The 41588-nt window shown below is 40.8% G+C and carries 38 protein-coding genes; 2 read left to right on the top strand and 36 right to left on the bottom strand.

From position 1 onward, the window contains the following. Window positions 1-103: 103 nt before the first annotated feature. The 13 genes from DXD06_RS15765 to DXD06_RS15705 all read right to left on the bottom strand — a co-directional run bounded on the left by DXD06_RS15765 (window position 104) and on the right by DXD06_RS15705 (window position 15666). Entirely contained in the window at window positions 104-709 is a 606-nt protein-coding gene (locus tag DXD06_RS15765) for an HAD family hydrolase (protein WP_117833057.1), read from the bottom strand. A gap of 118 nt (window positions 710-827) precedes the next feature. Further along, a complete protein-coding gene (locus DXD06_RS15760; protein ID WP_022045448.1) occupies window positions 828-1046 on the bottom strand; it encodes a hypothetical protein in 219 nt (72 codons plus the stop codon). A 166-nt stretch (window positions 1047-1212) separates the two neighbouring features. After that, the gene (locus DXD06_RS15755) at window positions 1213-2112 is read right to left on the bottom strand and encodes a hypothetical protein (RefSeq protein ID WP_117833056.1); all 900 of its coding nucleotides are present in this window, start codon (window positions 2110-2112) and stop codon (window positions 1213-1215) included. Between the two features lie 26 nt (window positions 2113-2138). Beyond that, complete coding sequence (locus tag DXD06_RS15750; protein WP_117833054.1) at window positions 2139-3464, bottom strand: Ig-like domain-containing protein; 1326 nt, start codon at window positions 3462-3464, stop codon at window positions 2139-2141. Between the two features lie 25 nt (window positions 3465-3489). Next, window positions 3490-5022, bottom strand: coding sequence for an LCP family protein (locus DXD06_RS15745; RefSeq protein WP_117833052.1), 1533 nt, complete (start codon window positions 5020-5022; stop codon window positions 3490-3492). A 50-nt stretch (window positions 5023-5072) separates the two neighbouring features. Beyond that, window positions 5073-6641 (bottom strand): polysaccharide pyruvyl transferase family protein, encoded by a 1569-nt coding sequence (locus DXD06_RS15740; RefSeq protein ID WP_117833049.1) that lies wholly within the window; start codon window positions 6639-6641, stop codon window positions 5073-5075. A gap of 56 nt (window positions 6642-6697) precedes the next feature. After that, window positions 6698-7738, bottom strand: coding sequence for an NAD-dependent epimerase/dehydratase family protein (locus DXD06_RS15735; RefSeq protein WP_117833047.1), 1041 nt, complete (start codon window positions 7736-7738; stop codon window positions 6698-6700). Window positions 7739-7764: 26 nt separating this feature from the next. Then, window positions 7765-8493: a 2-C-methyl-D-erythritol 4-phosphate cytidylyltransferase gene (ispD, locus tag DXD06_RS15730; protein ID WP_055262269.1), complete on the bottom strand. Its 729-nt coding sequence runs from the start codon at window positions 8491-8493 to the stop codon at window positions 7765-7767. A 33-nt stretch (window positions 8494-8526) separates the two neighbouring features. Then, on the bottom strand, window positions 8527-11232 hold the full coding sequence (locus DXD06_RS15725) for a CDP-glycerol glycerophosphotransferase family protein (protein ID WP_055262270.1): 2706 nt from the start codon (window positions 11230-11232) through the stop codon (window positions 8527-8529). Window positions 11233-11242: 10 nt separating this feature from the next. Further along, on the bottom strand, window positions 11243-12040 hold the full coding sequence (locus tag DXD06_RS15720) for an ABC transporter ATP-binding protein (protein ID WP_055262272.1): 798 nt from the start codon (window positions 12038-12040) through the stop codon (window positions 11243-11245). 14 nt (window positions 12041-12054) lie between these two features. Beyond that, window positions 12055-12831, bottom strand: a complete 777-nt coding sequence (locus tag DXD06_RS15715; protein ID WP_055262422.1) for an ABC transporter permease — start codon at window positions 12829-12831, stop codon at window positions 12055-12057. 29 nt (window positions 12832-12860) lie between these two features. After that, window positions 12861-14609, bottom strand: a complete 1749-nt coding sequence (locus tag DXD06_RS15710) for a LicD family protein (RefSeq protein WP_055262274.1) — start codon at window positions 14607-14609, stop codon at window positions 12861-12863. A gap of 1 nt (window position 14610) precedes the next feature. Further along, entirely contained in the window at window positions 14611-15666 is a 1056-nt protein-coding gene (locus tag DXD06_RS15705) for a glycosyltransferase family 2 protein (protein ID WP_055262276.1), read from the bottom strand. A 168-nt stretch (window positions 15667-15834) separates the two neighbouring features. On the opposite strand from DXD06_RS15705, the gene DXD06_RS15700 reads away from it, so the two are divergent. Next, entirely contained in the window at window positions 15835-17553 is a 1719-nt protein-coding gene (locus tag DXD06_RS15700; protein WP_055262278.1) for an MBL fold metallo-hydrolase, read from the top strand. A 197-nt stretch (window positions 17554-17750) separates the two neighbouring features. On the opposite strand, the gene DXD06_RS15695 is transcribed toward DXD06_RS15700, so the two are convergent. From DXD06_RS15695 to DXD06_RS15585, 23 genes are all read right to left on the bottom strand, one after another. Next, the gene (locus tag DXD06_RS15695) at window positions 17751-19103 is read right to left on the bottom strand and encodes a sugar transferase (protein ID WP_117833045.1); all 1353 of its coding nucleotides are present in this window, start codon (window positions 19101-19103) and stop codon (window positions 17751-17753) included. A 49-nt stretch (window positions 19104-19152) separates the two neighbouring features. Further along, entirely contained in the window at window positions 19153-19416 is a 264-nt protein-coding gene (locus DXD06_RS15690; RefSeq protein ID WP_117833043.1) for an HPr family phosphocarrier protein, read from the bottom strand. Window positions 19417-19428: 12 nt separating this feature from the next. Further along, a complete protein-coding gene (gene glmM, locus DXD06_RS15685) occupies window positions 19429-20778 on the bottom strand; it encodes a phosphoglucosamine mutase (protein ID WP_117833041.1) in 1350 nt (449 codons plus the stop codon). A gap of 28 nt (window positions 20779-20806) precedes the next feature. Next, entirely contained in the window at window positions 20807-22114 is a 1308-nt protein-coding gene (locus tag DXD06_RS15680; protein ID WP_117833039.1) for a CdaR family protein, read from the bottom strand. Then, window positions 22080-22985, bottom strand: coding sequence for a diadenylate cyclase CdaA (cdaA, locus tag DXD06_RS15675; protein ID WP_117833037.1), 906 nt, complete (start codon window positions 22983-22985; stop codon window positions 22080-22082). The genes DXD06_RS15680 and cdaA overlap by 35 nt, the downstream gene beginning before the upstream one ends. 46 nt (window positions 22986-23031) lie before the next feature. After that, the gene (locus DXD06_RS15670; RefSeq protein WP_117833035.1) at window positions 23032-24081 is read right to left on the bottom strand and encodes a hypothetical protein; all 1050 of its coding nucleotides are present in this window, start codon (window positions 24079-24081) and stop codon (window positions 23032-23034) included. 26 nt (window positions 24082-24107) lie between these two features. Continuing rightward, the gene (locus tag DXD06_RS15665) at window positions 24108-24500 is read right to left on the bottom strand and encodes a hypothetical protein (protein ID WP_117833033.1); all 393 of its coding nucleotides are present in this window, start codon (window positions 24498-24500) and stop codon (window positions 24108-24110) included. Window positions 24501-24656: 156 nt separating this feature from the next. Further along, window positions 24657-25067, bottom strand: coding sequence for a flagellar protein (locus tag DXD06_RS15660; RefSeq protein WP_117833030.1), 411 nt, complete (start codon window positions 25065-25067; stop codon window positions 24657-24659). A 10-nt stretch (window positions 25068-25077) separates the two neighbouring features. Continuing rightward, window positions 25078-25818 (bottom strand): ComF family protein, encoded by a 741-nt coding sequence (locus tag DXD06_RS15655; RefSeq protein ID WP_138347240.1) that lies wholly within the window; start codon window positions 25816-25818, stop codon window positions 25078-25080. Continuing rightward, window positions 25787-26980, bottom strand: coding sequence for a homoserine dehydrogenase (locus DXD06_RS15650; protein WP_022045425.1), 1194 nt, complete (start codon window positions 26978-26980; stop codon window positions 25787-25789). Before DXD06_RS15650 ends, DXD06_RS15655 begins: the two co-directional genes overlap by 32 nt. Before the next feature lie 5 nt (window positions 26981-26985). Beyond that, window positions 26986-27429 (bottom strand): ACT domain-containing protein, encoded by a 444-nt coding sequence (locus tag DXD06_RS15645; protein ID WP_022045424.1) that lies wholly within the window; start codon window positions 27427-27429, stop codon window positions 26986-26988. Window positions 27430-27544: 115 nt separating this feature from the next. Further along, window positions 27545-28777, bottom strand: coding sequence for an SPFH domain-containing protein (locus DXD06_RS15640; protein WP_117833028.1), 1233 nt, complete (start codon window positions 28775-28777; stop codon window positions 27545-27547). A 27-nt stretch (window positions 28778-28804) separates the two neighbouring features. After that, a protein-coding gene (gene prfB / locus DXD06_RS15635) for a peptide chain release factor 2 (protein WP_117833026.1) occupies window positions 28805-29942 on the bottom strand; the annotation gives its coding sequence in 2 pieces (ribosomal slippage) (window positions 28805-29866 and window positions 29868-29942; 1137 coding nt in all). A 4-nt stretch (window positions 29943-29946) separates the two neighbouring features. Beyond that, window positions 29947-30438, bottom strand: a complete 492-nt coding sequence (locus DXD06_RS15630) for a VanZ family protein (RefSeq protein WP_117833024.1) — start codon at window positions 30436-30438, stop codon at window positions 29947-29949. Between the two features lie 9 nt (window positions 30439-30447). Then, window positions 30448-31737 carry a S41 family peptidase gene (locus DXD06_RS15625; protein ID WP_117833022.1) on the bottom strand — a complete coding sequence of 430 codons (1290 nt, stop codon included), beginning with the start codon at window positions 31735-31737 and terminating at the stop codon, window positions 30448-30450. A gap of 85 nt (window positions 31738-31822) precedes the next feature. Next, complete coding sequence (gene ftsX / locus DXD06_RS15620; RefSeq protein WP_117833020.1) at window positions 31823-32728, bottom strand: permease-like cell division protein FtsX; 906 nt, start codon at window positions 32726-32728, stop codon at window positions 31823-31825. Further along, window positions 32718-33404, bottom strand: coding sequence for a cell division ATP-binding protein FtsE (gene ftsE, locus DXD06_RS15615; protein WP_117833018.1), 687 nt, complete (start codon window positions 33402-33404; stop codon window positions 32718-32720). The genes ftsX and ftsE overlap by 11 nt, the downstream gene beginning before the upstream one ends. Before the next feature lie 17 nt (window positions 33405-33421). Then, a complete protein-coding gene (locus tag DXD06_RS15610) occupies window positions 33422-34510 on the bottom strand; it encodes a PucR family transcriptional regulator (RefSeq protein ID WP_055262290.1) in 1089 nt (362 codons plus the stop codon). Between the two features lie 191 nt (window positions 34511-34701). Continuing rightward, on the bottom strand, window positions 34702-35577 hold the full coding sequence (locus DXD06_RS15605) for a YitT family protein (protein ID WP_022045416.1): 876 nt from the start codon (window positions 35575-35577) through the stop codon (window positions 34702-34704). Then, on the bottom strand, window positions 35574-36257 hold the full coding sequence (locus tag DXD06_RS15600) for a WecB/TagA/CpsF family glycosyltransferase (RefSeq protein WP_055262292.1): 684 nt from the start codon (window positions 36255-36257) through the stop codon (window positions 35574-35576). The genes DXD06_RS15605 and DXD06_RS15600 overlap by 4 nt, the downstream gene beginning before the upstream one ends. 237 nt (window positions 36258-36494) lie before the next feature. Next, on the bottom strand, window positions 36495-37562 hold the full coding sequence (locus DXD06_RS15595; RefSeq protein ID WP_117833016.1) for an N-acetylmuramoyl-L-alanine amidase family protein: 1068 nt from the start codon (window positions 37560-37562) through the stop codon (window positions 36495-36497). 7 nt (window positions 37563-37569) lie between these two features. Then, on the bottom strand, window positions 37570-39723 hold the full coding sequence (locus DXD06_RS15590) for a GH25 family lysozyme (protein WP_117833014.1): 2154 nt from the start codon (window positions 39721-39723) through the stop codon (window positions 37570-37572). A 192-nt stretch (window positions 39724-39915) separates the two neighbouring features. Further along, a complete protein-coding gene (locus DXD06_RS15585; RefSeq protein WP_055066976.1) occupies window positions 39916-41115 on the bottom strand; it encodes a C40 family peptidase in 1200 nt (399 codons plus the stop codon). A gap of 200 nt (window positions 41116-41315) precedes the next feature. Here DXD06_RS15585 and DXD06_RS15580 point away from each other — a divergent pair, with 200 nt between their 5' ends. Then, the gene (locus tag DXD06_RS15580) at window positions 41316-41510 is read left to right on the top strand and encodes a YjfB family protein (RefSeq protein WP_022045411.1); all 195 of its coding nucleotides are present in this window, start codon (window positions 41316-41318) and stop codon (window positions 41508-41510) included. The last annotated feature ends 78 nt before the right edge of the window (window positions 41511-41588 follow it).

Raw genomic sequence — 41588 nt, 5'->3', positions numbered from 1 at the left:
TTTTATAAGGATTTAGCCTCCCACAATTCTAAAAAATCAAAGAATTTTAAAGCGTGGTGGAATTTACCCCTGCACTGGAATTTACTTTTTCAAGTCAGCAATATTAGAATTCCTTAAGAAACTCATCCAGCTCCTTTTTTGCCTGCTCATAGGATCGGAAAACAATCCCATGAATGCCACAGGTTTCTGCTCCTTTTATATTTACCGGACGATCATCAATAAATACGCTTTCTTCCGGTTCCAGCCAGTATTCATCACACAGATATTCATAAATTTCCGGATCCGGCTTCATTTTCTTTATTTTATATGAAAAAACAACGCCATCCATAAGCGGAAGAAATTTCAGTTTATCCTTTGTCTGATCCAGCATGTTTTCACTATAGTTGGAAAGGATATACACATGATATCCTCTTGCCTTCAGATCGAGAATCCATTCCATGGCATACGGGAACAGTTCCACGGTATTTCCGACGGTTTTATGGATTTTCGTAATTTCGTCTGCCAGTTCGGGTGCTCCCGCAATAAATTTCTGTAAGAATTCATCCGGAGTGCCAAGCCCCTGATCCGATGCATCCCACAATTTATTTTCAAACATTGCCGCATTAATTTTTTTCTGATTTTCTTTACTGATACCAAGGCTTTCCATATAAGCATCCGGTTCATAAGAAACTAAGACTTTTCCTACGTCAAAAATAATATTTCTGATCATGATTGTTGTACTCCTTTTATCCAATCTGCTGCCGATTTTTTACTTTTTTATCATAACACAAAAACGCCGCATCGTATACTCATACACTGGTACCGACACGGCGTTTAATCGTTATGTTCTAGCAATATATCTGAAATGTTGAATTCTCCTCCTTTCCAACACTGAGCATCTGCATCTGCTGATCCAGCATGCCTGCAAACGATGCCTTCTTCTGCTTCATCTGGGATTCCCCATGATTCTCACGTGGAGACTGATAGGTAATCGCAATGATGCTTCCTACGGGTACAATTGTCTGATATCTGTCCTTGATTGCTGCGGTAACGCGCCTCCCTTCCATGATTGGCGTTCTTTTTGTTTACCTACACAATATATATCGGACATCTTTTCCATTTCTTAACCGTTTTCTGAATTTTTTATTTTATCACCCTCATTTTCAATAAAACAAGGGCAGAATCACAATGATTCCACCCTTATCCTTATAATCATCTAAGAATGACCGAAATTTATTTTTTTGTATAGTATCCACCGTATACGATCTCATAATGGTCGAAATTCGGATGGCTGTAAGGGCTCTTGGAAACGGTTTCCGAAGTAGTTTTTGTTTCCTTTTTATCCAGGTATAAGGAGCTGGTAGATACATCTATGATGGTTCCGTTTGCATCATAGCTGATAATATAAATTTCTCCATACACATACTGACTTGTTTTGTTTACCTTTTTCAGCTTAAATGAAATACTGGAATCTGATACCTGTTCATCTGTGACAGTAACGGAAAGCTTATCTTTTCCCAGCACTTTATATTTCTGTTCCGGATTTCTGTCAAATGCCGTAATCTTTACACTGGACTGCGAAATATCAACATCTGCCGCAGATGAGACATAAATACTTTCGTATGCAGTCTTTCCACTCATTACACGATAAACAATCTCATCTTTTGCTGCAACCTCAGATCCGGAACTGTTCTTTAATGAGTAGCGTACCGCCAACCGGTCAAACGTTGCCTTCGTATTGTTTTTCACACGGATCAGAATATAATTTCCATCCAGTTTCTGAAGCTTAACGTCAAACTTCGGCTCCGCAACCGTTACTTTTATCTTTAAAGACTGCGTATGTCCGTAATAATCTTTCCCTTTTATAGTTACAACCGAAGTTCCTGCTTTCTTTGCAGAAATGGTATACTGCTTTTTCGATTTATTGGCTTTTACTGTTGCAACTGCTTTCTTGGTGCTTGACGCACTACTTAAAGATTTCACACCGGTAAGATACCAGGTATAGGTTTCTCCCTTATAAAGTGTTAAGCTCTCATTCTTTGTGGCTGCCTCCACAGATGCCGGTGTCACCAGCGCCAGAATCATGGCAAAAGCCAGACATGCCGTAATTACCCTCTTCATTACTTTTTTCATTCTTTCAATTTCTCCTTTCAATCTTTTCATGGATTTACGCAAACGGTGCAGGCAAATGTTTTCCCGTTTACTTTCAATGTTACTTTGGCTGTGCCGGTACCCTTTGCCGTCACTTTGCCACTGGCATTTACTACCGCAACCTTCGTGTTGCTGCTGGACCAGGTAATTCCTTTGCTTTGTCCGGTCACTTTAAACGTGCCGGTCCTGCCTTTGGAAAGAACCATGGTTACCCGGTTCACCGCAAGTCCCGGGATGGTTGTTGTAGTATATGTTTTATCTGCATTCGCTGAAGTTTCCAGCGTTGATGCTGTATATTTTTTACCGGCGATCACGACAGAATTTTCCATGTGTTTTTTGCCGTTGACCACTTTTGCGGATATGCCATAGTGCTTCATAATCAACTGATAAGCTTCACAAAACCCCTTATAATTTGCCTTGCCCTGCTCGAGTGCTTTCTGTGCCAGAACCGATGTTCCATTCGGGGAAACATTCTGCTGCATCCACTGCTGGGCGGCAACTGCCTTTTCATAATCGCTCATCCCGGAGGTCACATACTGATTCCAGATAATATCAAGCACGTTTTTCTGGGAACGCGCAATCACCGTATAGGGATATGTATAAGTTTTTTTGCCAATGGTTGCCGTTATTTTTACAGTTCCGGCTTTTTTCGCCGTCAGCCTTCCATCCGCATCTACCGATACCACACTGCTATTTGAACTTTTCCAGACGGGTGCCACAGAAGCATTCAATACGACAATGGATCGGCTCTCTCCCACATACAGTTTACTATACCCTGCCTGTATTTGTAAAGATGTCTGACTGCTATAATGAATTTCGTTTGCTTTCGCATACGTTTCCGCCGCAGAACCATACGGAGTAACTATCGTAAGCCTTGCCTTGTTACATCCTGCAAATGCATCTATTCCAATCGTTTTTACGCTGGCCGGAATCTCAATTTGGTACAAATCCGTCTGATTCTGAAACGCCTGTGTTTCAATCGTGGTATATCCTGATGGGATCTTTACCGTCTGCAAATTTGTCAGAATCAGCTGGCCAAGATTCGTTCCGATGTTAGTAACTACGTAGGAATTACATTTTGCAGGAAAGGTAACTGTGCTTTTTTCTCCCGTATACATATAAATGGAACAACCTTTTTTCGTTGTTGCACCTTTTGGAATCTGATAGACAAATCCTGCCGCATCCTGCGCATATGCAGTTCCATCCGTATCTTTGACAATCTCTGCAGCCTCTGCGATATATGGACTCCCCGCCAGCAGCACGGTAACTGCCAGAAACATCCCCGCGATCTGCCGGATTCTCTTTTTCTTAGCTGTTTGTTCTCGGAACTTCATATCTTTTCCTCACTGTAAATTTTCACTACTGTACGATATTATCCGGAATCTCCAGATCGGCATCTGTCAGGATCTGTCCCTCAACGACTTTATTGACAAGCTGCTCTGCATATTTTACCTGCACCTCATCCGGATACATGACATAGCTTCGTTTCGTAGGCATGGAGTAGGTCGTCGATGATCCGCCGGTTCCTGTAACTGCATAAGACTTTACATTCCAGGAAGCCAGATCCGACAACTGCATTTTTACCAATGCAGAAATATCCTCTGAACTCATACTTGTCGTAAACATCCCTGACATACTATCCATAATTGCTGAATAGTTGCTAAGCACCGTTGTTCCGGAAGAAATCTTCTTAATCAGTGCTTCAATTGCCTGCATCTGATGACGTCCTCTGGAATTATCCCCATCTGCAAAAGATTTTCTCTCCCGCACGTAGGAAAGCGCCACCGTACCATTTAACTGATTGGTTCCCTGATTGATATAAAATCCACCTTCACTTGTCCGGAAGGCTTTCTCCGACTCTACGGTAATTCCTCCGACTGCATCTACTAATGTCTTAAATCCATTAAAATTAATCTGCACATAATAATCCACATGCTCATCATACAGATTTCCAAGTGTGGCCATAGAACAGTCTATTCCATACATTCCACAATGGGTCAGTTTATCTTTTGCACCTGCTGATGCTGCCGTATCCACGTAGTAATCTCTCGGTGTATTAATTAGAAGCACCTGCTTCGTGGACGGATTGACAACTGCCAGAATATTGACATCACTGCGGCTGGTGGTAAGAGTAAGGGTTCTGGTATCGGAACCACTGATATAAATGACAAACGGATCTGTTGTAATGGATTTTTCTGCCGTCTGTGAATCCTCCGTCACCACCGTTTCTTCCTCATGATCATACAGGGTACGCGTTCTGGAAGAAAATGTTTCATACCCATCCTGTGCCTCTACCACGTCTACATATGCCACATTCATAAGCATAGCATCTGCATTTCCTTCGTATAATGCCTGCACCATGTCGAGAATATTATCATACACCTGCGTGTGGATCTGTGTCCCGACAGTTTCATTGATCTTTTCGATTGCCTTTTGGGTATGTTCGTAATCGTATTTTTCGGTAATCGCAAACACATAGTCTTTCGCATCCATCAGTGTCTGTGCCGGATCATCCGTCATGACATAAGCCGATACGGTATCTGTTGTTTTTACATTTCCAGTAATATCTCCCAGGGTATTTCCGGCTTTTACAAGCATATAAGAACCACCGATACATACAACCATACATGCAAGTGACAAAAGGATTCCGAATGTGCGTCGGACATAACATGCTGTCTTTTTTTTGCCTTTTTTCCCGAAATAAAATAGACAGTATTCCATAATCAGCAAAAAAAGCAGGATCAATCCAAACAACATCACATACAATTCCGGAAGCATATTCAGCCACAAAACGATTCCGACAGTTGTAAGACTCAATACCAATTGCACCACCAGAATAATTCCGGCAGTTATTTTCCATTTACTTTTCTTTTTTTCCTTTGTTGCTTCCATGTGTTATCCCCAGTTTGCAAATATAGCAACCATCACTTTTTGTTATCCTTTTACCGTTTTAAAATTTTCGTTTTTATTTTGGATAATAATTTTTTTATCTTCTTCTCTATTCCCTTGCCGGGATAAATATACTGAAAGACTGCAATCAATAATCCAAATAAAATTATTGCAATTATCGCAAAAGGAATTTTGCTCACCATTTTCATTCTTGCAATTATCCAAATTATAATTAATGAAATGAATGTCTGCACTGTTAAAACCACATAAGCTGTGTTTTTCCACTTTTTTTTATTAGCGTCTTCTTGTATTTTAATTTTTTTTCTAAGTTTTTGATTCACATTCAATCTTTCATTACAAGTTTCATAAGTTCTTCTGAACTTTCTCATTAATTTTTCATTTTGTTCTTTTAATGAAGTACCCTCAAACTTCTGGATATTTTCAAGCAAAGTTTTGTAATCATAAGGCTGAATGTTACAATTTGGTCCAAGTATAATCTTTTTTACACCAGTAAAAAGTGCCCGATATACGCTCATGAGATATTCCGGATCTTTAACGATGCCCTCTTTCATTGCTTTTTCCAATTTATTAACAATCTTTTCTGCAACAAAATCACAACGTTCTATTGCTCTCTCAGGATACCCTATTCTTTTATAAAAGCTTGATACTTTCGTATTCCAGATTAAATTCACAGATGGAATATTCATCGAAAAGGAAATAATTCCAGGGTGAAGGCGGCACGAAATCACCCCATCATATTCTGACATTTTTACAAACAAGTTCTCTGGTAAATTCATATTAAACACACATTTTTCTATCGGTACATTGTAAAATCTGATAAGATAATCCAAAAAAGCTTCATCTCCAAAATTACCACTTGTTATCAATTCATAATCATAGCCCCGGGTTTTTAATATATCAATGACATCCGTCCATAATTTTGCAGATTGTTCTTTCGTGAAATCAACATGATTATCTATAAATCCATTCGCTCTCATAACAAATATGCCAATTTTCTTTTTCGCATTTTTTTTGCCATTTGACTTTAAAATTGCCTCCTGACCAATAAAATTATCAAATACTGTTGCAGAAAACACAGCCGGATCAGATACAAGACCTATTTCAAAAGAATCATTAACTTTATATTTTTCAAGTTTGTCTATCCCGTCACGTGTAGTGATCTGTTTCACACATCCCATATTAAGTGCTATTTTTAGTCTCTGGCACCTTTTATTTTCTTCATTATATGCCTCAATTCCAATTGCCGAAAAAATAACAGGTTTGTTAAATTGCTGAGCAATTTCAAGAGTTAGTGCTGTTCTTTCATAAAATGTTTGATACAAATAATTGAATACTGGCGCTCCTCCAAAAACAATCAAATCTGCCTGTGATATTGCATCCTTGGCATTTTGTAATAATAGAGGGTCTCTTGTTTTCATATATTTTTTTGTAATAATAGAAGCCGATCTACTACTAATTTGATACTCACTTTTGCTAAATCCAAGATTCCTCATTAAAGCATGTAATAATCCAATATCACTATTTTCAATAACTTGATCACCTATATTATCTGAATCTCTATTTGTTAATAGCAAAATCACATATTTATTTTTTAACTCCATATTTCACCCTCTTTTAAAATACGATATAAGTATCAAAACTATACCACCACTTTAACTTATTTCATCCAGCATATCATTCGTTTATAAGCTTCAACTAACCCAATTTCCGGTTTCCATCCGAGTTCTCGCATCTTTGAAGCATCTAGCCACATTTTTACCGGTGGTGCATATCCAAGTGATACACTATCCTCTGGTATATCAATAACCACCTGTATCTTTTCTCCTGCAATCTCTCTTGCAACGAGCTCTGCCATATTCCGAATTGTGATATGGCTATCCTCATTTGCTATATTATATGCTTCCCCAGCTTTTCCTTTCACTAAAAGGGTCATAATAGCGGCAATAGCATCTGCCGTATATACATAATTACCTTCGGACTCTCCAGTCGTATGCAGTACAATATTTTCACCTCGCATCACGCTTCTTGCAAATTGTGCAAACACACGATTTTCTGTTGGAAGAATTCCCGCACCAAAAGTCTGTGCCAGTCTCGCGCTGATTACATTTACTCCATACTGCGCCGCATATGCAGTACACAGACATTCACACATACGTTTTCCTTCCGGATAACAGCTTCGAACATTCTCAATATCAACATAACCTAAGTCCTTTTCAGCAGTTTTTCCACCTACTGTCGGCTGTCCATAAATTTCCATTGATGAAATATAAATAAATGCTTTCGCCTTCTTTTCCACTGCAAGTTGAAGCATTTTTTCTGTTCCATCAATTGACGTACAAATGGTACCTACCGGATCAGACACCATTACTTTCGATGCTGTCACTGCTGCAGCATGAACAATATAATCACAATCTCCTTCACAGTTCACTTTTTCTTTTGTCAGGTCTGCCACAACATAAGTTAACGCATCTGTTTTTTCTTCTGCAAAAATCTTATCTGCCTTTTCAACATTACGTACTACTGCATAAATCTTTGCACCAAAATTCATGGTTCGATTTGCATATAGCAAATATTTCACAATCAAAGAACCAATCAAACCTGTTGCTCCAGTAATCACAAATGAACTATTCCGCAACGCATCCCATGAAATATCCCGTTTTGTAATCTTGTCAAAATCTTCTTCTAAAACATCTTTCATATCGGGTCTCCTAATCTAAAATGAATTTAATCTTCTAAACCATAAATCTGCGCTTCTTCTTTTGCATCCAACAACGCACGCATCGTATAAAAATCATCTGGTGTAGTAATCTTAATATTTTCCTGTGGTCCTTCGATCAAATATAATTTTTTACCATAATACTGCATCATAGAACAGGAATCAATAAAATCAAACTTATTCTCTGCAATTGCTTTACGGTGCGCTTCAATAATTTCATCAAGATAAAAACTCTGTGGTGCACGAGCCAGACGCGTATCCGCACGATTCGGAACATCCTCGATAGAATTATCCTCTGCAACAACCAAAACGGTTTCTTTTACTTTAACACACGTAATGGAAGAACCATGCTTCTTAACCGACTCTATATTATCTGTAATTGTTTTCTCATTAATAAGTGGGCGAACTCCATCATGTATAAGTACAATAGATTTTTCTCCACAAGCAATTTCTTCTGCTGCTTTTAATCCATTATAAATGGATTCCTGACCACTTGCCCCTCCTGAAACAACCTTCTTCACCTTATGGATATTAAATTTTTCCAAAAGTTCCTGCAGATAAGGAATCCACTCCTCCAGACATGCAACTGTAATTGCATCAATTTCCGGATGATTCTCAAACAATTCCAGTGTATGAATAATAATAGGTTTTCCATACACATCAATAAATTGTTTGGGTTTCACGCGACTATTCATACGTTTCCCCACACCACCTGCAAAAATTACTCCAATATTCATGATAACATCTCCCTATTTTTTATTTTATATTATTTATATATGACAATAAGGTAATACCTTCTTTTTCTGATAATCAACCATTATCTCATAAATGCGCTTACAATTATTATGATCATTATAATAAAAAAAATCATCCGCACGGCGCACATATTCATCTTTCATTTTACATCCATTCGCCATGTATTCACACAATAATTCTATCAATTCATCATTATCATGTGCAATTTCGCCAAATGCCATCGTATCGTAGAAAAACGTTCCCTCCTCATAATGCTGCGGAATGTCTTTATGATGCAGATATACCAGTGGCTTTCTCATATAGGCAAAATCAAACTGGATACCAGAAAAATCAGTTACCATCAGGCTTGACTCGCGAAACATCGTCTCATAGCTCATGTCCCCAACCGCAGGAATAATATCTACATAATCATTCCTATCAAAATCATTTACCTGTGCGCTCACAATAGGATGCAGTACATATTTAATCCGATAACCGTATTTCTTCGCAGCATCAATCAGTCGCGGGTCATTGATCAAAGAATTAAATACCTGAAAATAAGTGCTTTCTTTAAACAATGGATTGTAATCTCTCTGTTCTCCTTCACTGGTACGTACCGGTACAGCTGCCTGCATGCGCCATGTAGGACTGATCATAATCTGCTTCTTATCATCATTTTTAAGTCCATCGTAACGTGGTACTCCCGTAAGTTTTAACGCATCATAACCTACATAATCATAAATTGGTTTAGAAAGATTTTCTATTTCATATTTCGATGCACAAAAATAAAGTCTGGTATTATCACGCAAACGATTCTGTGCAACCGCAATCTTCTGTACAGACATACCATGTTGTACACAGCATACATGAAAATTAACAAGATCACGTACATAACTTGAATTCGGAAGTCCGTAATTATTAAAAGCAAAAACCGTTGAATTTGAAATAACCATCATATCTGCCATAAGAAATACAAGACGATGCTTAATGCTTCCTCTTACAAGCGGCTTATATCCTGCTTTCTTTAATCGCTTATAATCTGTTGTATGCTTATCAATCAGATAATAATGTTTATTCCCATCTTTTTGGTCAACAGAATATCTATACAAATATTCAGAAGAATCTCCGCCCTTATAAATCTTGTCCAGATACATCCAAATCGGCTTATGCTTCATAATTGGTCGCATCATAAAATATACTTTTCGAATTACAAGAAACAGCCATGCCCGTTTATTAAATGACAAAAACATTTCTTTTGATAACTTATGTTCCTGTTTTCTCTGCTCCCTTTTCCCTATGGCAAGAACTCTGATACCTTCTCCATTCTTTATTGCCATATACTTTTGTACATTACCAAAACACCAGTAACTGTTTGCAAAAGCACCACTCATTCTGCTAAAATGAGATTCATAGGAAAAATTAATTTTTATTTTTTCTCCGCCAATATCTGCCACGCAAAACAATTCACACTCTTTCACTTTATCCAAAGGAAAATCTGCATGGAACGAATGACCTTTGTATACACTGACACCAAAAATTTTTGTCAATGCGTATCTTCCATTATATTTCAAAGAATATTTTTTCCCATTAAACAGCATAAATATATCATCTGACATTGAATATAGAATAGGATGTATCGTTCCATCAATGCTCAACATATTATTTTCATAATTCATAAAAAGAATATTTGTTTTTAAATTTGTAATCTTATTGAATACTGTATTTTTTGAACCATAATAAACATTTCCCGACAAATATCTTTTTTCAAATTTAAAATCCCCCCCATATTTCAAAATTCCACATAACCATTTCATAGAATCTGTCAGATGACTTTCCTTAATTTTCTGACAGTCAAACATGATATCATCTTCTATATACTGGAACGCCTGTCCCATTCTCTCCAAACAAAGTTTTTCCTGTCCCTGTGAAATTACATGTTTGTTCCGATTATTTAAATTACTCATTATTCGGCTTTTCACTGTAAACATAAAATGATACTGAATAAAACTAGGAACTTTTCCGTATTTTTCTTTAAGATTCTTTAAAAAAGGTATCCAGAACTCTGTAAATGACTCCTCATACCATTCCCTTTTGTAAATTCCTTCATAAAAAGTGCTGTTGCCCTCTTGTACCTCAACACTCTCATAAATTTGCGAATTAAGAAAAATAAATTTCTTTTCTTTTGCCATTAAACGTAAGAAAAAATCTTTCTCCGTCTCCATCCCCAATGTTTCGTCAAATTTATTTTCCACAAAAACTTTATTGCTCAGAAATGTACCTCCAAAATAAAATGGATAACAATAAAATTCTTTAGTCACATCCTGCACAACTATTTTCTTATTCATTTCATCCATTGCAAACGCACCACCTGTTCCATCAGGCATTACCTTACGCAGCATAAATATATTATTTTTTGAATATTTTTCTGAAATCTCCTGCACCTGTCTCAAAGTACCTGGTGTCCATCTATCGCCTCCATTAAGATAGGTAATAATATCACCTGTTACATGTTTTTGTGCATGTTCATACAATGAGTTTTCATTTATCAGTGCATATTTATCTGCTTTAATTTTCAGCGTTTCTAATTCAGAAATAAATCTGTTCTTTTCATCATTCTCCTTTTGATAAATTAAAACCTGTACATTTAAATCTGCAGCAATTATTTGTTCCTTTAAGCATTGTAAGGTAATTAAATTACTATTTTCATCGGCTGACAATTTCCAAATTATTGATATATTCATCTTAAGACTCCTACTCTTTCTTTGCCGTAGATTTTTTTATTTTCTTCTTCGGCACTTCTTTTTCTCTTTCCTCTATCATTTTTTCATACACCGATGCAATATCATCAATTTCACCAAATGCAATCAATTTTCCATGATCAAGTATCATAGCCTTATTACATATCCGTTTAACCTGATCCAGTGAATGTGATACAAATAAAACTGTCACCCCAGAATCAAACATACTCATAACTTTTTTTTCACTTTTTTTACGAAATTTTGCATCACCTACCGATAGTACTTCATCTAAAATAAGAATTTTAGGAGAAACAATAGTCGCAATTGAAAATCCCAATCTAGACTTCATTCCGGATGAATAATTTTTCACTGGAACATCAATAAACTCGCCCAATTCAGAAAATTCGACAATCTCATCATATTTTTCATCAATAAATTGTTTTGTATACCCAAGCATTGCACCATACAGATAAATATTTTCTTTTCCCGTATATTGTTTTTCAAATCCCGCTCCCAATTCCAACAGCGGCGCAATTTTTCCATGTTTTTCCAACGTTCCCTCCGTTGGCTTAAATACTCCAGCAATTACTTTTAATAGCGTACTTTTCCCAGCACCATTCAATCCGAGGATGCCAACCCTTTCTCCCTTTTTAATTGTAAGGTTAATATCTTTCAATGCCCAAAATTCATTATATTGGATCTGATGGCGTAACGACTGGATTACATAATCCTTCAAACTGTCAACTTTTTCTTTGCTTAAATTAAATTTCATTCCTATATTTTTTAATACAATAGCATCTTCTTTGCTCATAGAACACTCCATTCTTATATTTGTAGGATGAAATCATCCTGTTTTTTAACAAACATTATCAATCCTACCACCATTGTCACTACACTAAATCCCAAAGCGTATAAAAAATAGTGAACATTCATCAATCTACCAAAAACAGCATCCCTGAAAATACTGATTATGCTATACAACGGATTAAACTTTAAAATCCATGAAAAACTACTATCAAGGATTTTCTCTGGCTGATAAAAGATCGCACACATATACATAATCAACATCAAAGCAACTCCCCAAAGATATTCCATATCACGAAAAAACACCCCAAGTGTTGCAAGAATAAAACTACAACCAATCGAAAGAAGTAATACAAGAATCAAAGCAATCGGTGCCTGGATCAGATACCATGTTGGTCGAACATTTAATACAGCAGCCACAACAACAAGAACAATCAGCGAAATTAAAAAAATAATATAATTATATAGAATGCTTGACAAAGTATATAAATATTTTGGTACATATACTTTCTTAATCATAGCCGCGTTTCGTCGTATTGATGTCAACGCTGATTTAGTTGAAGTTGAATAAAAATTATACAAAAGACGTCCGCAAAGAATATATACAGAAAATTCTTTCGTACGTGTTCCTAAAATTGTACCAAAAACGATTGTTAACACAATCATTGTCAATAACGGCTCAAGCAATGACCAGATAATACCAAGATAGGATCGTCTATACTTTAATTTAATTCCTTTTTTTACCAGTTCCCATAACAAAAAACGATAATTAACAAATGATTCTATATATTTTTTCATAATTACCTCACTTATCTTGATTTGAATAGTTAAATCTCTATACTGGAATCGGCCCATACTTTCATCTGATGATCCCTCCGTTTCTTTTCCGGTGGCAATTTCATATAATCACCAAAAATCTGTGTCAGATATTTTTCGTATCCTCCGGGAGCAAAATACTCGTGATTTTCAAATAATACTCGCGTGAACTGCACTACCTCATCATGTAGGCACCGTTCTCCCACCCCATAGATTCCATATGTAATTGCCCCAACATATTTCGCTGTATCATAATCATATCTGGAAGCAATTTGATTCATCTTTCGGATAATTCTCGGATAACCAACACATCGCATTATAAGAACCAGAGGTGTTTTTGCAATAATATGTCCAATTGATGTTCCCTTGCCAATTTTAGCTCTTGCATTCTGGATCATATAACGCATCCTTTTCATCTTCCTCGATAACCGTATTGCCTCTTTTTCGTCTTCCGGCCATCCATCCTGTGGAAAAATATCTACGAACAAATGCAATACCTGACATTTTTCGCGAATGTATTGCGAACTGTTTCGTTCTAAATACGTTCCTGTATGAACCAGTTCGCAATACGGATTAGAGAGTGTTCCCTCTTCACCGGAAATTGCCAGCAAATGCCCATTCACCGGATTTGTTTTTACAAGTTTCAGAAATCTCTCATAATCCGGTCTCGGCATACCAACATCGATGTCATCATCCCAGGGAATAAATCCCTTATGTCTCACTGCCCCTAACAAGGTTCCTCCAACCAAATAATATCTCAGCTTATATTTTTCACAATAAGCGGCAAAATCATCCAGCATTCCTACCAAAACCTGTTGTATTTCTTTCTTATCCAACAATCTTGGTTCCTTGTATTGTCCCAGAAGTTTCAGATCATAAAGCACGTGATGTTCTCTCTTATTCTCCGGTGGTAATGTCATGTAATCACCATATAATCTGGAAAGATAATTATCATAATCTTTCGTAACACAAAACATGTTTCCTTCAAATTCCATCTTTACAGTATCCATATAAGGATGCCTCGGGTATAATTCGCCGAAAAAATGTTTTCTGCCTGATGGAATGGTAATATATTTTGAATCATCATCTCTGCAACGTGCCATTTCCATCTGTACTTTTTTATATAAATACTTGGGATTCAATGCAAACAACCAACCAATACAACGCTTTATAAACATCACACAACCAGCCTTACGGTTTCCGCGTGCGAGTTCCTTAAACTCATCTCTCCAAGCGTACATTCTGTAACAGGACAAAAAAAACAATCCAGCCTGAACACCGACTCCGTGTCGTAGACGCTGGAGCGGATTATCATAAGTGTTTTCTATAATAAAGATGTCTATTTTGATTCCACATTGTTCCTTTTTCTGATTTCTGTATTCTTGAAAGACCGTATTCTTTCTGTGTACCTGTATAAAAGAACTCAGATAGCCTTCTGTATACATTGGTGCTTCCACATAATACTTGTCCGCATAATTCTTCTCAATTGCAGCAAGCAATTCTGGAATATATTTTCTTGGAATATTAAGATCCACATCATCATCCCAGGGAATAAACCCCCTATGTCTCACTGCCCCCAGTGCTGAGCCTCCTCCAAGCATATATGGTATCTCATTTTGTTCGCACAATGTAATCACATCGATTGCAATTTCCAATACAATCTTCTTAATTTCTGTAATTTCACCAATATTCAGATGATGTAGTCCAATTTTCCTAGACAAATTTTCTTTCAACAATTCATTTGTCTGTAATATCGCCATATTATCTTCCTGCCTTCAACTTTGCAAAAAGCTTCGTATTGTGTTCTTTTACGAGCGTAATAACAGCCGATTCAAGCCATGTAAGATAGGTGTTCTTCCAACGAACCGGAATCAGCATAATCTTCATATATTTTGAACGTGGCTTTGCAATTTCTAGCGCCTCATCTACCCGTGGATTATGAAGCATCTTCCTGATTTGTTTCCGCTGCTCCCTGCCGGATAATGTGCACTTTGAACTCGTTACATTCGCGACACAGCCTATCATCCGCTCAATATAACGTCTCGCAATCATTTCTTTTGCAGGCATACTGTCTATGTTCCACTCTTTATACAGATCTAAAAGCCAACCATGTTCTTCCTCCCGCTTTTCATACATATTGGCACAATACGCTGCCGTTTCTGACTCTGCACGCGCCCTGATGAAATGATAATAAGCTTTCGTTGAAACCACAACAGATTTCACATTTCGGATATAACTAATATTAAACGGAAAGTCATCCCACAAAGTCTGTGGAAAATATAATCCATTCTCTTTTATGTAATCCAATCGATACAATTTATTCCACGGAGTATACAACATATTTCTATCATAATACCGATATGCCTCTTCACGGAAAGATTGTGCATTTGTAAAAACCCTATCATCTACATATATTTTCTCACTCAAATGCCTGTTTCCGTAATACGTGTCAATGTAGAAACCACAGACCACAAGCTGTGCCTGATACTTTTCAGCCATATCATACATATCCTGAAGCATCGTTTTTTCTGCCCAGTCATCTGAATCCAGAAAATAAACATATTTTCCCTGTGCCAGATCAATGGCTGTGTTTCTTGCACTCGGTGCCCCACCATTCTCCTTGTGGATTACCTGAATACGCGAGTCTCTCTTGGCATATTCATCACAAATTTCCCCACTCCGATCCGGAGTTCCATCGTCCACAATAAGAAATTCAAAATCCATAAAGGTCTGTCCCAATATGCTTTCAATTGCTTTCCCAACATATTCTTCCACCCGATATACAGGCATAATAACGCTGATTTTAATATCTCTCATGTGTAACTCCTTGTTTCATTATTATATTTTATCATGCAAAACAAAAGCTAAAAACAGCAGTTTATCTTTAGTATAACATAAATATGAGTAAAGGCAATCTGTTTAATTCCCAAAAAATGCTGAAATTCCTCTGAAAATTTGTTATAATACAATAGACAGGAGGACAATATGAAAAAGGAACTACCTATTATATTAATTGCATTTATTTTTATCTTATCTTTTTTTACACCGCTGACTGTATCAGCATCTCCAATTTCGGAAATGAATATTTACGCCATCTACCTTGATTCCCCAGAAAAAGGAGACTGCGTTCTTCTTGAATCTAGAAGACATGCTTTATTAATTGATATCGGTCGCTATAGTCATGCACCAACCATTCTCAATCAGCTCCAGACGCTTGGCTTAACCCATGTCGATATATGTTTTAGCCATTTGCATTCCGATCATACCGGTGGAACTTCCGGAGACTTCATTGCGGGATTAAAATTTCTCATCAACTCCGGCATCACTGTCGACAATCTGTATCTTCCTTCCCGAAGCTACTCTGCATATAGCCAACGATATCAAAAAAAATTTGATGAAATTCAAAATTCCGTATCGGCATACACAAATATACACTATTTACGTGTAAACGACCAATTAACAATCGGCGATATTACAGGCAAAGTAATCGGTCCTGTAAACCCTGTAGATTATATGCCACATATTGATTCAAACGGAAACGGTTACACAACCTATGAAAACAACACTTCTCTTGCAATGATTTTCAGTTGTGGCAATACCAGATATTTTACTGCTGGTGATTGTTATAAGGATGAAGCAGAAGCGCTTTGTAATTATTATGGCGATGCATTAAAATGTGACATTATGAAATTATGTCATCATGGTACAACTAGTGGAAACACTCAGCGGCTTATTAACGCTGTTCAACCAAAATATTCTTTCGCATCAAATATATATTATGATGACAAAGCAGAAGATACCGGATACTGGAAAATATACAAAGCTTCCACCCGTGCTTCAAAATACGGAATGTGTTATGCTGTTGGCACCGAAAAAAAGACCTTAATCTATCATATCGTAAACGATAAGATCACCTTATATAAAGGATCTCAAATATCCTCTAATAACCAATTGAAAGGATGGCAACATTTCTTCGGTTCCGATGGTGTAAACATGAATTATAATACATATTATTTTGACAAAAATTGTCAACCGCTTATTGGTACTCAAAAAATTGGAAAGCACTACTATTTTTTTGACAAAACCGGATTAATGCAATATGGCAAATTTACTTCCAATAATACATATAATCATTGGCTCACTTCACAAGAAGGCAAACAATATTACACTCTTACAAACGACCGTAAATATGCTTATCTTACTGTCGGATTCAAAGAAATAGATAACTCATTATATTATTTCAACTCAAATGGTTACCTGTATATTGATCCATCATATGCCAATGATGAGACAGATGAGGATGATATGATAATTACCCAAATCGGAGCAGACTATTATGCAATGAATAGTATCGGAACTCTCCTGTCAGATGATTGGCTAGAACAGGATGGATTCTATTACTTCTTCAAAAAAGACGGAAAAATGGTTTATGACTGTCTCTACACCATAGAAAATACATCCTATCTATTCGATACGGATGGCACACTTATGACAGCTGATGGAGTAAAATACGATTTTGTATCCTGGAAAAAAAGATTATATGCCGTAGATCACAATGGTATTATTGTCAAACAAAACATCGTCAAAATTAAAGGTCATAAATATTACTTTGATTCAAACGGAGTATTAGTAAAAAACCGGAAAGTCGTATGGAAAGGTCATAAATACAAATGCAATTCTAAAGGTATAGTCAAAAAACTCTGATAATTTTCAGCAATTAAAAACATATCCATCAGGAACCACCGGCTAAGCCGGTGGTTTATTCACTCCCCCTATAGCAGCTTGTTACCGGTGATTCTAAAGACCTGTCAAGTAAGACCGACAGCCATTAACATTTGCTTATTAAAAACAACAGCAAAATTTGAAATTTCAAATTTTGCCGTTATTTTATTTATTCAGTTTTACTTGATTGCAGTGGTCTGATCCTGATCCACGCCTTCCGTGTTTTCTTTCTGGAACAAAATCTTAAATGTCAGGAATAAAATCTTAATATCCATCCAGACAGAATAATTTTCGATATAAGTCAGGTCCAGTTTCAGCTTGTCATACGGTGTCGTATTGTACTTTCCATACACCTGTGCATATCCGGTAAGCCCGGCTTTTACTTTCAGCCGCAACACAAATTCCGGGATTTCTTCGGTATACTGATCCGCAATAATCTGCCGCTCCGGCCGCGGGCCTATAACCGACATTTCTCCTTTTAAAATGTTAAACAGCTGTGGAAGCTCATCAAAATGAATGGCACGGATGACACGCCCCACTGGCGTAATGCGCGCATCTCCTTTGGCTGCTAAACGTGCTCCCGCATCCTCGGAATGTGTGGTCATGCTGCGGAACTTGTAGATCATAAACGGCTCTCCGTCTTTGGTCAGACGCTCCTGCTTGTACAATACCGGACCATGATCATATAATTTAATGCAAAGTGCAATCACAATCATAAATGGCGAAGCAATCACAATTCCGATCAGGGAAATAACAATATCCATCAGACGTTTTACAAACAGATCTACAATGCCAAGCCCCTGATTCCGGGACAGATACAGTGGCGTGTCAAACAGATGAATATCATCCGCTCCGCGGAACAGAATGTCCGAAATCTTTGGTGTAACATATGTGCGGATAGATTCCTGATAACAGTATTTCATAATCTGATTACGCACTTCAGACGGCAGATCACACAGAACCACCGCATTATATTTCTGAATCATCGGATACAGCTTTTCATAACCAATCCGGTAACTTTCCGCTGCACAGATATTATACTTGTCTTTTCTTGTGTTGATTTTTCCGATCAGATCATCCGGCGAATAATTTCCATAAATCACAAGCATCTGACGCGGCGGATACAGACGTGTATATGCCTTTCGCACCAGTACGACCCACGGAACGATAAATATAATCTCTGTTACCGTCATCAGAAGCAATGGCTGTGGCGGCAGATAATCGTTGGCGACCAGACAGATCTCGAAATACGCAACAATCATCGCAAGAACCACTGCCAGTATCTGGGATAATATAATATCCGAAATCCGCATATATCCGATCCGGTATCCTCCAAATATCTTCGTGAAAAAGAACACAAAGAGTACATACATACCAATCACTGCCCAGTTACCTCTGTTGAAAAAAGTATTCGCTTTATCCAGCATCGGAATATAGAGCATATACCATACCCATCCGAACATACACGCTTCCACCGCAAGCGATATGATATTCGCCGTAAAATTCAATAAATGCTTGTATTTATCTTTCATTAAAACTTTCCTCTAACATGTAGTTTTCCGGTTGTACCCCGCAAAAATTTTATTCGCCCAGTCCGCTTTCCACATAAGCGACCAGTTCCCGAAGTGCTCCCTGTTCATCTTCTCCGTCACAGATAAGTGTAATCTCATCTCCGGATTTGATACATGCACCCAGGACGCTGAGCACACTTTTGGCATTTGCTGTATTTCCGCTGTACTCGAATGTAATCTTGCTTTTATATTTCATTGCTTCTTTGCATAAATTTCCTGCCGGACGTAAGTGCAGTCCTGTAGGATTAATAATTTTTACTTTTTGGGATACCATAAGAACTCCTCCTTATAACATAACTCTGGTAATCAGTTCTGCCAGCTGTTTCGCTTCCTGCTGAATGACTTCCTGATCTTTTCCTTCGATCATGACACGAACCAGCGGCTCTGTACCGGACGGGCGGATCAGAACCCTTCCCTCTCCGGCAAATTTTTTCTCCAGTTCGCCGATTGCTTCTGCAATTTCTGAATACTCCATGTAACTTTCTTTTTTATGGTTTGGCACTTTTGCATTGACCAATGCCTGTGGCAGCACCTCCATGATCTGTGCAAGTTCTGATAATTTCTTTTTGGTTGCCACCATCACCTGCAATAAGTGTAATGCGGAAAGAAGTCCGTCTCCGGTTGTGTTGTCATCCAGAAAAATCACATGACCGGACTGCTCTCCTCCGAGATTATATCCGTTTTCCAGCATATTTTCAAGAACATAACGGTCTCCGACTTTTGTTTTCTCCACATGAATTCCCTGTTTTTCTCCCATCAGACTGAATCCCAGATTCGTCATCACGGTGACAACAATGGTGTCCTTTGCAAGTTTTCCGTTTTCTTTCAGGAAATTTCCGCAAATCGCCATGATCTGATCTCCATCTACCAGCTTTCCGTTTTCATCTACAGCAAGCATACGATCCGCATCCCCGTCAAATGCAATACCGATATCTGCCTTTTCGGAAACAACTCTTGCACACAGTTCGTCCATATGGGTAGAACCGCAATTGGAATTAATGTTCGTTCCATCCGGATTGGTATGAATAGCGATCAGATTTGCCCCCAGATCTTTCAGCGTCTTAACCGAAGTATAGGAACTTGCGCCTTCTGCACAGTCCACAACGATCTTCAACGCAGACAGATCTACCGGAACCGTCTTTTTCTCAAACGCAATATACTCATCCACAATATCAAACCGATACTCAACCCTGCCGATTCCCGGTCCGATCGGAAAAACAACGTCTTCCATATCATTCCGGATCAATGCCTCGATTTCGTCCTCCAGCTGATCGGATAATTTATATCCATCTCCATTAAAAAATTTGATTCCGTTAAATTCCATCGGATTATGGGAAGCAGAAATCACAACCCCTGCATCTACTTTATGTTTCCTTGTAAGATATGCAATTGCAGGTGTCGGGGCAACTCCCACAAAAATAGCATTTGCTCCGACTGAACAAATTCCTGCCATCAATGCATTTGCAAGCATTCCTCCGGAAATTCTTGTATCACATCCAATGATGATTGTCGGCTGGTGGGACTGTTCCTTTGTTAAAACATAAGCGCCCGCCTGACCGAGCTTCATTGCAAGTTCAATTGTAAGCTCTGTCCCCGCAACTCCTCTGACTCCATCGGTTCCAAACATTCTTGCCATAATAATTATAACTCCTTTATATACTTTACTATTCGCCGGTATCCTCACCGCTGTCTGTCGAAGTATCTCCGTCCTGTGTATTCTTCGCTTTCACGGTAACGCTGACAGTAATCGGCTGATATGCATAATGATCTTCATCCAGTTTCAGTGAAAGTTCCACCTGATGCATTCCCTCGCTCAGCTGGGAGGCATCAATGGATGCTGCCAGCTCCGATGCATTCAGCTTATTCAGATCATCCTGCAGCCCACTGATCGTCACAGAAACCTGTGCCTTATCAAAAGATAAGTTCAGGCCGTCCGGCAGACTGTTCACCCTGATATCAGATGTCTGCAGATGATAGGTTCTGGACGCATACGCTTCAATTCTGACGGTTACCGTAACGGATGCCGCAGAAGAATCTACCAGTTCCACGCCGTCCGGCAGATATTCGGAAATATCAATCGTTGTCTTTACATCTTCCCTTGCCCCGCTCACATTGATTACGTTTGCCGGAATTTCAAGTGAAACAAGCGGATTGAGTACATTGGATGCCCCTTTCAGTTTCACAGTATCCGGTGTGCTGCTGATCTCCACTACACGATATTCCCCGTATGGGGTTCCTGTTGTCGAAAATACAAGCGGTACTTCCTTTACACTCAGTATTTTTGCCGAAATCGTCACTGTCGTATTGCTCAGCTTCAGCTGGGTGGTATCCACTTCATTTCCATCCGAATCATAGAGAACCGGAATCACATTATCCGTCAGATTCGATGACATTCCATCCACATCAATCGTAGCCACAACCTTATCTACTTTTTTCACAATAGATGCCGGTCCCGACACGTTCAAAACATTCGGGTTTGTCACGGAAACTTCTCCGAGGGCATATCCCGCTGCCACTTTTCCGCTGGTGTCCGCAGAAATCATAAATCTTCTGCTCATGAGATCTTCCAGAGAAAGTTCCATATATTTGTTTTTATTGTTAATGCTCACGGATGTATACGTCCGCTTGGCACTGATCTCGATCGGAACACTTGCCTTATTCCCCTTGTCATTTATGATCAGACGGTTCATATCTGCCACCGCAGAGAAATCGGTGTCATCAAGTTTTTCAAGTTCACTGCGTTTTCCGGTCACAGTAAAGGTAACCGTGTTGGTTCCGTCCAGCACTTCATAGCACTTGTTCATATCTGTAACTGCGGACGCATTTTCTACCGTTACATTTGTTGTAAATGTTTTTGATTTTTTCGGATCATCAATATTATATACAACCAGCCATAAGATAAATGCAAGAACTACAGCCAGAATTTTAAAGCCCAGATTATTCACCAAGGTTTTTAGAATCTTTTTTGCCATTCATAAACCTCCTTTTCAGCAGTCTCAGTTTGGTCACCTGTTGATTTCTGTTCTGCAGATACTTTAATTTGCCTCTCAGAAAATCCGCATTGACATTCCGGTAAATCTGTCCCCGCATAGCGATTGATACCTTACCGGTTTCCTCCGAAACTACGATCGTCAGTGAATCGCTCACTTCACTGATTCCTACAGCTGCACGGTGTCTGGTTCCCAGATCTTTGCTCAGTGTCATACTGTCCGACAATGGCAGATAACAGGTCGCGGAAACCACACGGTCTCCACGTACAATAACAGCTCCGTCATGAAGTGGAGTATTTTTTTCAAATATATTAATTAACAGCTGGCTGCTGATAATTGCATCAATATCAATTCCTGTTCTCACATATTCATTTAACAGGATTTCATCTTCTATTACGATCAGGGCACCGGTTTTTACTTTCCCCATGGCATAACAAGCCTTGATCAGTTCGTCAATTGTGTGGTCGGAAAATTTATTTTCCTCTACTTTTCCAAAGTCAAATAACTTTCCCAAAACATTTTTTCCGCCAAGATTCTCAAGTGCCTTCCGAAGTTCCGGCTGGAAAATAATCACCAGGGCCGTCAGTCCGACACTCAACGTATTTTCTGCCAGCCAGAGGATGGTATTCATCTGAAAGATTGCTGCAACGAGTACAAACAGCAGAATCACGATGATTCCTTTGAACAGATTCCACGCACGCGTATTTTTAATCCAAAGCAGAATATGATAAAACAGGAAGGAAATGATCAGTATTTCCACGATATCCACAAAGGAAAAAGAGATATCCGGCATACCGAACAATCCTGTTGCATTGTCATAAAATTGGCTTAATGTTCCCAGAAAATTTTGCATCTGGCTCCTCTTTTCTTCATTTCATTATTTTGATGCTTCGTTCCCCTTATTTGAGTAAATCCTCATCAATGTCCAGTTCTTTCGCAATAACCTTCCGGCTGTTCTCTTCCTCTTCCGGAGACAGCACGGATCTGCTATGGTCAATCCGCTTTCCCATGCTTGCGGTATTTCCGAAATGTTTTACCGTAACCTCACGGACAGCGACCGTTTTCTTCGGCACAGCCTTGACATAATAATAGTAATCATCATCCTCAAACTGCACCCGTTCGGTCCGCGCATAATCCAGATTCATAAACAGAAACTGAAGGATAAATGCAATAAGCAGGGAAATAATATTGCCGGCTATCAGCCATAATGTCTTTCCTGTAACTCCAAGAACAATATAACCTACAAATAATCCGGCAATCTGAATAAGCGCACCGGAAATAATTGCCAGTGTCCAGGCATTATCCACTTCCATCCGGCGTACCAGATAAACTACAATGGCAGTAATCACAAAGATAACGATTACCAGATACATTTCTTTATTTCCCAGAAACTGCCCCACCGAAATATCAAATTTGGAAGAAGACTGTTCCTCATCTGCATTTGCCGCACTCATCAGTGCTCCTGCATTCCGGTGAATTCCGTCCAGGAAATAATAGACAACCGTACCGCATACCACTCCGATCACGGAATATGCACTGCGCAGCAGGCTGCTGCCAACCGGCATCACATACGGAATATGCAGTTTAAAACACAGCGGTGTAAGCACAACCGTCAGTCCGTCTTTCGGTGCGAAACGAAAATATACAAAGAACAGAATCGCAAACAAAATCAGTGCGGTAAGTGCTACTTCCATGGAAAGCGCATACATATCCGCAAGCACCACAATTGCGCCAATCCATAATATGGCACCAGTCGGCAGAATGGCACAGACAAGCGCCAGCAGTAACGCCACCGGAAACCGGCTGATTTTCTCCATGAATCCGATATTGGTATTGATCACGGTAAAAAGAGCCAGTGCAACGGCAAATTTTACGATCGGATACAGATATGTTTCATATTTACTGTAAAACCGGATCAGCTGATCCTTTATTTCCAACAACTTCGTCATAAATCCTCCCTGTTATGCCCCATCCTTTATTTTTCTTCCCGCAGTAATCTGCGCGCTCTCTTCAGATGATTTCCATATGCTTTCATCTTGCGATAGCCTTTTGCATACCGGGCACAATAGATCAGTGCGGTAATCAGAAGATACACGATCATAAATCCGGCATATGCAACAATAAGTTTCGGGACGAACGTCGTAAGATCCACGCGATTGATCCATTTCGTAATTGTATCAATATCCCCGAGTCCCCAGAACACAATCAGAAGAATAAATGTGATGGTTCCCGAAAAGAAACTTTTTACAATTTCTTTTCCTACATAGTCCCACATCGTATATTCTCCCGCCTGATGATATTTTTTATTTTCATATTCATCAAATGCTGCAAGATGATATAATTCTTTTACCCGTTCTTCACTGATCATAGATAACTCCTGTCTCGAACGCATCTCGGAATTTGGACACAATGATGCATTATTTGCTATTATACCATAGATAGTTCTTTTTTCAAAGTCTGTTTTCCAATCGCCCGTTTCCATGAAAAAAGCCCCGGAAATATCCGGGGTCTGGTTATTTGTCCACTATTCATTTTTTAAATATCTCATACGGTCCCTGTCTCTGGTAGAGCGTAAGTCTTCCATCTTAGGTTCCGGTTTCTGATAGGCATTCTGAAATTCGTTTGCCATTCTTTCCTTGCATTTATCACAAAAGCGTCCCGTGCGGATCGGTTTGCCACATTTTTCACATACAATCCCTGCTTCCGTAGCCGAGGAAAGAATCAATCTTTCTTCCTTTACCCACTGCCGGATCTGTTTGGTTGATATATCATTATCCGTTGCTGTCTGTTCTACCGAAGCACCCGGATGATCCTCGAGATACTGTTTGACTTCATGAAATTTATCTTCCAATTTCTTCTGACATGCCGGACAGATACGCTCATTGTTCAAAACATTAAACAATCTGCCACACATTTTACAATTTCTTACTTCCATAGTATCCCTCCTAAAAGCCTCTGCCAATGCAGGCAGTCAGCACATAAACCTGTTCCGCACCCGCTTCTTTTAATCTCTCCGCTACAGCTTCTACTGTAGATCCGGTTGTATAAATATCATCCACAATCAGAATTCTCTTATATTTTACTACATTATCCGAACTCTGAAAAGCATTTTTGACATTATTTTCTCTTTCTCTGCCATTCAGTTCTTTCTGTGGCCGTGTATCTTTCACCCGGATCATCAGACGCGGAATACACGGAATATCCATTTTTTCTGACAGTGCCCTGCCAAAAAGCGCAGCCTGATTATATCCGCGATACCGTTCTTTTTTCGAATACATCGGTACCGGAACGATTGCTTCGATCCTTTTTTCCCGCATCCAGTTTTCCCAGCGCTGCATGGCTTCCTCCGCCAGAAAACGGGCATATCTCCTCCGGTTTGCATACTTAAACCGGTACATGGATTTCTGCACAGCCCCACGATATACAAAAAGCGATCGTCCTTCTGCAACAAAAGAACGATGCTTTCTGCAATTCTGACAATATTCTGTTTCGGTATCCGCAAGCGGGCTTCCGCAATGATAACAGTACGGCTGCACAACGGGATACAATTTTTTCCGGCACGCTGCGTGAACATTTCGCTGTCTGCGGATATCTGCCGTTTCCAGCAGACGGTCGCATACAAAACAGCGTGGCGGAAATATACATTCCAGAAAATTATCCAAGACGGATACGGTTTCGAACTTCAATCTGTGCTGCCGCTTTTTCAAATTCAGCCTCTGTCATATCTTTTGTAGTAAATCCAATCTCTCCTGCAATTCCGGCATCTGCATATTCTACACTGCCAAATGCATTTTCGATTGTTTCCTTACCGGAAGAAGTGCGTACAAAGAAACTGTTTACACTGTCTTTGTAATCTACCAGTGTCAGTTTTTCCGGTGACCAGTCAATGTAAATATTGGTATTTTTGTGCTTTGTCATATCCACGATATCTGCTACTACTGCACTTGCTGTCGGAAGCTTACCTGCTCCGCTGCCGTAGAACATTGCATCGCCCAGTACATTTCCATGTACGAAGATTCCATTGAACACACCGTTTACTCCGCAAAGAGGATGCTCTGCGCTGAGCATGAAAGGAGCAACCATACAACTGTAACTGTTTCCGACTTTACGGCTGGATGCAAGAAGCTTAATGGAACGGTTCAAAACCTTTGCATACTTAAAATCATCTGCTGTGATCTTTGTGATTCCCTCACAGTGAATATCCTCAAAATCTACCTGCCGGCCACACACCAGAGAAGTTAAAATGGCAATCTTGCGGCACGGATCATGTCCTTCGATATCCGCAGTAGGATCTTTCTCTGCATATCCCTTTTCCTGTGCGTCTTTCAGTACCTCATCGAAATCTGCACCTTCCTCTGCCATTTTTGTCAGCATGTAGTTTGTGGTTCCGTTTAAGATACCTGTAATCTCTTCAATCTCATCGGCAGTCAGACATTTATTCAATGGACGGATAATCGGAATTCCGCCGCCTACACTTGCCTCAAACTGAAAGTTCACGTTGTGATCCCGTGCAATTTTAATCAGTTCCGCTCCCTTGGCTGCAACCAGGTTTTTATTGGAAGTGGCAACCTGCTTTCCAGCCTCAAGCATTGCCTTTACAAACGTATATGCAGGCTCCACGCCTCCCATGGTCTCTACTACGATGCCGATCTCCGGATCGTTTACGATCGTCTGATAATCATGTACAATGGCATCTTCCATAGGGTCTCCCGGAAATTCCCGCAGATCAAGAATATATTTGACATCAACCGGTTCTCCCGCACGCTTTGTGATCTTTTCCTTGTTAATTCTTAATACATCTACAACACCGGAACCAATGGTGCCGTAGCCCATAACTGCAATCTTCATTTTTCTTACTCCCTGGCTAATATTTTTGCATAATGAATCCCCTGCACAGATTCAATACTGTTTCTCATATCCTCCACATTGCCCGTCGCAGGGAACACATCAATACTGAGCGACAATGAAGCAATTCCATTAACCGGAACGCTTTGATGAATCGTCAGAATGTTTGCATGAAATTCCGCAATTGTTTTTAATACCATGGATAACAGCCCCGGTTCATCATCCAGCTGGATCACCATATTGACCGTTTTTCCTTTTGCATTTTCATGATATGGAAATATATCGTCCTTATATTTGTAGAAAGAGCTTCTGCTGATCTGTACCATCTCTGTGGCTTCCTGCACAGACTCCACTTTACCGGAATCCAGCAGCCGCTTCGCTTCCACAACTCTGAGCAATACCTCAGGCACGGCTTTTGCCCGCAATACGAAGAAAGATGCCTTCTCGCCCATCCTGATTTCCTCCCTTATGTATTGTCTGTCTACGACCGACACTTGTGCTCACTTGAAAGATTCTACCATAAGAACATCAATCTTGCAAGAGGTATCGGGGATCTGTCCCCGATTTTTACGCTCTCGGCTTTCCGCAGTTGGAGCAGAAATTTCCACTGTTAACCTGTCCACAGCTACAGGTCCACTCGGTTTTCGGTGCCGGTTTTCCACAATTGGAACAGAATTTTCCCTGATTCTGCTGTCCACATGCACAGGTCCAGCCTGCCGGTGCCTGCGGTGCTTGCGGTGCCTCCTGCCCAGCAGGAGGTACCGCTCCCTGTACAGCCCCCTGCGTCCTTCCAGCTGGTGCACCTCCATTCATCATCTGCATCTGCTGCAGATTCACATTTGATGCCGCTCCCATCATACCACCGGATATATTGGAAGCCATTCCCATTCCCATAAAACCGGCCATGGAACCATTGGAATTACTTCCCGCTGCCTCAAGCCCTCTGGCTACCGCTCCCTGCACGTATCCTTCCCGGACCGTCGGATCGGAAAGCATGGCTCCTTCATTTCTCATATTCAGCAGTTTCTGCGATTCCTCGCTGTAAGAAACCGTCATACCTACCGCCTGGATTTCCATACCACGGGTCTGATTCCATTCCTCATCCAGAACCGATGACATATACTTTCCAAGTTCTCTTGCCTTGCTCGAAACAAAAGAAATACGGAAACCATCTGCCGACATCTGATTTACGGATGACTGCAAAGCCTCTAAAAACTCAGACAGATACTGCTCATTGATTTCGTCAATCTCTACATGATCCTTATTTTTCGGAACCGCTTCCGCATAAAATTTGAGCGGATCTACAATTTTAATCGAATATGTGCCATGTGCACGCAAAAACAGTTCGGCATTATAGAACGAATCAAAATAATTGATTGGCTGTCTTGTTCCGAACTTAATGCCTTTGATTTCCTGCAGATTGACAAAAAATACCTGCTGTTTCTGCGGCGTCTGTCCGCCGAAACGGAAACGGTCAAACGATTCCTTGATGGAGTCTCCCAGTTGTCCGTTGAGCAGTGACGGCATGGAAGAATGATCCACTTTGTAATATCCCGGCTCTGCTGTGTAATCTACAATCTTGCCTCCGTCCACCAGCATCATAAACTGATTGTCATATACATGAATCATGGAACCATTCGACACGACATTGTCCGTTCCCTTTTTATTTTCCCCACGGCGGATCAGTGTTCCTTTGGTAAAAACGGTCTGATCCCCCATATTATCTGCTTCAATGACTTCCAGCCACTGATCTGCAAATGCACCTCCAACTGCCTGCGTTACTGCCTTAATAATTCCCATTACGCTCCTCCTTATTCCTGTTTTTATTTACACGTCATCACTGTCCATATTTTTCGGACATCCCAGGCTCTGCCATTTCAGATATCCATTGATAAACGGATCAATGTTTCCGTCCATCACTGCGTCCACATTTCCGCTTTCCACACCGGTTCTGTGATCTTTAACCATGGTATACGGCTGCATAACATAAGAACGGATCTGGTTTCCCCAGCCGATATCTGTCACTTCGCCCCGGATTCCAGCTGCTTTGGCTGCATTTTCTTCCTGTTTGAGAAGATACAGTTTCGCTTTGAGCATCTGCATCGCTTTATCCTTGTTCATATGCTGCGAACGCTCATTCTGGCACTGCACCACAATTCCGGTCGGAAAATGCGTGATACGGATAGCAGAAGACGTCTTGTTGATATGCTGTCCTCCGGCACCACTGGAGCGGAACGTATCAATACGGATATCTTCTTCCCGGATCTCCACATCGACATCTTCTTCTATATCCGGCATCACATCGCAGGATACAAAAGAAGTCTGTCTTTTTCCTGCCGCGTTAAACGGAGAAATACGAACCAGCCGGTGCACACCTTTTTCCGATTTCAGATATCCATACGCATTCTCCCCATTCACCTGAAATGTAATGGATTTGATTCCGGCCTCTTCTCCATCCAGAGAATCCAGCACTTCCACGGAAAATCCCTTTTTATCTGCCCATCGGGTATACATACGATAGAGCATGGCTGCCCAGTCACAGGATTCCGTGCCACCCGCTCCCGCATGCAGGGAAACAATGGCGTTGTTCCTGTCATATTCTCCCGACAGAAGCGTTTTCATACGGATATCCTCATAGGTCTGAACAAATTCTTTCATCATCTGATCGATCTCCGGGATCAGTTCCGGATCATTTTCCTCATATCCCATCTCGATCATGGTTTCAATATCATCATATTGCGCCGACAATGCCGCATAAGTTGCCACATCGTCCTTTAAACTTTTGACTTCCTTCATCTTGTTCTGGGAAACTTCCGGATCGTTCCAGAAATCCGGTGCCTCCATCTCCCGTTCCAATTCCTGAATCCGCTGTTCTTTGCCAGCTAAGTCAAAGTGAATCCCTCACTTCCTGCAGTGGAGCCTTGTAGCTTTGCAGCTGGCTCTTAAAATTATCCAATTCTACCACAGAATCACCTCTTTCTATTTCTTATTTCAGACTTATGATAATATAAAATAATATGAATAGCAAGCAATGCAAGAAATGCTCCTGCCGAATCAATCAGCACATCCGTCACTCTTCCGGCTCTTCCCGGCACAAACAGCTGATGAAATTCATCGGTTACTGCATAGGCTGCCGTTATGCCAAGTGCCATACATCCACGGTTCTTTTTCCGGTCAAATGCCGTCAATGCCTGAAATATCAGAAGTGCAAGAACTGCATATTCGCTCATATGTGCAGCTTTGCGCACAGGATATTCAATTTTCTGTGCCATCTGTTCCAGTTCCGGTCCGGAATGTTTCCATCCAAACACCTGATTCCACATCTTAACAATCCGGTAACTCACATGCCCGCTGATTTCCGAAGACTCCGTATCCGGCTGTGCGGAAAACGAAAAAATAACCACAGCCCATACAACAATCAACGCAACACTGACAATTCTCCATACACGTTTTCTTTTCATTGTTACCCTTTAATTTATTTTTTCTTTCACAACAGAAATTGCTTTCTGTAACTGATTATCGTACTTCATGTCATAACTTTCATCTTCCGGACCGCTGTATTTGTATTCCAGTTTGATATCCGGCTGAATGCCTTTCCCGTGAATGTAATGTCCCTTTGGCGTATAATATTTCGCGGTTGTAATTTTAATGGCATCCCCGTTTTCCAGAGGAAATACCGTCTGGACAATTCCCTTGCCAAACGTTTTTGTTCCAATCAATGTTCCATAATCATAATCCTTGATTGCTCCGGCAAAGATTTCTGATGCACTGGCACTGTCTCCATTAACTAAAACTGCCATCGGATAATGAATGCAGGACGCATCGGATGTATATGTCTCTTTTTTCCCATATTTATCCTCCGTGTAAACAACCGTTCCCTCCGGAAGAATCTGATCCAGAATATCCACGACAGAAGTCACCAGTCCGCCCGGATTGCTCCGCACATCGACAATCAGCCCTTTCATATCTTCCTTTTCAAGTGCTGCAAGTGCCTTTTTAAACTGTTTTGCGGTATTACTCTGGAATTCGCTGATCTGTATGTAGCCGATCCCATCGGAAAGCATTTTGGAATCCACACTCGGAATATCCACGTTTTTACGTTCCACATCAAGTTCAAGATTTTCCCCGGTCTGCGAACGATAAACTTTCAAATGGACTTTTGTCCCCTCCTTTCCCCGTATCTTTTTTACAAGGTTGGAAAGTTCCATACTGGTCGCTTCATACTTATCCACGGATAGAATTTCATCTCCGTTTTTCAGCCCCGCTTCCTCTGCCGGTGTTCCCTCGTACACTTTAATCACTGTCACTTCCATGGTCTTTGCATTCTGTGAAAGCGCCGCACCGATCCCATAATAATTTCCATTGGTTGATGTCTGCAGATCTTTATATTCATCTACCGTGTAGTATACGGAATAAGGATCTCCAAGCCCGCTCAGCGTTCCTTTATAAATGGCATTGCGGATATCTTTTTCTTTGTAAGAATCGTTGTAATACAAATCGATATATGACAACAGCTCATCCACTTTCTTTATTGCTGCCTGGTCGAGAACATTGTCTTTGGCTGTCTGTTTTACTCCCTGTGGTCCAAATATAACATAATTGTTTGTAAGATTCGCATACGCACGAATTCCGACTCCGGCACCGATTCCCGTAATCAGCAGTCCCAGCACCAGCCCGATAATCACTCCGTTTTTAAAGCCCGATGGTCTTCTTTTTTCCGGTTTCCCGGTTTTGATCATTTCTTCCTGTTCTTCCTGCATTCCTGCCTCCATAATTTTCCCTATAAATCAAGAAGCCACACCTTGCAGCATGGCTTCTTGTCATTTTATGACAACAATAACAATATTATACTTTCAAATGTTTGCGGATCGTCATCTGACTGCCGATAAATCCGATACCGGCTCCAAGGATAACTCCCACCGGAATCAGTGTCCGGAAAACAACCTTCACCGGTTCAAACACGATCATCGAACCGATAAAATTGAATTTCGCTGCAATATAGACAATGATCTTCTGATACATAAAATACAGCACACCAAGCGGAATCGCTGCTCCGATCAGTCCGATCACAATTCCTTCCACAATAAACGGCGCACGCACAAGAAAATCCGTTGCTCCGATCAGCTTCATAATGGCAATTTCTTCCTTACGGACCGAGATACCGACCGTTACGGTATTGCTGATCAAAAAGACAGCCACACACAGCAGAATCAGAATAATTCCTCCGGAAACATATCCCAGCAGTTTATTAAAATCCGTCAGTGTATTTGCCACCTTGGCAGACTCTTTTACCTCGCGCACCCCGGTAAGTCCCTTGATATAGGTTACAAGGGAATCCTGCATCGAAACATCGTTCAGATACACCTGATAATGTGCAGAATTTGCAAGCGGATTATCTGTAAATCCATCCGCAAGTTCTTCTTTTCCCTGAAAATATACTTTTTTATATTCTTTCCACGCCTCGTCGGCAGACACATACTCGTTTTTGCTGACCTCGGCACGCTTATTAATCTTTTCTCCGATGTCACGGATTTGTGCATCTGTCGCATCATTTTCAAAAAATACGGTAACTGACACACCCTCTTCAATAGAATGTACCGTCGCACTGAAATTCGTTACAATAATATAAAACAGACCGAACATAAAAATGCAGGCCGCCATGGTTGCCACGGAAGCAAGCGAAAACATTTTATTTCGAAATATATTTTTTAAGCCCTGTCTGATCGAATAAAAAAAGGTATTAATTCTCATCGTCGTAGCCACCTTCCTTACTGTCACTGACAATCGTACCCTTTTTCACTGTGATCACACGTTTTTTCATAACTTTCACAATTTCCAGATTATGGGTTACAACAATCACTGTAGTTCCTTTGCTGTTGATTTCCTCCAGCAGCTTCATAATCTCCCACGCATTATTGTTATCCAGATTTCCGGTCGGCTCATCTGCAAGCAAAATGCTCGGCTCATTGATCAGAGCACGGGCAATCGCCACTCTCTGCTGCTCACCTCCGGATAGCTGTTTCGGAAAAGAACGGTATTTTGCGGCAAGTCCCACCATAGAAAGCATAAGCGGTACTTTTTTCTTAATATGGCTGTTCGGCTCACCAACCACCTTCTGTGCAAACGCTACATTGTCATAGACATTGCGGTCTTTCAACAGACGGAAATCCTGAAATACCACTCCGATGTTTCTCCGGAATTTCGGGATCTGCTTTCTGCGGATCTTCCCAAGCTTTTTCCCTGCAATGGTAATGCTTCCTTCCGTTGGCTCAAGTTCTTTTAACAACAGTTTAATCAGGGTTGACTTTCCCGAACCGCTGTCTCCTACAACAAATACAAATTCACCATCTTCTATTTCCAGACTCACGTCATTTAAGGCAGGAACTCCTGCCGCATATGTCTTGCTGACATGTTCCAGTGTAATCATAATCTCTCCTTCAATCTCTAATAGTCCAGTGTTTCCATATACTTCATATACTTGACTACCATGAGTGCGATCTTAAACGTGATTGCATCTTCAAAAACCCGCAGATCCAGACCTGTGCTTTTTTGCAGCTTGTCCAGACGATATACCAGCGTATTTCGATGAATGTACAGTTGTCTTGACGTCTCTGACACATTCAGACTGTTTTCAAAGAATTTGTTGATCGTCGTCAGAATTTCCTCATCAAAATCATCTGGTGATTTTCCACCAAAGATTTCTTTGATAAACATTTTGCACAATGGAATTGGAAGCTGATAAATCAGTCGGCCAATTCCCAGCTGGGAATACGCAATCACATCCTGTCCCTCAAAGAAGATCTTTCCGACATCCAGTGCCATGCGCGCCTCTTTATAAGATCTCGAAACCTCTTTCAATTCGTTCACAATGGTACCATATGCGATATGAATATTGCAATTGGTATCAGATTTAAACAGCCTGATGATTACATCTGCTGTCTTATTCAAATCCTCATAGGTTTCATTTTCTGCAAGTTCTTTGACTACAATAATGTTTTTTTCATCTACCGCTGTGACGAAATCCTTTGATTTTCCACCAAAAAGCCCCCGGATCTTCTCCAGTTCATTTCCATCTTTCTCACGGTTTGTCTCCACCAAGAATACCACACGGCGTACTTCTGTTTCAATATGAAGTTTCTTGGCACGATTGTATATATCTACCAAAAGCAGATTGTCCAAAATCAGGTTCTTGATAAAATTATCTTTATCAAAACGTTCCTTATAGGCAACCAAAAGATTCTGAATCTGGAAAGCAGCAATCTTTCCAATCATATACACATCCTCGCTGTCTCCATATGCCAGCAGAATATACTCCAGTTGATGATCATCGAACACTTTAAAGAACTGGCAGCCATTTACCACCTGACTGTCCGCCGGCGATTCCACGAAGGTCTGTGCCGGAGTTACAAACTGTTCTGCATCCGGAAATGTCGCGACCAGAATTTTTCCCTCTACATCAATCACACATAAATCTGTACGTGTAATTGCTTTCAGTCCGTCAATTGTATTTTGAAGTATTTGATTGGATATCATAGTCAGCTCTCCTTATCCCCATATTTCATCCAGAAATCTATCGTTCCCCCACCTGTTTTCTGAACAATTACTTTTATTTTAATACATTCTTCCAAAAAAAGAAAGAGGAAATGTATATTTTTTATGCATTTCCTCTCTTACCACTTTTTCCGGTTAGTAATATTTCACTATAAAATTTTAACAATATCGTTCTAAAAATCATCCGAATATTCCAGAAATCCCTCGCCCAAAACCTCCCGGACATCCGATACGATTACAAACGCAGAGGAATCCACATCATTTACAATCTCTTTCACACGCACGATCTCTTTCCTTGATACAACGCAATACAGAACGCACTTTTTCTCCTCTGTGTACATCCCCTGTGCGTGCAGTCCCGTAACCCCGCGGTCAAGCTCATCCATCAGCCGTTCTGCCACTTCCTCATACCGGTTTGTGATAATAAAAGCTGCTTTGGAAGTCTTAAAGCCCTCCAGAAAGGCATCGGATATTTTTGTCGACACAAAAATAGAAACAACTGCATAAAGTGTAGGTCTTAAACCAAATACATATAAGCCGAGAATCACAATGGCTGCATCCAGTACCTGCATCACCTGAACCACCGTATAGTGCCGCATGTGTGACTGGATGATCGCCGCAACCATATCGGTTCCGCCGGTCGTTGCTCCCGCCTTAAGAACCAGTGCCATGCCAATGCCGGTAAATGCCCCGCCAAACAGGGCTGCAAGCATATAATCATCCCCTGACATATCTATCACCGGTATCAGATAAAGCCACACCGAAAGCAAAATGGTTGCAAAGCCCGTTTTCCCGATATATTTTTTTCCAAACCGGATATAGGAATACAGAAATATCGGAATATTCAGCACAATATTCGTCAGCCACAGAGGAATTCCTCCCGGCAGAAGCGCTTCCGTAAGATTTCGTATGATAATGGTAAGACCAGTAAACCCTCCGGTGATCAGCCCCACCCTGTCAAAAATCCACTGAATGGCAATGGCCATAAGTGCAGTGCCCAGCAAAATCAGGAAATAATTTTCCAGTTCTTTCCAGACATTTGCCCTCATGATATGCTTTCCTGCTTTCCATGATAATGAATCAGCTGCCGCTCCAGTTTATGCGTGCGGATCAGATTCCGTATATTTCCGAGCAGTCCCTGCCTGCGCTTTGTAAAATCCCAGGAACCGATTCCATACCACAGTCCGGCAGACAGTTTCTCACAATTCTCCATCAGGAAATGTTCCTGATCCGGACTTGGCAGAACACTTAAGATCATATCAGGAGTCAGTGCATTGATCTCATTGACCATGGCATCCGTCCCCCCCTGACAGTTTTCAAACGCTTCTGCTCCCAGGATCTCGCATTTTCCAAAATGCTCTGACAAAAAAGCACAGGTCTTTTCCACATGTTCCGCGGTATCTCCGATCACAAACACCGTCTGATGATTGCGTTCCACCCGCTTCATCAGTTCAAAAAAGAAATCATGATGTTCGATCTCATGACGGTGCTGGTAAGATCCTGCACCAACAGCTTCTAAAATTCCGTTTTCCGCAATCACGGTATGTTCCGCAAACCCTATGGCTTTGCGGACAAGTTCATCCGTTTCTGCCAGCATAAGCGTATCCATGTTTACTTCTTCTATTGTATGGAATCCATGATCAGACATATCCTTTTCTACATTCATGATCATTTCCCGAACGGTATAATTGTCCAATTCAATTCCAGCAAAATCAATCGTTTTAATCATAACTTCCCTAGTATATCAAAAATACCTCCCGTTTGCAATCATTCAAATACATGCTTTTTATGCGTTGTTAACAAAACAATCGTTTGTTTTTATCCCTGTCATCCACAAACAACTTATCCCAAATTATGTGGATAATGTTCATAACTTCGTGTATAACTCGATTTTTCGGCATTTTTTGATTCCGGATAGTGGATAATTTTTTCATTTTATCCACATCTGTGGTTTCCATCCCCCATCTTAGTTTTGATTTTTTTGTGCACTTTGTATATTCGCATTTTCCCCTGTAACGGTTATCTGCATTGCCTGCGCAATTTTTGTGTAGGAATCTTTCTGATATCCCACATGGCATCCGCATACCGTATACTCATAAGAAGTTCCCGGCATTACCCCGGTATCCGTGTATCCGGTTTCCTCTGTTTCTTCGAGACAGACATATGTTTTCGTCCCCGCGATTCTGCGGTAAATACGATAATAATCAGCCCCCTGCACCGTATTCCATGCCAGTGTCACCGACTCATCCGCATTTACAACCGGTGTCTGCAGAACCGGTGCCTGATCTAAAATCAGGTCAAAATATTCTGCAATGCCCGTGGCATCCGCCACGCCAAGACGTTTCAGCCGGTCGTTACCATTCAGAAATGTTGTACTGTCATCGTGGTTGCTGACATAAGCATGCTCCACAATCAGTCCCGGAAAGCCGGCATACTTGCTCCGCTTGATCACGGCGTAGTAATCTGCCTTTGATTTATCCGGATAGCGGGACCCCACAGCCGAATTCCGGTAAAGAATTCCATTATTTTTCAGTCCAAGTGCCACCAGCTGTTTCTGAATACTTGCTGCCGCCATTTTTCCTTCACTTCCCACCTCTTCTTTATACCCGCTGTTCGGATAATAAACACAGGCTCCATGGTCGGTTTTTTTCAGGGAAGCATTGTTGTGTATCGCAACAAACAGATCTGCTTTCCTGCTTTTTGCAAAATTCACACGGTTTCCAAGTGTCACAAAACGGTCGGAAGAACGCGTCATATATACCTTCACTCCTGCATACTTTTCCAGTTCAGTTTTACAGGTCTTTGCAATGGCAAGATTTAACTGTTTCTCCTTGTATGTTTTTCCGTCCCACTTATATCTGGCACCCTGATCATGCCCTCCATGTCCCGGATCAAGAACTACAACCACCGGATCTGCGTCCGGCGCCTGATTTGCAGCCGCATACACGTTTCCCGGCGGGAAAAGACCAATTCCCAGTATTGCCAATGTCAAAAACACGCCTGCCATTTTTTTCATTTGTACTTTCTTTTTCATTTGTTTCCTACTTTACTTTAATTGCTGTGGTGTTTGAAAATGCTCCGTAATAGTTCTTTTTGTTTACCGTTTTGTATGCGCGGACCTTATAGCGATAGGTTGCCCCTTTTTTCAGTTTTGTATTCCGATACGAAGTTCCTTTGACCGCTGCAATCTTTGTATACTTTCCGGTCTTTGTATTCAGCCGGTATACCTGATAACCAGTTGCCCCGGAAACCTTACTCCACTGCACGGTAACTGCTGCATCTTTTGTACTGAGCTTTATCGTTTTTACTTTTGCAGGCTTTTCTGTTTTTTTGATTTTCACCTGCTTTTCTGTGGAATACGCACCTTTATAATTTTTATCCTTATACGTTTTGTATGCACATACTTTATATTTATAAGTCTTTCCTGCTGCAAGCTTCTGATCGGTGTAGAAAAGCGTCTGGGCACTTTTTACTGTCGCAACCTGTTTGTATTTACCGTCTGCTGTATCCAGCCGGTAAATCATATATCCGGTGATCCCATCCACAGTCTGCCATGTCAGTTTCACGGAAGAAGTCCCAGTTGCAGAAACATTCGTCAGATCCACCTGACCCGGCAGTGTCACATCACTGTAAACATCCGAAAACCGACCCGGAAGTACATGATCATTATTTTTTTCATAAGCACGGATTTTAAACTTATATTCGTTCGCCCCCGTCAGGCCGCTTATCGTATAAGAAGTGCTTCCATCTCCCACGTCAGCTGCCATTTCATACTGACTACTTGCTGCACTGTACTGATAAATCTGATACCCCACAGCCCCCTGTGTTTCTTCCCAGGACAACCCAAGCGAAGTCTCTGTCCGCGTCTGTGTTGCGATTCCAGCAACCTTTTCCAGCGAGGTAATCACTGAAACCGGAGAGGAAAATGTTCCGTAATAAGCATTCCCCCCTATCGTCCAGTAACATCTCACTTTATACTGATAGACTTTCCCTCCTTCTGCCGTTGTGTCCGTATAACTACAGTCGGTTGTCGACTTTAGAAGCGTATATTTTCCCTGATCCGAGTCGCTGCGCCATACCTGATAACCGTCCACATCTTCTGCCGAAACACTGTCCCAGCTGAGATTCACAATTCCCGAAGTCCCATCCGATGCTTTCAGTCCGGTTATCTGTTCACTGGTATCCTTATACCAGAAATTCACATCAAGGACTCCTGTATAACCATCCACTTCCCCTTTTGACGAATACTGCCAGAATTCGTAATCATATGCCGTATCCGCATATGGTGTCCCTGACTTTGCATTGCTTGTTGTGGTATTGTTGTACCGGGCCATCCACAGGGAGCAGTCATACAGGGTGTCCGTATTGATGTAGTTTTTAATCCATACATAGGATGCATATACACCTGCGCGGTATCCGGCTTCCGTAATGGTATCCGCAAATGCCTGACATACCGCTGTCTCTTTTGTTTTGGAAAGTTTTCCCGCAGTCAGACGCTTGTTTGCCCCTGCCTCCCGGTCCATGATGATCGGCATCGACACATTCCAGCCGTACTGGTCAATCATATCGAGCACATACTGTGCTTCCTCCCGTGCCTCTGTCTCATTCAGAGCCTGGGAAAAGAAATACAGTCCGACATTGATATCATTGGAAACTGCTCCCTGAATATGACTGTCTGCACAATTATCTCTGTAAATACTTCCATCTTTCGTATCTCTGGATGCCACACGCACGAAAGCAAAATCAATTCCGGCTCCGTGAATACTTTCCCAGTCCAATCCGGTCTGTGTCCACTTTGTTCTGTCTTTGGAATACTTTTTCTTCAGTGCTGCATCCGCCTGCCAGTACGATACATCAATTCCGTTGACCAGTTCATCATCCGCATAGTCCGCTTTGTGATAATAGGTTGCGCTGGTATAATCACCGGCCGTCGTAAAAGACGCATTCAAAAAAGCACTCGAATACGACGATGCTTTTTTCAAGGATGTCCGATTCCCGAAAACAGGTGCATTCTTTTCTATCAGTGTATCCAGATCCGGCTTTGACTCATACACGGTCTCATCCTCTATGCTCTGTCCCATGACGCCATCCATCTGCGCTTCGGGCACCTGAGCCTTTAACTGCTGTGGCGCCACAATACAAACCGCCGTCACCGCCAGTCCTGCCATAACTATCTTCGCCTTGGTAAATGCCAATTTCTGTTCCTCCCTCTGTTACCGTTCAATAAACTACTCATTTTACATAGTAACTTTATATGATTGTGCTTGTCAATGTTATTTCCCTTGCAAAATCTGTTTTTTGCAAATTTAAGAAATCCTTAAATAATATTAAGAAAAAGAGCACTTGCTTTCGCAAGTGCTCCTGTTATACTTATGTTATCTTAATTGTTAGAAAATTCTTCGAACTGCAAGAATGGTTCTGTAATTTGCAGGAGAAGTATATTTAATACCGTCTCTTGCATTGCTTGCATGTACAATCGTATTGTTTCCAACATAGATTGCAACATGTCCGCTGTAACATACGATATCACCCGGCTGCATGTTTGATGTGCTGACGCCATATCCTACACTTCTTAAAGCACTTGAGCTGTGTGGAAGGCTGACACCGAAATGTGCGTATACAGACATTACAAATCCGGAACAATCCGTTCCGTTTGTAAGGCTTGTCCCACCATATACATATGGATTTCCTACAAACTGTCCTGCATAACTTGCAACCGCTGATCCTGTTGAAGATGCGCTTGATGAATCCTGTACGGAAGAATCTGAGCTTTGTGACTGTGAAGAACCTGAAGAGGTTGTCTGAGATGCACTCTCTGCTTTCTGCGCCGCTCTGTCCGCAGCCTCACGCTCCTCTTTTTCCTTCTGTAATCTTGCCTTTTCTTCTGCAGCAGACTCTGCATATGTGTATTCTGTAGATAATGTGACATAATCTGTAGATACATAGCCTTTGCCTTCATCTACAGAAACCTTTGCCCATCCATCCTTTGACTCATCCAGTACCGTCAGATCGTCTCCTTCCGGCACCAGAGTAATTACTTCTGCCTTCTGGGAAGCTCCCTTGCGGACTTTTAATGTCTCTGTCTCTACAAGAGCAACTCTTCTTCCTGCTTTCTTTAATTTTTTCTCATCACCAATGGATACGAATTCAGATTTTACATAACCTGTTACCGATCCAGATTTGATTTTGTACCAGCCATCCTTCTCCCCGATGACGGTTCCTACGTTATTCTTATATAATTTTCCTACAGCCTTGCTGTCTGTAGTTGGTTTCTTACGAACGTTCACGTAATCATCCACAACAGCTACCGCTTTGTCTTCATACTCAGACTTTACAACTGGTGCTTCAACTTCTTTTACTTCCGGCTGTGCACTTGCAACGGTTGCCTCATCTTCCACTTTTTCTGCGACTTCACTGAGTGCCAGTGAAAATCCTGCAGTCGGTGCAGATGATGTTGTTGCAATATCGGAAGCAAGGCTTGCGACTCCAGCAGTTGGTGCTGCGTAAGCTGCTACAGTAAAATTGCCAATGGTCAGTGCCCCAACTAACCCACATGCGGTCAATTTTAATAATGTTTTACGTTTCATTTTCGCCTCCAATGACTTTTGTACTTCTTTATTACGAATTTGTTACAATTATTACATTGTCATTATAGCAAAGGCACGGATATGTGTCAACCCCTTTTCCATCCACAGAATTCAATTGAATTTTTCGTATATTTATGCCATAATAAAGATGTAATAAAGAAAAACACGTATACCGAGTATTTTAAAAGGAGATCTGTCATATGGATATTTCAAGTATCAGTTCTGCGCTTCTTTCCGTAAACAGTTCCGATCCCGGCTCTCTGGCAAATGCCGTCAGCATTAAAATGCTTGACAATGCCATCTCATCGAATGAATCGCTTGGTGTTGGGCTGGCAAAAATGATGGAGAACTCTGTTTATCCTAATTTAGGAAGTAACATTGACGTTTCCGTCTAACCGGAAAAAGAACCGCAAAGACAACAAAAGGGGCTGTAAAAAAACTCCCCTGACAGAAAAATCGCCCAGACCGTGAGG

Origin of the sequence: Roseburia sp. TF10-5 (assembly GCF_003462365.1) — a bacterium.
Lineage (GTDB): Bacteria > Bacillota > Clostridia > Lachnospirales > Lachnospiraceae > Roseburia > Roseburia faecis.
The sequence above is the reverse complement of the archived record's forward strand: the minus strand, read 5'-3'. Positions and strand labels throughout refer to the sequence as shown.

Bases quoted from the DNA above. Each gene is read 5' to 3' on its own strand.
- DXD06_RS15720 (WP_055262272.1), bottom strand. From the start codon at position 12,040: ATGAGCAAAGAAGATGCTATTGTATTAAAAAATATAGGAATGAAATTT.
- DXD06_RS15710 (WP_055262274.1), bottom strand. From the start codon at position 14,609: ATGGCGATATTACAGACAAATGAATTGTTGAAAGAAAATTTGTCTAGG.
- ispD (WP_055262269.1), bottom strand. From the start codon at position 8,493: ATGAATATTGGAGTAATTTTTGCAGGTGGTGTGGGGAAACGTATGAAT.
- glmM (WP_117833041.1), bottom strand. From the start codon at position 20,778: ATGGCAAGAATGTTTGGAACCGATGGAGTCAGAGGAGTTGCGGGGACA.
- DXD06_RS15735 (WP_117833047.1), bottom strand. From the start codon at position 7,738: ATGAAAGATGTTTTAGAAGAAGATTTTGACAAGATTACAAAACGGGAT.
- DXD06_RS15640 (WP_117833028.1), bottom strand. From the start codon at position 28,777: ATGGGAATTATTAAGGCAGTAACGCAGGCAGTTGGAGGTGCATTTGCA.
- DXD06_RS15690 (WP_117833043.1), bottom strand. From the start codon at position 19,416: ATGGTATCCCAAAAAGTAAAAATTATTAATCCTACAGGACTGCACTTA.
- DXD06_RS15585 (WP_055066976.1), bottom strand. From the start codon at position 41,115: ATGAAACGTAAAACATTATTAAAATTGACCGCATGTGGGTTAGTTGGG.
- DXD06_RS15725 (WP_055262270.1), bottom strand. From the start codon at position 11,232: ATGAATATATCAATAATTTGGAAATTGTCAGCCGATGAAAATAGTAAT.
- DXD06_RS15695 (WP_117833045.1), bottom strand. From the start codon at position 19,103: ATGAAAGATAAATACAAGCATTTATTGAATTTTACGGCGAATATCATA.
- DXD06_RS15740 (WP_117833049.1), bottom strand. From the start codon at position 6,641: ATGGAGTTAAAAAATAAATATGTGATTTTGCTATTAACAAATAGAGAT.
- DXD06_RS15745 (WP_117833052.1), bottom strand. From the start codon at position 5,022: ATGGAAGCAACAAAGGAAAAAAAGAAAAGTAAATGGAAAATAACTGCC.
- cdaA (WP_117833037.1), bottom strand. From the start codon at position 22,985: ATGCAAAATTTTCTGGGAACATTAAGCCAATTTTATGACAATGCAACA.
- DXD06_RS15605 (WP_022045416.1), bottom strand. From the start codon at position 35,577: ATGAGGGCAAATGTCTGGAAAGAACTGGAAAATTATTTCCTGATTTTG.
- DXD06_RS15700 (WP_055262278.1), top strand. From the start codon at position 15,835: ATGAAAAAGGAACTACCTATTATATTAATTGCATTTATTTTTATCTTA.
- DXD06_RS15715 (WP_055262422.1), bottom strand. From the start codon at position 12,831: ATGAAAAAATATATAGAATCATTTGTTAATTATCGTTTTTTGTTATGG.
- DXD06_RS15705 (WP_055262276.1), bottom strand. From the start codon at position 15,666: ATGAGAGATATTAAAATCAGCGTTATTATGCCTGTATATCGGGTGGAA.
- DXD06_RS15630 (WP_117833024.1), bottom strand. From the start codon at position 30,438: ATGAAAAGAAAACGTGTATGGAGAATTGTCAGTGTTGCGTTGATTGTT.
- DXD06_RS15660 (WP_117833030.1), bottom strand. From the start codon at position 25,067: ATGGAAGTAAGAAATTGTAAAATGTGTGGCAGATTGTTTAATGTTTTG.
- DXD06_RS15665 (WP_117833033.1), bottom strand. From the start codon at position 24,500: ATGATCAGTGAAGAACGGGTAAAAGAATTATATCATCTTGCAGCATTT.
- ftsE (WP_117833018.1), bottom strand. From the start codon at position 33,404: ATGATTACACTGGAACATGTCAGCAAGACATATGCGGCAGGAGTTCCT.
- DXD06_RS15765 (WP_117833057.1), bottom strand. From the start codon at position 709: ATGATCAGAAATATTATTTTTGACGTAGGAAAAGTCTTAGTTTCTTAT.
- DXD06_RS15625 (WP_117833022.1), bottom strand. From the start codon at position 31,737: ATGCAGGAAGAACAGGAAGAAATGATCAAAACCGGGAAACCGGAAAAA.
- DXD06_RS15610 (WP_055262290.1), bottom strand. From the start codon at position 34,510: ATGATATCCAATCAAATACTTCAAAATACAATTGACGGACTGAAAGCA.
- DXD06_RS15600 (WP_055262292.1), bottom strand. From the start codon at position 36,257: ATGATTAAAACGATTGATTTTGCTGGAATTGAATTGGACAATTATACC.
- DXD06_RS15670 (WP_117833035.1), bottom strand. From the start codon at position 24,081: ATGACGAAGTTGTTGGAAATAAAGGATCAGCTGATCCGGTTTTACAGT.
- DXD06_RS15750 (WP_117833054.1), bottom strand. From the start codon at position 3,464: ATGAAGTTCCGAGAACAAACAGCTAAGAAAAAGAGAATCCGGCAGATC.
- DXD06_RS15755 (WP_117833056.1), bottom strand. From the start codon at position 2,112: ATGAAAAAAGTAATGAAGAGGGTAATTACGGCATGTCTGGCTTTTGCC.
- DXD06_RS15645 (WP_022045424.1), bottom strand. From the start codon at position 27,429: ATGGGCGAGAAGGCATCTTTCTTCGTATTGCGGGCAAAAGCCGTGCCT.
- DXD06_RS15760 (WP_022045448.1), bottom strand. From the start codon at position 1,046: ATGGAAGGGAGGCGCGTTACCGCAGCAATCAAGGACAGATATCAGACA.
- DXD06_RS15680 (WP_117833039.1), bottom strand. From the start codon at position 22,114: ATGGCAAAAAAGATTCTAAAAACCTTGGTGAATAATCTGGGCTTTAAA.
- ftsX (WP_117833020.1), bottom strand. From the start codon at position 32,728: ATGAGAATTAATACCTTTTTTTATTCGATCAGACAGGGCTTAAAAAAT.
- DXD06_RS15595 (WP_117833016.1), bottom strand. From the start codon at position 37,562: ATGAAAAAGAAAGTACAAATGAAAAAAATGGCAGGCGTGTTTTTGACA.
- DXD06_RS15580 (WP_022045411.1), top strand. From the start codon at position 41,316: ATGGATATTTCAAGTATCAGTTCTGCGCTTCTTTCCGTAAACAGTTCC.
- DXD06_RS15650 (WP_022045425.1), bottom strand. From the start codon at position 26,980: ATGAAGATTGCAGTTATGGGCTACGGCACCATTGGTTCCGGTGTTGTA.